The organism is Streptococcus azizii, assembly GCF_001984715.1.
GTDB classification, from domain to species: Bacteria; Bacillota; Bacilli; order Lactobacillales; family Streptococcaceae; genus Streptococcus; species Streptococcus azizii.
The window spans coordinates 57,672-108,610 of the sequence record NZ_MSPR01000008.1 but is presented as its reverse complement, the minus strand read 5'-3'; the positions used below and the strand labels follow the sequence as shown (position 1 = coordinate 108,610).

At 43.5% G+C, this 50,939-nt stretch carries 45 protein-coding genes (1 of these 45 only partly in view); 39 read left to right on the top strand and 6 right to left on the bottom strand.

Annotated features, from left to right (window positions below; translation table 11 throughout):
* Positions 1-310: 310 nt before the first annotated feature.
* The gene (locus tag BVE84_RS05335; RefSeq protein ID WP_076996030.1) at positions 311-1,765 is read right to left on the bottom strand and encodes a UDP-N-acetylmuramoyl-L-alanyl-D-glutamate--L-lysine ligase; all 1,455 of its coding nucleotides are present in this window, start codon (positions 1,763-1,765) and stop codon (positions 311-313) included.
* 169 nt (positions 1,766-1,934) lie between these two features.
* Between BVE84_RS05335 and BVE84_RS05330 the strand changes: the two genes are divergently transcribed.
* The 30 genes from BVE84_RS05330 to BVE84_RS05185 all read left to right on the top strand — a co-directional run bounded on the left by BVE84_RS05330 (position 1,935) and on the right by BVE84_RS05185 (position 37,540).
* Positions 1,935-3,041 carry a cystathionine gamma-synthase gene (locus tag BVE84_RS05330; protein WP_135017454.1) on the top strand — a complete coding sequence of 369 codons (1,107 nt, stop codon included), beginning with the start codon at positions 1,935-1,937 and terminating at the stop codon, positions 3,039-3,041.
* Positions 3,028-4,200 (top strand): MalY/PatB family protein, encoded by a 1,173-nt coding sequence (locus BVE84_RS05325; RefSeq protein WP_076996028.1) that lies wholly within the window; start codon positions 3,028-3,030, stop codon positions 4,198-4,200. Before BVE84_RS05330 ends, BVE84_RS05325 begins: the two co-directional genes overlap by 14 nt.
* Positions 4,201-4,221: 21 nt before the next feature.
* On the top strand, positions 4,222-5,826 hold the full coding sequence (locus BVE84_RS05320) for an SLC13 family permease (protein ID WP_228062189.1): 1,605 nt from the start codon (positions 4,222-4,224) through the stop codon (positions 5,824-5,826).
* Positions 5,827-5,838: 12 nt separating this feature from the next.
* A complete protein-coding gene (locus BVE84_RS05315) occupies positions 5,839-6,102 on the top strand; it encodes a chorismate mutase (RefSeq protein ID WP_076996027.1) in 264 nt (87 codons plus the stop codon).
* Positions 6,103-6,218: 116 nt separating this feature from the next.
* Entirely contained in the window at positions 6,219-6,848 is a 630-nt protein-coding gene (gene upp, locus BVE84_RS05310; RefSeq protein WP_076996026.1) for a uracil phosphoribosyltransferase, read from the top strand.
* Positions 6,849-7,088: 240 nt separating this feature from the next.
* Complete coding sequence (locus BVE84_RS05305) at positions 7,089-7,697, top strand: ATP-dependent Clp protease proteolytic subunit (protein ID WP_076996025.1); 609 nt, start codon at positions 7,089-7,091, stop codon at positions 7,695-7,697.
* A gap of 264 nt (positions 7,698-7,961) precedes the next feature.
* Positions 7,962-8,237 carry a DUF2129 domain-containing protein gene (locus BVE84_RS05300; protein ID WP_076996024.1) on the top strand — a complete coding sequence of 92 codons (276 nt, stop codon included), beginning with the start codon at positions 7,962-7,964 and terminating at the stop codon, positions 8,235-8,237.
* Between the two features lie 85 nt (positions 8,238-8,322).
* Positions 8,323-9,504 (top strand): ABC transporter substrate-binding protein, encoded by a 1,182-nt coding sequence (locus tag BVE84_RS05295; protein ID WP_076996023.1) that lies wholly within the window; start codon positions 8,323-8,325, stop codon positions 9,502-9,504.
* A gap of 458 nt (positions 9,505-9,962) precedes the next feature.
* Positions 9,963-10,850: a branched-chain amino acid ABC transporter permease gene (locus BVE84_RS05290; protein WP_076996022.1), complete on the top strand. Its 888-nt coding sequence runs from the start codon at positions 9,963-9,965 to the stop codon at positions 10,848-10,850.
* A 2-nt stretch (positions 10,851-10,852) separates the two neighbouring features.
* Positions 10,853-11,803 (top strand): branched-chain amino acid ABC transporter permease, encoded by a 951-nt coding sequence (locus BVE84_RS05285; RefSeq protein WP_076996021.1) that lies wholly within the window; start codon positions 10,853-10,855, stop codon positions 11,801-11,803.
* Positions 11,803-12,567 carry an ABC transporter ATP-binding protein gene (locus BVE84_RS05280; RefSeq protein WP_076996020.1) on the top strand — a complete coding sequence of 255 codons (765 nt, stop codon included), beginning with the start codon at positions 11,803-11,805 and terminating at the stop codon, positions 12,565-12,567. Before BVE84_RS05285 ends, BVE84_RS05280 begins: the two co-directional genes overlap by 1 nt.
* Entirely contained in the window at positions 12,567-13,277 is a 711-nt protein-coding gene (locus tag BVE84_RS05275) for an ABC transporter ATP-binding protein (RefSeq protein WP_076996019.1), read from the top strand. Before BVE84_RS05280 ends, BVE84_RS05275 begins: the two co-directional genes overlap by 1 nt.
* Before the next feature lie 639 nt (positions 13,278-13,916).
* A complete protein-coding gene (rnc, locus tag BVE84_RS05270; RefSeq protein ID WP_076996018.1) occupies positions 13,917-14,603 on the top strand; it encodes a ribonuclease III in 687 nt (228 codons plus the stop codon).
* Between the two features lie 2 nt (positions 14,604-14,605).
* Complete coding sequence (smc, locus tag BVE84_RS05265; protein ID WP_076996017.1) at positions 14,606-18,139, top strand: chromosome segregation protein SMC; 3,534 nt, start codon at positions 14,606-14,608, stop codon at positions 18,137-18,139.
* A 305-nt stretch (positions 18,140-18,444) separates the two neighbouring features.
* Positions 18,445-19,245, top strand: coding sequence for a Cof-type HAD-IIB family hydrolase (locus BVE84_RS05260; protein ID WP_076996016.1), 801 nt, complete (start codon positions 18,445-18,447; stop codon positions 19,243-19,245).
* A complete protein-coding gene (locus BVE84_RS05255; protein ID WP_076996015.1) occupies positions 19,242-20,051 on the top strand; it encodes a Cof-type HAD-IIB family hydrolase in 810 nt (269 codons plus the stop codon). Before BVE84_RS05260 ends, BVE84_RS05255 begins: the two co-directional genes overlap by 4 nt.
* A 1-nt stretch (position 20,052) precedes the next feature.
* Positions 20,053-21,312: a signal recognition particle-docking protein FtsY gene (ftsY, locus tag BVE84_RS05250; RefSeq protein WP_076996014.1), complete on the top strand. Its 1,260-nt coding sequence runs from the start codon at positions 20,053-20,055 to the stop codon at positions 21,310-21,312.
* A gap of 1,090 nt (positions 21,313-22,402) precedes the next feature.
* Positions 22,403-23,218 (top strand): gluconate 5-dehydrogenase, encoded by an 816-nt coding sequence (locus tag BVE84_RS05245; protein ID WP_076996013.1) that lies wholly within the window; start codon positions 22,403-22,405, stop codon positions 23,216-23,218.
* A gap of 27 nt (positions 23,219-23,245) precedes the next feature.
* Positions 23,246-23,887: an RpiB/LacA/LacB family sugar-phosphate isomerase gene (locus BVE84_RS05240; protein ID WP_076996012.1), complete on the top strand. Its 642-nt coding sequence runs from the start codon at positions 23,246-23,248 to the stop codon at positions 23,885-23,887.
* Positions 23,888-23,900: 13 nt separating this feature from the next.
* On the top strand, positions 23,901-24,902 hold the full coding sequence (locus BVE84_RS05235; RefSeq protein ID WP_076996011.1) for a sugar kinase: 1,002 nt from the start codon (positions 23,901-23,903) through the stop codon (positions 24,900-24,902).
* 9 nt (positions 24,903-24,911) lie between these two features.
* Positions 24,912-25,544: a bifunctional 4-hydroxy-2-oxoglutarate aldolase/2-dehydro-3-deoxy-phosphogluconate aldolase gene (locus tag BVE84_RS05230; RefSeq protein WP_076996010.1), complete on the top strand. Its 633-nt coding sequence runs from the start codon at positions 24,912-24,914 to the stop codon at positions 25,542-25,544.
* Between the two features lie 331 nt (positions 25,545-25,875).
* Positions 25,876-26,307, top strand: a complete 432-nt coding sequence (locus tag BVE84_RS05225) for a PTS sugar transporter subunit IIA (RefSeq protein WP_179098465.1) — start codon at positions 25,876-25,878, stop codon at positions 26,305-26,307.
* Between the two features lie 10 nt (positions 26,308-26,317).
* Positions 26,318-27,508, top strand: a complete 1,191-nt coding sequence (locus tag BVE84_RS05220) for a glycoside hydrolase family 88 protein (protein ID WP_076996033.1) — start codon at positions 26,318-26,320, stop codon at positions 27,506-27,508.
* A 9-nt stretch (positions 27,509-27,517) separates the two neighbouring features.
* Complete coding sequence (locus tag BVE84_RS05215) at positions 27,518-28,009, top strand: PTS sugar transporter subunit IIB (RefSeq protein WP_076996008.1); 492 nt, start codon at positions 27,518-27,520, stop codon at positions 28,007-28,009.
* A 12-nt stretch (positions 28,010-28,021) separates the two neighbouring features.
* Positions 28,022-28,798, top strand: a complete 777-nt coding sequence (locus tag BVE84_RS05210; protein WP_076996007.1) for a PTS mannose/fructose/sorbose/N-acetylgalactosamine transporter subunit IIC — start codon at positions 28,022-28,024, stop codon at positions 28,796-28,798.
* Positions 28,785-29,600 (top strand): PTS system mannose/fructose/sorbose family transporter subunit IID, encoded by an 816-nt coding sequence (locus BVE84_RS05205; RefSeq protein WP_076996006.1) that lies wholly within the window; start codon positions 28,785-28,787, stop codon positions 29,598-29,600. Before BVE84_RS05210 ends, BVE84_RS05205 begins: the two co-directional genes overlap by 14 nt.
* Before the next feature lie 5 nt (positions 29,601-29,605).
* Complete coding sequence (locus BVE84_RS05200; RefSeq protein WP_076996032.1) at positions 29,606-29,914, top strand: preprotein translocase subunit YajC; 309 nt, start codon at positions 29,606-29,608, stop codon at positions 29,912-29,914.
* Positions 29,915-30,623: 709 nt separating this feature from the next.
* Positions 30,624-34,334, top strand: coding sequence for a polysaccharide lyase family 8 super-sandwich domain-containing protein (locus tag BVE84_RS05195; protein WP_076996005.1), 3,711 nt, complete (start codon positions 30,624-30,626; stop codon positions 34,332-34,334).
* A 234-nt stretch (positions 34,335-34,568) separates the two neighbouring features.
* Positions 34,569-36,476, top strand: coding sequence for a heparinase II/III family protein (locus BVE84_RS05190; RefSeq protein WP_076996004.1), 1,908 nt, complete (start codon positions 34,569-34,571; stop codon positions 36,474-36,476).
* Between the two features lie 65 nt (positions 36,477-36,541).
* Positions 36,542-37,540: a LacI family DNA-binding transcriptional regulator gene (locus tag BVE84_RS05185; RefSeq protein ID WP_076996003.1), complete on the top strand. Its 999-nt coding sequence runs from the start codon at positions 36,542-36,544 to the stop codon at positions 37,538-37,540.
* Positions 37,541-37,869: 329 nt separating this feature from the next.
* On the opposite strand, the gene BVE84_RS05180 is transcribed toward BVE84_RS05185, so the two are convergent.
* The 5 genes from BVE84_RS05180 to BVE84_RS10960 all read right to left on the bottom strand — a co-directional run bounded on the left by BVE84_RS05180 (position 37,870) and on the right by BVE84_RS10960 (position 42,070).
* On the bottom strand, positions 37,870-38,547 hold the full coding sequence (locus BVE84_RS05180; RefSeq protein WP_076996002.1) for a DNA alkylation repair protein: 678 nt from the start codon (positions 38,545-38,547) through the stop codon (positions 37,870-37,872).
* Positions 38,548-38,624: 77 nt separating this feature from the next.
* On the bottom strand, positions 38,625-40,109 hold the full coding sequence (gene zwf / locus BVE84_RS05175) for a glucose-6-phosphate dehydrogenase (RefSeq protein WP_076996001.1): 1,485 nt from the start codon (positions 40,107-40,109) through the stop codon (positions 38,625-38,627).
* A gap of 92 nt (positions 40,110-40,201) precedes the next feature.
* Entirely contained in the window at positions 40,202-41,017 is an 816-nt protein-coding gene (locus BVE84_RS05170) for a TIGR03943 family putative permease subunit (RefSeq protein ID WP_076996000.1), read from the bottom strand.
* 1 nt (position 41,018) lies between these two features.
* Complete coding sequence (locus BVE84_RS05165) at positions 41,019-41,921, bottom strand: permease (protein WP_076995999.1); 903 nt, start codon at positions 41,919-41,921, stop codon at positions 41,019-41,021.
* Between the two features lie 8 nt (positions 41,922-41,929).
* Positions 41,930-42,070 (bottom strand): SPJ_0845 family protein, encoded by a 141-nt coding sequence (locus BVE84_RS10960; protein WP_167366959.1) that lies wholly within the window; start codon positions 42,068-42,070, stop codon positions 41,930-41,932.
* A gap of 393 nt (positions 42,071-42,463) precedes the next feature.
* Between BVE84_RS10960 and BVE84_RS05160 the strand changes: the two genes are divergently transcribed.
* The 9 genes from BVE84_RS05160 to atpA all read left to right on the top strand — a co-directional run.
* Positions 42,464-42,868 (top strand): DUF1310 family protein, encoded by a 405-nt coding sequence (locus BVE84_RS05160; protein ID WP_076995998.1) that lies wholly within the window; start codon positions 42,464-42,466, stop codon positions 42,866-42,868.
* Positions 42,861-45,278 (top strand): SA1320 family protein, encoded by a 2,418-nt coding sequence (locus BVE84_RS05155; protein ID WP_076995997.1) that lies wholly within the window; start codon positions 42,861-42,863, stop codon positions 45,276-45,278. The genes BVE84_RS05160 and BVE84_RS05155 overlap by 8 nt, the downstream gene beginning before the upstream one ends.
* Positions 45,279-45,613: 335 nt before the next feature.
* Complete coding sequence (gene ligA / locus BVE84_RS05150; protein WP_076995996.1) at positions 45,614-47,572, top strand: NAD-dependent DNA ligase LigA; 1,959 nt, start codon at positions 45,614-45,616, stop codon at positions 47,570-47,572.
* A 9-nt stretch (positions 47,573-47,581) separates the two neighbouring features.
* On the top strand, positions 47,582-48,613 hold the full coding sequence (locus BVE84_RS05145) for a diacylglycerol kinase family lipid kinase (RefSeq protein ID WP_076995995.1): 1,032 nt from the start codon (positions 47,582-47,584) through the stop codon (positions 48,611-48,613).
* Positions 48,614-48,755: 142 nt separating this feature from the next.
* Complete coding sequence (locus BVE84_RS05140; protein ID WP_075098920.1) at positions 48,756-48,959, top strand: F0F1 ATP synthase subunit C; 204 nt, start codon at positions 48,756-48,758, stop codon at positions 48,957-48,959.
* Between the two features lie 36 nt (positions 48,960-48,995).
* The gene (gene atpB / locus BVE84_RS05135) at positions 48,996-49,718 is read left to right on the top strand and encodes a F0F1 ATP synthase subunit A (RefSeq protein ID WP_076995994.1); all 723 of its coding nucleotides are present in this window, start codon (positions 48,996-48,998) and stop codon (positions 49,716-49,718) included.
* 106 nt (positions 49,719-49,824) lie between these two features.
* Entirely contained in the window at positions 49,825-50,328 is a 504-nt protein-coding gene (gene atpF / locus BVE84_RS05130; RefSeq protein WP_076995993.1) for a F0F1 ATP synthase subunit B, read from the top strand.
* Positions 50,328-50,861, top strand: coding sequence for a F0F1 ATP synthase subunit delta (locus tag BVE84_RS05125; protein ID WP_076995992.1), 534 nt, complete (start codon positions 50,328-50,330; stop codon positions 50,859-50,861). Before atpF ends, BVE84_RS05125 begins: the two co-directional genes overlap by 1 nt.
* 20 nt (positions 50,862-50,881) lie before the next feature.
* A protein-coding gene (atpA, locus tag BVE84_RS05120; RefSeq protein ID WP_076995991.1) for a F0F1 ATP synthase subunit alpha crosses the window boundary here: on the top strand, positions 50,882-50,939 show its start. Its footprint extends 1,448 nt past the window's final position; only the first 58 of its 1,506 coding nucleotides appear in the window; the start codon lies at positions 50,882-50,884; its stop codon lies beyond the right edge, outside the window.

Genomic DNA, 50,939 nt, shown 5'->3' with positions numbered 1-50,939 from the left:
TACATTTTCATGCCTTTCTAGTTGTTTTGTGGTTATTATAATTATAAAGCATGAAATGGAAAACGAGCAACTCCTAATTGGAATTGCTCGTTTTTTTATTGTGAGAAGCTAGTTTTTGCCCAGCCTCGTTTTGTCATGCCCTTTTATAGCTAAATCAGTGACAAGAATAAGGTAGTAGCCTCAAAATAGCTACTGTTATACTTTATTTTTTTGCTTAAAGCCTTGATAGACTTGACAAATAGTAGAAAAAGACTATAAAAATCAAAAAACTAAAAAATAACGGAAGTTAGACAATTTTGTCTAGCTTCCGTTAATCTCCTAAATACCGTTTAGCAATGGCTAAGTCTCCTGCATAGGGGACCTTAGTGTCGTTGATGATCTGGTATTGATCCGCCCCTTTTCCAGCGATGATGACGGCATCTTGTGGGGTCTTGGTCATGGAAAGGGCCGTTTGGATGGCTCTCTCGCGGTCTACGATAACCTGACTCGGACCTTCCATATAGGACTGGATTTCCTTTGCAATCATGGCTGGGTCCTCCTTGTTTGGATCGTCTGCCGTCAGAATAACCTGGAGGTCGGGGTAGTGGTTGAGGAGCTGCCCGAAATCCTTGCGACGGCTCTCTCCCTTATTGCCTGTTGCACCGAGGACGAGAATGCTTTGACCTGTTTGATGAGCGAGGACAACATCGACTAATTTTTTCACACTATCGCCATTATGGGCGTAATCGATAAAGACTTTTGCCCCGTTTGTCTGGGTGAGAACTTCCATGCGTCCAGGGACGCTTGTTGCGGCAATTCCTGCTTGAATATCTGCTAAACTCGCTCCTAAACGCAGGCAGGCTAGCCCTGCGGCCAGAGCATTTTCTTGGTTGAACTGACCGATCAGTTGAATATCATAGTGACCTGCGAGACGGCCCCCTACTTCAAAATGAAAGGCTTGAGAAGTTAGGATACAGTTGTCTGATTGGGGACCATAGAGGTCATGAGGGATGTCAGTGACCTGGTCTTTGACAAGTTGAAAATGGCTCATCCCGCTATTTAGGACAACAGCCCTACTATTGTCCATTAAGAGTCGCTTGTGGTAAAAGTAATCTTCAAAGCTAGGATGTTCAATCGGACCGATGTGATCCGGACTGATGTTGAGAAAGACACCGACATCAAAGGTGAGACCGTAGACTCTCTTGACCAGATAGGCCTGGCTGGAGACTTCCATAATCAGGTGGCTACAGCCATTTGAGACCGCTTCTGCCATCATGGCAAAGAGGTCTATGCTTTCAGGAGTGGTCAGAGCAGATTTGAAAAAGGTTTGCCCGTCCAAGGTTGTATGCATGGTAGACAGCATGGCTGGTTGATGGCTTTGTTGGAGAATGGAGTAGGCGAAGTAGGCAGCAGTCGTCTTGCCTTTTGTACCTGTAAAAGCTAGGAGCTTCAACTGGTCTTGTGGGTGACCGTAAAACTCCATAGCAATCAAACTCATGGCCTGCTTGACATCAGTGACGATAATAGCTGGAATGCCCACTTCATAATCTTTTTCAGCGATATAAAAGCGGACACCAGCTGCAATGGCCGTTTCTAAAAAGGCAGGCTTAAACTGGGCTCCTTTGACGAAAAAGAGGGTCTTGGAGTCAACCTTTCGGCTGTCATAGCTAATCTGCTCAAAGACCTCTTCGACCGGACAGTGATAGCTGTACGTTCCCGCATTGATTATCTCACGAAAATTATGGTCATGCTTTAAAATAGTTAATACAGTGTTTAGTCTAATCATACCTCTATTGTAAACTGATTGCTAGAGATTGACAAGTAAAAGGAGAGGATAGGTTATAGCAAACAACTATAGTGTTTTTTGAAAAAAGACTATAGCCTTTTTGGCTATTTTCATGGAAATTCTGTTAATAAATGCTAAAATAGCTATAGAACTCATGAAGGAGGACTGTATGGCAGATTATAAAATAGATACCCTGTTGGCACAGGCTGGGATTCACTCGGATGAGAGAACAGGAGCTTTGGTATCGCCGATTCATTTATCAACGACCTACCAGCATCCAGAATTTGGTCAATCGACAGGCTTTGATTATACCCGGACCAAAAATCCAACGCGCGTGAATGTGGAGAAAACCTTAGCAGCGATTGAAAAGGCTGACTATGCCTTGGTGACAAGTTCTGGTATGGCAGCGCTAGTCTTGCTCTTTGGTACTTTTCCAGTCGGTAGTCAGATTGTGGCTGTGCGCGATTTGTATGGAGGGAGTTTTCGGTGGTTCAATGAGCAGGAAGCAAGGGGACGCTTTCAGTTTACTTATGCTGACTCAGAAGAAACCCTGTTGAATCAGATCACGGCTGCAACGGACTATGTTTTTATTGAAACTCCCACCAATCCTTTAATGGTCGAGTTTGATATTGCAAGAGTGGCAGAAGTAGCGCATGCCCATGGTGCCAAGCTCATTGTAGATAATACCTTTTATAGTCCCATCTATCAAAATCCGCTTCCCTTGGGCGCTGATGTAGTCTTGCATTCTGCCACTAAGTACCTTTCGGGGCATAATGATGTTCTAGCTGGTGCCTTGATGACCAATGACAAGGACTTGTATGACAGGCTCTTTTATGATCACAATACGACAGGATCTACCCTATCCCCCTTTGATGCTTACTTGCTGATGCGGGGATTGAAAACCCTTGCGCTGCGGATGGAACGTTCCAGCAAAAATGCTCGAAAAATAGTGGCGTTTTTACGTCAGTCAAGGGCAGTGCGAGAGGTGTATTATACTGGGAAAGGCGGGATGGTGTCTGTCAAGTTAGTGGATGAAGCGAGTATTCCAAGGATTTTAAACCAACTGCGTGTCTTTACTTTTGCAGAAAGCCTCGGTGGTGTGGAGAGCTTGATTACCTACCCTGCGACCCAGACGCATGCCGATATTCCAGCAGCTATTCGTCATTCCTATGGTCTAACTGATGATTTGTTGCGCCTATCTATTGGGATTGAGGATGGGGATGATTTGATTGCAGATTTGAGACAGGCATTGGAGGGCGCGCATGGAAGTATTTGATTTTACTACACGGCCCAATCGTCTTGGGCAACATTCGGAAAAATGGAAGAAGAGTGAAGCTAATCCTGACTTGCTCCAAATGTGGGTGGCAGATATGGATTTCCTCCCCTTTAAAGAGCTGCGTGATACGGTGAGACGGTATGCAGACGAGTATGTGTTCGGCTATACGTATGCGAGCGATAGTCTCTACCAAAGCATTATTGACTGGGAAAAAACGGAGCATGACTATGCCATCAAACGAGAGGATATTGTGTTGATTGAAGGAGTTGTGCCGGCTATTTCGATTGCCGTTCAGGCTCTGACAAATGAGGGGGATGCCATTCTCATCAATACCCCAGTCTATCCTCCTTTTGCACGTACCGTTAAGCTCAATCAACGGACCTTGGTCACCAATTCTTTGATGAAGAAAAATGGTCGCTTTGAGTTGGACCTTGATCAGTTGGAAAAAGATTTTGTCAAGGAAGATGTAAAATTGTATATTCTCTGCAGCCCGCATAACCCTGGTGGTCGTGTGTGGAGCAAGGAGGAATTGACAGCGATTGGTCGTCTATGCCAGAAGCATGGGGTCTTATTGGTATCAGATGAAATCCATCAAGATTTAGTCCTCTTTGGCCACCAGCATCATAGCTTTAATACAGTGCAGTCGGATTTTAAAGACTTCACGATCATTTTATCCTCAGCTACGAAAACTTTTAATATTGCAGGGACTAAAAATAGTTTTGCGATAATTGAAAATAAGGATCTGCGCAAGCGGTTTGTAAGGCAACAACTCGCTCATAACCATCATGAAATTTCAACAGTTGGTCTCTTGGCAACCGAAGCAGCGCTTTCTTATGGTAAGCCTTGGTTGGAAGAGTTGCGCTCGGTTTTAGAGAAGAACATAGAGTATGTGATGGATAATTTAGGAACGCATACCAAGATTGAAGTGATGAAGCCCGAAGGGACCTATCTCGTGTGGCTTGATTTTTCAGCCTACAATTTAAGTCATGAGGAAATCCATGAGAAATTGCGTGAGGAAGCGCGGGTGGTTTTAAATGATGGTTTGACTTTTGGGAAAGAAGGAGATAGCCATGCTCGCTTAAATGTTGCCACACCGTTTGAGACAGTTAAGGAAGTCTGTGAGCGGATTGTAAGGGTCTTTGGGGAGGGATCATTTTAGGATAAGAGGAGATGAATAGGCATGAAAAAGAAAGGATGGTACGTAATGAAAAACAACAGTAGGAAAGGAAACGGGGAGAAAGGGAGAAGTCTCTTCCATCTTATCTCAAGGAAAGAGGCTGACGAGTCCCACAGGGGCTTGTCGTCCACCGAGGCGACGAGGTGTCGGTTTGATTTTCAAAGGGGATTGGCTACAGTTTTGGGGATAGGGATTTTGCTCCTTGCCTTCTTTAACACCCTGCTTCATTGGCAGCTGTTTGGCCTATCTAGCCAGACCTTTGCTGCTCTTGCAACCTTGGCTGGGAGTTTGGTACTGTGGCTCTTTGTGGCAACGGACTGGCCGAGTTTGTTGACCTTAGTCAGTCTCGGCTTAATTCCAGAGATGACCTATGGTCAAGTTTCTCAGTGGTCTTTTGGAAATACAACTTTTGTCTTTTTGTTGTTCACTTTTGTCATGACCTATGCCTTGAATCAAACGTCATTTTTAAAACGAGTGACCTCAAAAGTGATTCATAGTCGCTTTGCCATGAGCCGACCGTCGCACTTTATCACGGCCTTCTTGGGAGTCGTTCTGCTCTTGAGTAGCGTGATTTCACCGACTGTCATTTTCATGTTTTTACTGCCATTGTTTGAGGAGATTTGCCTGCAATTCGATTGGAAAAAAGGTGATCCATCTGCCTCACATCTCTTGGTTGCCATGTTTATCACCATTGCTATTGGGACTGCGATAACACCGATCAACCATGTCTTTGCCATTACCGCTATGGGACTATATACTGCCCTGTCCAAGGTGGCAATCAGTAATTGGCAGTATATGCAGTTTGCTATACCAGCAGGGCTGGCCCTCTTTTTGGTCTTGTTGGCTTCTATCCGCTTCTTGTTTACAATCGACACGAAGGATGTTCAAATCAGAGAGTTGGATAGTTTGACAGGTTTAGCACCTGTAGATAAGCGAGAAAGATGGATTGTTGGCCTCTTTTTAGGAATGGTAGCCATGTGGCTGATTCCTGAGATTTTTGCCACTGTTTTTCCGTCCTTTGCTACTTTCTTTAAACAGGCTGGAATCATGTTTCCACCACTATTGATGACCGGCATTCTTGCCTTGTTGAAGGTAGACAATAAGCCCCTGGTTAACATTTCAGAGGCCATTTCTAAGGGGGTACATTGGCCCAGTATGCTATTAGTTGGTTCAACTTTGGCTTTGGGAACGGTCCTATCGAATGAAAAAATAGGAGTGGTAGCTCTTTTGAATGAACAGCTCTCACCATTTGTAGTCGGACTTAGCCCAGTATGGATGGTTCTCTTCTTCGTCGTTTGGGCGGGAGTTCAGACCAACTTCACCTCTAATTTGGTGACCGTTTCTGTCGTGACCACCATGGCTCTGACCATTTACCAATCGGCTGGTTCCCGATTTTCAGCCAATATCGCAGTCATTTGTTGTGGAATCGGCTATATGGCTTCGCTTGCCTTTGTGACGGCACCAGCCATGCCTTACGTTGCGATTTCAATTGGTTCTGAGTGGACCAACAGTCGCACGACATTTCTGTTTGGTTGTTGGATGTTGCTTTGGAGCATCCTGTCAGCCATTGCTATTTTCTACCCGCTCGGGGTACTTGTCTTACGATAGGAGGAATATCGAATGTTATCAAAACAAAGAGAAAAAATTGACCAGATTGACCGCGAAATAGTCCGCTTATTTGAAGAGCGGATGCAGACTGCCTTGGAAGTGGTTGCTATAAAAAAAGCAGAGGGCCTACCTGTTCTTGATAGTGGTCGCGAAGCGCAGGTGCTTGAAAAGGTTTCTAGTTACCTTAACGATCTGGCCCTGCGTGAGCCATTGATAGAATTGTATACCGAAATAATGCGCCTATCACGTGCCTACCAGCAAAAACAATTAGACTAATTGAAAGGCTGCCTTTTGATTAGGTGAGTTGAAAAATCCTAAAAGCCTGCTATTTTGGCAAGCATTTTTCCCTCTTTTTTGGTAAAATGGAAAAAACAAATAGAAGAGGTTAGATCATGGAGAAATTCCAAGTTATTACACACCCACTCATTCAGCATAAGTTGTCCATCTTGCGCAGAACGGATACCCCTACCAAGGCTTTTCGTGAATTGGTCGATGAGATTGCCATGCTGATGGGGTATGAGGTCTTACGGGACCTACCATTAGAGGATGTAGAAATCGAAACCCCTATTACCAAAACGGTTCAAAAACAAATTGCTGGGAAAAAGTTGGCAATCGTTCCTATTTTGCGCGCCGGAATCGGTATGGTAGATGGTCTATTGAGTCTTGTACCAGCAGCCAAGGTCGGTCATATCGGTATGTACCGTGATGAGGAGACCTTGCAACCAGTGGAATACTTGGTAAAATTACCAGAAGATATTGATCAACGCCAAATTTTTGTGGTAGACCCGATGCTTGCGACGGGTGGTTCTGCTATCTTGGCCATTGATTCCCTCAAAAAGCGTGGGGCAACCAGCATCAAGTTTGTTTGCCTTGTTGCGGCACCAGAGGGTGTGAAAGCTCTCCAAGATGCACATCCAGATGTGGATATTTTCACTGCTGCTCTAGATGAACAATTAAATGAAAAAGGCTACATCGTTCCAGGATTGGGAGATGCAGGAGATCGTTTATTCGGTACAAAATAAAAAAAAAAGATATAAGGGAGGAGGAAGAGGATTCGTACTGTCGAAATCTCCCTCCTCTTCTTTTTATAGAGTGTCGTATACTTCAATAAATAACCAAAGGAGCTTTGCTTGCCCCTGTATTGAGTGTCAGTGGGCAGTCTTGCTGCTACAGGCACAGTAGTAGATGGTTTCTTTCTATCTTTTTAGACGGTAAGTTTTTTATTTGACCTTTTTTGACTATTCAAGTATAATAATCTCAAAATTGAAAAGGAGAATACTATGATTCCTGTAGTTATTGAACAAACCAGCCGTGGAGAACGCTCGTATGATATTTATTCACGTCTCTTAAAAGACCGGATTATTATGTTGACAGGTCCAGTTGAGGACAATATGGCTAATTCTGTCATTGCCCAACTCCTCTTTCTTGATGCACAGGATCCAACCAAGGACATCTATCTCTATGTCAATACTCCGGGAGGTTCTGTCTCAGCAGGTCTTGCCATTGTGGATACCATGAATTTTATCAAGGCAGATGTGCAAACCATCGTTATGGGAATGGCAGCGAGCATGGGAACGATTATCGCTTCAAGCGGTGCCAAAGGCAAACGCTTCATGTTGCCCCATGCAGAGTACATGATTCACCAGCCAATGGGCGGTACTGGTGGAGGTACGCAACAAACCGATATGGCCATCGCAGCAGAGCATTTGCTCAAAACTAGAAATACCCTGGAAAAAATTCTTGCTGATAATTCAGGAAAAAGTGTCAAACAGATTCATAAAGACGCGGAGCGGGATTACTGGATGAGTGCTAAAGAAACCCTAGATTACGGTTTTATTGATCAAATCATGGAAAACAATCAACTGAAATAGGGAATCGGCTAGTTAGCAAGTAATAGAAGGTTCGTTTTTCGTCTAAACTGTCTGTCTCGACTCGTTGGCTAGGACGGTTGTGTACGCTAGTCTATTCAACTATTAGGCTGGACAGTTTTAGTGATAGGATAAGGAGGTTAAGGGTGTAGTGGCTCTTGACCTTTTTTGTCTAGCCAGGTGGCAGAAGGGAGAGAGGACCTTTTCTGCATCAAATGCTCTATTTTTTGATATAATGAAAGAGAGAAGAGACGAAAGAGGAAGAGTATGACATTTGAAAAACGAGAACGAATCAGCCTGACCATCTACCTGCATTACAATCGAGATGCGAGAAAATTAAACCAATACGGAGACATTATCTACCATTCCCGCCGTCTACGCTATTTGTTGTTATATGTGAATCAGGAAAATGTAGATAGTCTCATGGCAAGTCTAAAAAAAGAAAAGTTTGTCAAAAAGGTCGTCCCCTCTCATTTGAAGGAATTAGGGACGAATTTTGTGGGGAGTTTATGGCATCAGGAAGAAGAGAAAGATAGTTTGTAATTATTTTTCTTTTTTGTTGACAATTTTCTGATAATTCAGTATATTAGATACATCGCAAATATTAAGAAAGTTTTAAGGAGTTTTTATGAAAACAAGTACATTCAAACTAGCATTGGTCAGCCTTGCTTCGATGGGTATTCTTGCAGCTTGTGGAAATGTATCAAGTACAAATTCATCAGCTACTGGTACAGAACTAGGCGACACAATCAAAATTGGTTATAACTTGGAATTGTCAGGTAGTGTTTCATCTTACGGTCAGACAGAGAAAAATGGAGCCGACCTTGCGGTGAAAGAAATCAATGCAGCAGGTGGTATTGACGGTAAGAAGTTGGAAGTTATTGCAAAAGATAATAAGTCAGAAACAGCTGAAGCAGCGACTATTGCAACAAGTCTTGCAAGCGAAGGTGCAAATGTCATCATTGGACCTGCAACGTCAGGCGCATCAGGTGCCTCCATTGCCAATGCAACATCAGCAGGGGTACCGATGATTACTCCGTCAGGGACTCAAACCGACCTCGTCGTGAATAGTGAAGGAAAGGTTCAAGATTTCTTCTTCCGTACAACCTTTACAGACGGGTATCAGGGTGAGATCATGGCAGAATATGCAACGAAGAGCTTGAATGCCAAGAAGGTTGTCCTTTACTATGACAACTCTTCTGACTATGGGAAAGGTGTTGCAGAATCCTTCCAAAAAGCCTATAAGGGAGAAATTGTTTCTACCATTACATTTGCCTCAGGAGATAAAGACTTCCAAGCAGCGCTGACAAAATTAAAAGGACTTGACTTCGATGCCATCATCATGCCAGGTTACTACAATGAAACAGGTACGATTGTTAAACAGGCGCGAGGTCTTGGTATTGACAAGCCTATCCTTGGGTCAGATGGCTTTGACTCACCGTTGTTTGCAGAACTGGCAACAGCTTCGGCAGCTAATAAAGTCTACTACCTTTCTGCCTTTGTTCCATCAGCGAGCGATCGTGCAAAAGCCTTCCATGATGCCTATACAAAAGAATACGGTGAAGAGCCATCCATGTTCTCGGCCCTTGCGTACGATTCAGTTTACATGGCAGCAGAAGCATCAAAAGGAGCTAAAAACTCTATTGAAGTGAAGGACAAATTGGCTGCTTTGAAAGACTTTGATGGTGTGACAGGGAACATGTCTATCGATAAGGACCACAATGTTGTAAAATCTCTCTATGTGGTGAGTCTGAAAGATGGTAAGGCAGATTCTGTTGATACGGTGTCTCTTACAGAAGCGACTAAGTAATCATTTTTAGTGAGTAAACCTATACAGATAAATGTAAGGAGTCTAGGACTTTTGTCCCGGACTCCGTTGCCGTGTATAGGCATTCAATCAATAGCCTCTTTTCTATAGTCGTTTAGTTTATACCTAAAGGTAGCCACAGCTGTAATTGACTAAATCTGAAACAGCTGCGTCTCTTTTATTACTTCGATGAGTGAAAAGCTCCAGTGGAGGTTTTCAGCCTACCACCTTTCATTAAAAAAGTGGTAGTTGGAAACTCCGTTTCCCTATTTCCAACCTTCAACAGTCTAGCCCTAGACTGTTGAAGCAACCTGCAGCTATTGACACGAGTTACCTCGTTTCATCACCAACCTCCACTAGTCTCCCAGACTAGTGGAGCAAGTACTAAAAGCAAACTAAAAGACTATATCTTAGGATTGGGAAGAGGCTGGAATCAATTTTTTAGAAAGTTTGGTGAACGCATGCTTCAACAGCTCGTCAATGGCTTGATTCTAGGTTCTGTATATGCCTTGCTGGCGTTAGGATATACAATGGTCTACGGAATTATCAAGCTGATTAACTTTGCCCACGGCGATCTCTACATGATGGGAGCCTTTTTGGGATACTACCTTTTAAATCGACTAACCTTTATTTCAGATGGGGGCATTCGTCTCTTTGTGACCCTGATGCTGACGATGATTGGAACGGCTCTTTTGGGGGTAGTCATTGAGTTTCTAGCTTATCGCCCTCTACGAAATTCGACCCGCATTGCAGCCTTGATTACAGCAATCGGTGTCTCCTTCTTCCTCGAGTACACCATGGTCTACTTCTTTACGGCAGATGTCAAACCCTTCCCGCAGGTCTTAGAAGTCACAAAATTTACTCTTGGGCCTGTCACAGTTGACAGCATTCAACTGATTATCTTGGGAGTTTCCCTCTTTCTGATGGTTGGTCTACAGCTGATCGTTAAGAAAACCAAAATGGGAAAAGCCATGCGTGCTGTCTCTGTTGATAGTGATGCTGCGCAGCTCATGGGAATCAATGTCAATCGTACCATCAGCTTCACCTTTGCCCTAGGATCAGCTCTGGCAGGTGCAGCAGGTGTCTTATTGGGTCTGTATTACAATCAAATCGAGCCGCTCATGGGGATGACGCCAGGCTTGAAGGCCTTCGTTGCGGCAGTCTTAGGTGGAATCGGGATTATCCCTGGTGCTGCGCTCGGTGGCTTTGTCATCGGAGTCATTGAAACCTTTACTTATGTGATTGGTCTTGACACCTTCCGTGATGCGATTGTATATATTGTCTTGATTATCATTTTATTGGTCAGACCAAGTGGTATTCTTGGTAAAAATGTGAAAGAGAAGGTGTAGTCATGGCAAGAAATATAAGAGTAAATGCAATTTGGCTCCTCGTCCTACTAGCAGGCTTTGGCTTGATTCAAGGTCTTGTTGCAGCAGGGGTCTTGAACTTCTACTATATTCAGATTGTTCAACAAATTGGGATTAACATTATCATGGCTGTCGGTTTGAACTTGATTGTCGGCTTTTCCGGTCAATTCTCGCTCGGTCATGCAGGATTTATGGCGATTGGTGCCTATTCTGTCGGCGTGCTTGGGAAAATGATGCCAAGCTATGGCGGGTTTGCCATTTCACTTCTTGTCGGTATGTTACTGGCAGGTGGGGTGGCCCTCTTGGTAGGGATTCCAACCCTCCGTTTGAAAGGAGATTATCTGGCCATTGCAACGCTTGGTGTCGCAGAAATTATCCGCATCTTTATCATCAACGGTGGTAGCTTAACCAATGGTGCAGCAGGTATCATGGGCATTCCCCTCTTTACCAACTGGCAGCTGGTCTATGTTTTTGTTGTACTGACGACCATCTTCACTGTGAATTTTCTACGCAGCCCTATGGGGCGGATGGTGATTTCTGTCCGTGAAGATGAAATTGCCGCGGAATCTGTCGGGGTTAATCCGGCAAAAATGAAGGTGATTGCCTTTGTCTTTGGTGCGATGACAGCAGCTATTGCAGGTGGACTTCATGCAGGATATGTAGGAACCATCGTGCCAAAAGATTTTGCATTTATGACCTCTGTCAATATTTTAATCATCATTGTATTGGGTGGACTTGGCTCCATTACAGGTACTTTCGTAGCAGCGGTTGTCCTTGGGGTCTTAAACGTCTACCTCAAGAGTTACGCAAGTGTCAGCATGATTATCTACTCACTTGCCCTCATCTTGCTCATGATTTTCCGTCCGGGTGGTCTGTTAGGAACGAAGGAACTATCTTTTGCTCGATTCTTCAAAAAGAAGGAGGACGCGAACTAATGGCACTTCTTGATGTAAAAAAATTAACCAAACACTTCGGTGGTCTGACTGCCGTTGGTGATGTGACCATGGAGTTACACGAAGGAGAACTGGTAGGTCTAATCGGACCGAATGGTGCAGGTAAGACAACCCTCTTTAATCTTTTGACGGGCGTCTATGAGCCAAGTGAAGGGACGATTACCCTAGCAGGAGTCCCTTTGAATGGCAAGGAACCTTCTAAAATTGCCTCTCTAGGCTTGGGACGGACCTTCCAAAATATTCGATTATTTAAAGACATGACTGTCTTGGAAAATGTGCTAATCGGTTTGAGTAACCATGAGAAGAGTCCTATTGTTGCAAGTTTTTTCCGTCTACCATCCTTTTACAAGAATGAGATAGCTTTACGAGAAAAGGCCGTGGAACTCTTGAAAATCTTTGATTTGGACAAGGATGCAGATACCTTGGCTAAAAATCTTCCATATGGGCAACAACGCCGTTTGGAAATCGTCCGTGCCTTGGCAACTGAGCCAAAGATTCTTTTCCTTGATGAACCCGCAGCGGGAATGAACCCGCAAGAAACAGCGGAATTGACACACTTGATTCGTAAAATCAATAATGAATTTGGTATTACGATTATGTTAATCGAGCATGATATGAGTTTGGTGATGGAAGTAACAGAGCGTATCTACGTCTTGGAATATGGACGTCTTATCGCACATGGGACACCAGAGGAAATCAAGACCAACCAACGCGTCATTGAAGCATATCTTGGAGGTGAGGCCTGATGTCAATGTTAAAAGTAGAAAACCTATCCGTTCATTACGGTGTCATCGAAGCAGTTAAAAATGTAACCTTTCAAGTGAATGAAGGAGAAGTAGTCACCCTGATTGGGGCTAATGGTGCTGGAAAAACCTCCATCTTGCGGACTATTTCAGGACTGGTACGCTCGTCTGCTGGGACTATTGAGTTCTTGGGAAATGAGATTCAACGTGTGCCTGCTCGTAAAATCGTGGCAGATGGCCTTTGTCAAGTACCGGAAGGTCGCCATGTCTTTGCTGGCTTGACCGTCATGGAAAATTTGGAAATGGGAGCCTTCTTACGCAATAATCGTGAGGAGAACCAGGCGAATCTGAAAAAGATTTTTGCCCGATTCCCGCGTTTAGAAGAACGCAAACATCAAGATGCTGCAACCCTTTCAGGAGGGGAGCAGCAGATGCTTGCCATGGGACGGGCGCTCATGAGCCAGCCCAAATTATTGCTCCTTGATGAGCCGTCTATGGGACTGGCACCCATCTTTATCCAAGAAATCTTTGATATTATTCAAGATATTCAAAAACAAGGGACAACAGTTCTTTTGATTGAACAAAATGCCAATAAGGCTCTTTCTATTGCAGATCGAGGCTATGTCCTTGAAACCGGGAAAATCGTCCTCTCAGGAACTGGAAAAGAACTCCTCGCCTCAGAAGAAGTCAAAAAAGCCTATCTGGGTGGTTAAAACGTGGGTTACCCCACGTTTTAAGTTGGAGATGAGAAGCGCCGGTAGGCGTTTTAGACTGAAGAAAACGTCTATTTTCTTCAAAACGCTTATTTTATTATGCTACTTTACTTAGGCATCACGGACGGCAGCAACTCCCTACGGGATTTCATGCCTAGATTTTGAGCCTGAGTCTCAAAATCTCCGAACACCAGAAACATACTGTTTCTGGTGCTTTTTGCTACGGCGTAAAGTAGCGGTTATGGGCTCGCTTCGCTCGCCTTTTCACAAAGAGATAAGAGCACGGATACTATCCTCCGATGTTGACATTGACAAATTTTCTCAGAGATACTTTGTCTACAACCTGAAACGCCGGTAGGCGTTTTTCTTTATATCAAGGTCCAGTGGAGTGGAGTGAAACAGTCTGGGGATAGACTGTTTCAGCCTGAGCCTAGAAATGCGAGAGCGAAGTAGTCTAGGGATAGACTGTTTCAGCCTGAGCCTAGAAATGTGAAAGCGAAGTAGTCGAGGTTGGAAATAGAACCTAGTGGGAGCTAGGTTCTTCGAGCAATTTCGAGCAATGCTCTACTCCAGCAAAGACAATACTGAAAATAGCTGGGAGATGTGGTATAATGGAGGGGATAAATAGAAGGAGTCACCATGCAAGGATTACAAAAAAAATTGGCTGTTGAGTTTGGGATTGATTTTTCAGATTTAACCTTACTGGAGACAGCTTTTACTCACACATCTTATGCGAATGAGCATCGTCTTCTAAAAATTTCACATAATGAGCGTTTGGAATTTTTAGGAGACGCTGTTCTGCAGCTGATTATTTCCCGTTATTTGTATCAGAAATATCCCCACTTTCCAGAAGGGGAAATGTCTAAGTTGCGCTCAACCTTTGTGCGGGAGGAGAGTTTAGCAGGTTTTGCCCGTTCCTGTGGATTTGAGACCTTTCTTCGTCTGGGTAAAGGTGAAGAAAAGTCAGGTGGACGCAATCGTGATACGATTCTAGGGGATTTATTCGAGGCCTTTTTGGGGGCGCTCTTACTAGATAAGGGAGTCGACGCAGTCGAAGGGTTTCTCTATCAGGTTATGATTCCCCAGCTTGAAGTGGGGAATTTTGAGCGCGTGACAGACTACAAGACAAGTTTACAGGAACTATTGCAGGTAAATGGTGAAGTTGCCATCCAATATCAAGTCGTATCAGAAACTGGACCGGCGCACGACAGGGTATTTGAAGTAGAGCTGTCTGTAAATGGTCAAGCGATTGGCAGAGGTCAGGGTCGCTCCAAAAAGCAAGCGGAACAGGCTGCTGCGAAAAATGCAGTGGAGGCAAGAAGATAGGTATGTATCTGAAATCAATCGAAATGCAGGGCTTCAAGTCCTTTGCAGATAAAACAAAGGTTGTCTTTGACCGTGGAGTGACGGCTGTTGTCGGCCCCAATGGATCAGGCAAGTCTAATATTACAGAAAGCCTTCGCTGGGCCTTAGGGGAATCATCGGCCAAAAGCCTTCGAGGTGGTAAGATGCCAGACGTAATTTTTGCAGGAACCGAGAGTCGCAAGGCGCTCAATTATGCTTCTGTTATTGTCACTCTGGATAACAGTACTGGCTTTATCGCCGGCTATCAAAAGGAAATCAAGGTTGAGCGACATATTTACCGATCAGGGGATAGCGAATATTTGATCAACGGTCAAAAGGTTCGGCTGCGGGATATTCATGATTTGTTTATGGATACAGGTCTTGGGCGAGATTCCTTTTCGATTATTTCCCAAGGTCGGGTTGAAGGTATTTTCAACTCGAAGCCAGAAGAACGCCGTGCAATTTTTGAAGAGGCGGCAGGTGTGTTAAAATACAAGACCCGCAAGAAAGAAACTGAGGGAAAATTAGCGCAGGCCCAGGATAATCTGGATCGATTAGAGGACATCATCTACGAATTGGATCATCAGGTCAAACCACTAGAAAAACAGGCACAAGTCGCCAAAAACTATTTGGAATTAGAGGAGAAGCGAAACGACTTGTATCTGAATGTCTTGGTGGCCCAGATTGAGACGGGACGTCAGCACCTCCATCAAAAAGAGGCCGATTTACAGCAGATTAAGGAAGAGTTAGCTGACTACTATCAGCAACGCGATCGGCTAGAACTGGAAAACCAAGGATTGAAACAGCAGCGCCAACAATCAAATCATCAGTTGGAACGCAAACAGGCTGTCCTACTGGATGTCACCAAACTAATCAGCGATTTGGAGCGGAAGATTGAAGTTCATCAACTGGAGTTCAGTCAGAATGAAACCAGTCGCCAAGAGGCGCAGGCTAGGCTACGAGACTTAGAAGAAAAACGGACGAAAACCAGAGAACAGCTGGCCGAAAAGACGGGTCATTTACAAGAATTGCAAGTAGAGTTGGCAAGCATTCAAGAGGCAATAGTCGAAAAAGAAGAGGAATTAGGTTATTTTTCAGAGGATCCAGATCAGGTACTTGACCACCTTAGAGAGCAATATGTCAAATTGCTACAAGATGAGGCAGAAGTGTCAAATAGCCTTGCCAAAGTAGAACAAGACATTGCCAATCAACATCGCTTAGCAGAAAGCCAGTCAGCAGAATTAGCCCGCCTACAGGATGAACTAAAGACCAGTCAAGCGGAACTGGAACAAGTGCAGGCAAGTTTGACGGAGGAAGAAGCCAGATTGCAGGAGTTGCTACAAGATTATCAAGCGAAGCAAACAGTTCTGGTGGAATTGGACAAAGAGTATCAGACAAGCCAGTCCCAGATGTTTGATCTCTTGGATCAACTAAAGACGAAACAGGCTCGTCAATCCAGCCTAGAAGCAATCTTGCAGAACCATTCTAATTTCTATGCCGGTGTCAAGGCCGTCTTACAGCAGGCGGATCGAATCGGAGGAATTGTCGGGGCGGTTAGTGCTAACTTGACCTTTGATATACAGTATCAGACGGCTCTTGAAATTGCCCTCGGTGGGGCTAGTCAACACATCATTGTGGAAGATGAGGCCACCGCCAAGTCAGCTATTGCCTTTTTGAAGCAACATCGCCAAGGACGGGCTACCTTTTTACCGCTGACCACGATAAAGCCACGTCATTTAGCAGGTCATCTCTTGAGCCAGCTACAGAATTCGACAGGATTTTTGGGCCTAGCCAGTAATTTGGTGAGCTTTGAGCCTCGTCTAGAGTCCATTTTCCAAAATTTACTAGGAACGATTGCCATTTTTGATACCATAGAACATGCCAATCAAGCGGCGCGGGCTACGAAGTTTCAAGTGCGATTGGTCACTCTTGATGGAACGGAAATTCGTCCAGGCGGCTCCTTTGCAGGAGGAAGTAACCGTGCGAACCATACCACCTTTGTCAAACCAGAATTGGATGTGCTAGCAGGAGAAATTAGCCGTTTAAACAAGCAGTTGCAGGAACAAGAACAGCTGGTCGGTGCGAAAAAAGAAGAAGCAAGCCTCATTCGTCAGTCCCTAGAAGAAACCAAGGAAGCTGGTGAGGCAGCGCGTTTGATTGAACAGCGGACTCGCTTGGCTTACGAACAGCTAGCCGCTAAAGTTGAGGACTTGCAGGCCTTATATGACCTGCAAGCAGGACAGATTGGCAACAGTCTGTTATCTGATTTCCAAGAGTTGGCTAGGGACTATCAGGCACAGCTAGCTGATTTTACCGAAAAAAAGGAAAAATTAACCGGGCAGATTGAGGAGATGAAGACCAATCGTCACGCTCTTCAGGAGCAGGTGCAGGCCTTGCAAGAAAGCCTTTCTAGTCTGAAAGTCACTCAGAGCCAGCTAGCGAGTGAAGTGCGCTTTGAGCAGACAGATATAGGGCGTTTGCAGGAAGAAGCAGCCACTACCACGCATGAGATGGAAGTGTTGCAGGCTGTCATTGACCAGAAAGTGGAAGCGCAAGACGATACGAGCTTGGAAATTTTAGAAGACCAGTTATCGGCGGCCAAAAGTAAGCAACTTGAGACCAATCAACTACTCATTCGTCTCAAACTAGAATTAGAAGATATTGAGGGACAATTTGAGGATATTCAGTCACGTCTAGAGCAGATGCGCGTAAAAAATGATGAATGGATTCGTAAGCAAGCCAAACTCGAAGCAGATTATGAACAAGAGGCAGGGCGCTTGCGAACCCTGCTAGCGAATCTGACAGAACATTATAAAATAAGTTTTGAAGAAGCACAGATGAAGGCAGAGGTCCTAGAGGACTTGATGGGTGCAGAGCGGACCTTAAAGGATTTGGAACGGAGCATTCGGTCTTTGGGGCCAGTCAATGTAGAAGCGATTGTTCAGTATGAAGAGGTTTACCAGCGCTTAACTTTCCTCAATGAGCAGCGTGCGGATATCTTGTCGGCTCGTAATCTTTTGTTGGACACCATTCGTGAGATGGACGGAGAGGTGAAAGAACGCTTTAAGCAAACCTTTGAAGCTATTCGTGAGAGCTTTAAGCGAACCTTCAAGCAGATGTTTGGGGGTGGAACAGCTGACTTACTCTTGACGAGTCCGGATATTCTGACGGCAGGTGTAGAGATTTCAGTGCAACCACCCGGTAAGAAAATCCAATCCTTAAACCTGATGTCTGGTGGAGAAAAGGCTTTATCGGCCCTCGCCCTTCTCTTTTCAATTATCCGTGTAAAGACAATTCCCTTTGTGATTTTGGATGAAGTAGAAGCAGCACTTGATGAGGCGAATGTCAAACGCTTTGGTGATTACCTCAATCGCTTTGACAAGTCCAGCCAATTCATTGTGGTCACCCATCGTAAGGGGACGATGGCAGCAGCAGATGCCATGTATGGAGTAACCATGCAAGAATCAGGTGTATCAAAGATTGTCTCGGTGAAGTTGAAAGACATAGAAAGTGAGTAGATGACCACCTTTGAAGCTAGGAGTCGTTATCCTCGCTTGCCTACTCCTTGCCCCAATTCCCTCACTTTTTCATTTCTAAATTCGGGTTTCAATGGTCACTATCTTGTTTTAGGTGCCCAGTTGCAACCGTTCGCTGAACTGTTTCAATATTCAAACGTATGAGCGGCTTGAGGGCAGATAAAGTAGTTGACATGCTACTGTGACAGAAAGAGATGAGGGAGTGGTCTAGTCATTTCTATGGTATAATAAGGATACTGATTTCGAGGATGTTATTTTGCTACCTGAAAGGGAAAAGGTTAGAGTGTATGATTAAATTGATAGCAACAGATATGGATGGAACTTTTTTACGAGAGGATCACAGTTTTGATCAGATAGCGTTACGTAGAGTCCTAGATAGATTCAAGGAAAAAGGCTATCTCTTCGTAGCAGCAAGCGGTCGTTCCATGCAGAGTTTAAAGCAGCTTTTTGAAGAATTTGTCGACGACATCGCTTTCGTAGCTGAAAATGGTGCCATTGTAGAGTACAAAGGACAGACTATTTTTATGGATGATCCGATTGCTCCAGAGGTTTATCTCCCACTAATAGAAAAGATTGATGCAGGGCCGTATGGAAGTAGTAGGGCGATGGTCTTATCTACTAGGGACGACTTTTACTTGTTGAAAGATGCAGATGCTCATTTTTTGCAGAAAATGACGGAGTATTATCCCCACTTTCAGTTGGTGGATTCCTTTACGGAAGTGGAGGATGAGATTATCAAGCTGAATGCCAAATTTGCACCTGAGGAGATGGAGGCGGCCAGAGATTGGCTCAATAGCAACTGTGACGGAGTGACAGCCATGACGACAGGCTTTAATAATATTGATATCATTTTATCAGGAACCAATAAATCAGTCGGGCTGGGTCACCTCTGCCAGTATTTTGGCCTGACTGAATCAGATCTTGTCGTCTTTGGAGATAATCAAAATGATATTGATATGATGAAATTTGCCAGCTATGCGCTTGCAACGGAAAATGCTAGGGTAGATGTAAAAGCAGTGGCGGATCAAGTTATTGGACACTGTAATGATGGAGCTGTTTTGACTTACATAGAGGAGATATTAGTATGACAATTAAGTTGGTTGCACTAGATTTGGATGGCACTTTGCTAACATCTGACAAGCGGATTTCAGAGGAAAATAAAAGAGCCCTCCAGGCAGCGCGTGCTAAGGGAGTTCAGGTGGTTTTGACGACAGGACGGCCCCTAAAAGCAATAGAGCCCTTCCTAGAAGAACTAAATCTCCTAGGAGAAGGAAATTATTCCATCACGTTTAACGGTGGTTTGGTGCAAGAAAATACAGGATGTGTACTGGATAAAATAGGATTCGGATTAGAAGAAGCTAGAACGATTCGAGCGGTTACCCAACAATTAGATCTTCCCTTGGCTTTATTATTTGGTGGAACAATTTATACCTTACCATCTGAGCAACCATCACTCTATGCTGTCTTGAGTCCCTTGTTAGATGCCGTTGACATAGACGATGCAGACTTACCAGACATCGTGTATAATAAAGCAGTTACGGCTATTGAGGCCACTTATTTAGATGAGAGGATTCCTCAAATTCCTAAAGAACTGCATGAACAGTTTGAAATTTTTAAATCACGAGATATTTTGTTGGAATGGAGTCCTAAGGGAGTCCACAAAGCCAATGGGCTTGCTAAGTTGATTCAGCACTTGGGAATTGAACGCTCTGAAGTGATGGCCTGCGGTGATGAAGAAAATGATGTGAGTATGGTCGAGTGGGCTGGGCTAGGAGTAGCTATGGCAAATGCTAGTGTAACACTAAAAGAAGTTGCTAACGTAGTGCTACCATTGACCAATGATGAAAATGGAATTGCCTGGGCGATAGACCAATATATCATAAGAGAGGGATAGGATGGGATTATTTGATCGATTATTTGGACGGAAAGAAAAGGAAAAAGAGCCGATTCTTGAAGACCAACCGAAAGAACCAGCTGTAGAAATGCAAGATAGCGGAGCAGAGGAGGAAGTCGTTGATTCAGCTCCGTTCAATGATGTAGGCGAAGAAAGCTACGACCAGAAAGTACCTACATCAGAAAAGGTAGATGAAGCAGTAGAAGCTCCTACATGGTCTGAGACCATGCAGGAAAATCAGCAGGAGCTAGATATTGACGCAGCAAGGGAAGCGACAGCTAGTCAAGGAAAAGATGAGCAGGTAGACGAAGTTGGTGCTTTGCAAGCAACGTCGGAGAGCGAAGAAGAAAAATACCAACGAACGTTGAAGAAAACTCGGACAGGATTTGGTGCCAGGCTCAATGAGTTTTTTGCTAATTTTCGTTCAGTAGATGAAGATTTCTTTGAAGAATTAGAAGAATTACTCATCACAAGTGATGTAGGGGTGCAAGTAGCTGCTAATCTGACCGAAGAATTACGCTATGAAGCCCGTTTAGAAAATGCGAAAAAGCCAGAAGTTCTACGCCGTTTGATCATCGAAAAATTGGTTGAAATTTATGAAAAAGACGGTCAGTTCAGCGAGCAAATCGCCTTTCAAGATGGCTTGACGGTCATGCTCTTTGTTGGGGTCAATGGTGTTGGTAAGACTACTTCAATTGGGAAGCTGGCTTATCGCTACAAGCAGGCGGGTAAGAAAATCATGCTGGTTGCAGCAGATACCTTCCGGGCAGGTGCAGTCGCCCAGCTCGTCGAATGGGGGCGCCGTGTCGATGTCCCTGTTGTAACAGGACCAGAGAAATCGGATCCCGCTAGCGTAGTCTTTGATGGTATGGAAAAGGCTGTCGCAGAGCAGGTAGATGTCCTCATGATCGATACGGCAGGTCGTTTGCAAAACAAAGACAATCTCATGGCAGAACTAGAAAAGATTGGTCGCATTATCAAGCGGACTCTACCAGATGCACCGCATGAGACCTTGCTGGCTCTCGATGCGTCAACTGGTCAAAATGCCTTGGTTCAGGCCAAAGAATTTTCAAAAATTACCCCGCTGACGGGTCTAGTCCTAACCAAATTGGACGGCACGGCACGCGGTGGCGTCGTCCTTGCCATCCGTCAGGAATTGGATATTCCTGTGAAACTCATCGGATTTGGGGAGCAGATAGACGATATAGGAGAATTTAACTCCGAATCCTTTATGAGGAGTTTGTTAGAAGGATTGGTGTAAAACTCAAATAAGATGTGAGGACGTTAAGAAAATGTAAAGAAAAATAGGGAATTGGGGCAGGTGACTCAGGTCATCAAGCCAATTCATCTTTTTTCTAACATTTTTAGTCCGAACTCAATTACAAGATACAAAGGGCGTAAAAAACTCAAAGTGAAAATAGGAAATTTGACGAGTGCAAAGCTCCAGTGGAGGTTTTTAGCCTGTTCCTCTAAAATAAGATGGAACTATTGAGAAAAGTCACGACTTTTCTTATTTCCAACTTGAAATAGTTATCAACTATTTCAACTACCTTCGTCTTCGTTTCCTAGTCTACTTTTGATTTTTATTGAGTATAACTTACCACATCCCTTCTTTAAAAAGCGCCTAGTGTATTGCTCATCGGTCAAAAAATAGTCGTGAAAGGATTTAATCCTGTGTTATGCAGGGTTAAGTCTTTTTGTTTACTAAATAATTAGTAAACAAAAAGACTAGTTTACTAATTACTCTGCGATTTACTTAAAATAAATGAGGGAGGATTTCTTTAGGAAGGCCGTTTAGCAAATCGTATAGAGAGTAAAAAATGTTTATTAGCCTTTCTTCTATATTAGAGGGATACCTTGATTTTTTTCACGGGCTTTGTATCGTTTTTTATTTCTAGCACCTTTGATTTAACGATTAGGAGTTGTTAACACCCTTGTATCTTGATGAGTGAAAAGCTCCAGTGGAGGTTTTCAGCCTGTTCCTTTAAAATAAGATGGAACTATTGAGAAAAGTCTTACGTAATTGAACACGGGCTAAAAGCTCTGAAAATAGATAGGCAGCTGTTTTGGCTTTAGCCAATTACAGCTGAGAATCCCTTTGGGATAAACATTCCTAGAAGTTACACTTCTTCGTCATGTTTCCTAATTTTCAGTCGCTTTTTACACGCCCTTTGTATCTTTTACTACCTTCGACTTCGATTATCAGGAAATTAGCCTAGTCTACTGTTGATTTTTATTGGGTATAAGTAAAAAAATAAAAAATACGCTGGAAAACTATTGACAAAACCGGTTTACTAATCTATAATGAGTTTGTGAGCGTTTACAGAACTTTAAATTAAAGGAGTTATGATATGAGTCAAGATTTCTCGATGGATCAGTTTTCTCTTCGAGGGAAGATTGCCCTTATTACAGGTGCCTCTTATGGTATTGGGTTTGCGATTGCCTCTTCTTATGCAAAAGCAGGGGCAAGGATTGTCTTTAATGACATCAGTCAAGAATTGGTGGATAAGGGGATAGCGGCCTATAAAGCAGAAGGCATAGAGGCTCATGGCTATGTTTGTGATGTCACAGATGAGGCGGGGATTCAAGCCATGGTTGCCCAAATTGAAGAAGAAGTTGGTCTGATTGATATTTTGGTCAATAATGCGGGTATTATTCGCCGTATTCCGATGCTTGAGATGGCTGCTGACCAGTTCCGCCAAGTGATTGATATTGACTTGACCGCTCCGTTTATTGTGGCTAAGGCTGTGATTCCATCGATGATGAAGAAGGGCCATGGCAAGATTATCAATATCTGCTCAATGATGAGTGAACTAGGCCGTGAAACGGTTTCAGCTTATGCGGCAGCTAAGGGTGGATTGAAGATGTTGACTAAAAATATCGCTTCAGAGTACGGTGAGGCAAATATCCAGTGTAATGGTATTGGTCCGGGCTATATCGCCACTCCGCAGACTGCCCCATTACGTGAATTGCAAGCAGATGGTAGTCGCCACCCATTTGATCAGTTTATCATAGCAAAAACACCGGCTGCTCGTTGGGGTGAGGTGGAAGATTTAATGGGACCAGCAGTATTTTTGGCTAGTGATGCAAGTAACTTTGTCAATGGTCACATTCTATATGTAGATGGCGGTATCTTGGCCTATATCGGTAAGCAGCCAGGTGAGTAGTCAATAAGAGAAAGAAGGAATGAGATAATGAAGATTGCACTTATAAATGAAAATAGCCAAGCAACGAAAAATACCCTTATATTTGAAGTTTTAAAAGAGGTAGCAGATGCGAAAGGTTATCAAACCTTCAACTATGGTATGTATGGCAAAGAAGGGGAGAGTAACTTGACCTATGTTCAAAATGGTCTGCTCGCTTCCATCCTTCTCGTTAGTAAGGCGGCTGATTTTGTGATTACTGGGTGCGGTACAGGTATTGGAGCAATGCTGGCAGCTAACAGTTTTCCAGGGGTGACCTGTGGCTTTGCGGAAGACCCAACAGATGCCTATCTCTTTTCACAAATCAATGGAGGAAATGCTCTCTCTATACCATTTGCCAAAGGATTTGGTTGGGGAGCGGAATTGAACCTCAAGCTACTTTTTGAACGCCTATTTGCAGAAGAAATGGGGGGTGGTTATCCACGCGAGAGAGCTGTTCCTGAACAACGGAATGCCCGTATCCTAGGAGAAATGAAGGCCATCACCTATAAGGACTTACTGACGGTACTGAAGGAAGTGGATCAAGAGTTTCTTAAAGAGACCATTGCAGGAGAACATTTTCAGGAGTATTTCTTTGCAAACTGTCAAGACGAGGGAATTGCTGACTATTTGAGAGCTGTACTGGAAAGCTAGAGAGGAGCGGCTAATGAAGAAGGTCTTGCTCATTGGTGAACCCTTGATTCGCCTAACGCCTACTCATTATCAAGAAGTGGCGGACGCTGTGGAAAGTCGCATGTTTTTCGGTGGATCAGAAATCAATGTCGCCTGCACCCTTCAAGGATTTGGGCGACAGACAAAGCTATTGACAGCCTTGCCAGCAAGTCCCTTGGGAGAACGTTTCAAGACTTTCTTGTCTAGTTATGGTATTGATACTAGCAGTATTTATCGACTAGGTGAACGTATTGGCCTCTACTATATGGAAGCTGGTTTCGGTTGCCGTCCAAGTCAGGTTTACTATGACCGTAGTCACTCCAGTCTGGCAGCTATTGATGTAGACCAGCTGGATGTAGGACAATTATTGGCAGATGTGGAGTGGCTACACTTTAGTGGGATTACCCTAGCGATTGATCCTGCAGTCAGAAAATGGCTCAAGCCGATTCTACTAGCTGCAAAAGAACGGCACATTCCTATTTCCATTGACTTGAATTGGCGTTCCAAGATGATCGGGCTAAAAGAAGCCAAACAAATATTTTCGGAATTTGCTGCTTATGCTGACTATTGTTTTGGTATCGAGCCGATACTGGTAGATGCGACTGACTGGGATTTATTTGCTAGAGATGATGCCACTCTCAAAGAGGTAGAGGGGCGAATGAGAAGCCTGCAACAGGTTTATGGATTAAGAGCTATTTTTCATACCATTCGCCAGACAGATGATCACGGTCGACATCTCTATCGAGCTTACGCTCTAGCAGAGCATTTTGTCGAGTCTGTAGAATTAAAAACACAGGTGTTACAACGTGTAGGTAGTGGCGATGCTTTTGTAGCGGGAGCCTTGTATCAGTTATTAAATGGTTTCCCGTTGCAGGAGGTTGTTGACTTTGCAGTTGCGAGTGGAACCTATAAGTGTAGCTTGGAGGGCGATCATATGCTACAGTCGGCTACCAAGGTTCGTACCCTTTTAGAGGGAAAAAATGATATTGTAAGATAAGGAGCTAAGATGGGTCAATCACAAATCCTTTCTCAGTTGAGAAAGCAAGGTCTGGTAGTAGTCATTCGTGGAGAGGATAGAGAAGAAGGCCTCAAGGCTTCCCAGGCCTGTATCGAAGGTGGCATTACAGCGATTGAAGTTGCCTATACTAACCCTGAAGCAGGCTTGATTATTACAGAACTATGTGAGAGTTACAAGGAACATCCTGATGTACTGATTGGTGCAGGGACAGTGCTTGACGTAGTGACTGCTCGTCAGGCTATTATGGCAGGGGCTAGCTATGTGGTATCGCCTTCCTTTCATGAAGAAGTGGCTGCGATTTGTCACCTTTATGCAATCCCCTATATTCCAGGTTGTATGACACTGACTGAGATGACGACTGCCTTGGAAGCGGGGTGTGAGATGATTAAGCTGTTCCCAGGGAGTGCCTTTGGTCCCAGCTATCTATCCGCTATCAAGTCCCCTTTACCACAGGTATCGATTATGGTGACAGGGGGAGTCAATCTCAAGACTGTTTCAGACTGGTTTGGAGCAGGGGCTGATGCCGTTGGTATTGGTGGTGAGTTTAATAAACTAGCAGCACAGGGAGAATTTGACCAAATAAAATCTATTGCTAGTCAATATGTAGATGTCATCACGTAATCCCCTTTGAAAATCAAGATAGGATCTTGTTGACTGGGTTTGATGAACGGAATGAGGGCTACAGCTTACGTTACCTGAGCTAATACTCTTTAAAAATCAAAAGGATACGTCGTCAACTTGTCTCGGTGAGTGAAAAGCTCCAGTGGAGGTTTTCAGCCTGTTCCCTTGAAATAGGGTGGAACAGAGTTCTACCTTCGCCTTCGTTTCCTAGTCTACTTTTGATTTTTATTGAGTATAAGATACGAGAGTGGTAGAGTTCTAACGGTAGCTGTCTTGCCTAGTTTGATGTTCATCGGGTTTACATTGGGAAAATGAAAAGGAGTATCATGTGATTCAATTAGTTGTAGTTGCCCATGGGGAATTTGCTAGCGGTATCCTCACTTCGTTGAGGCTAATTGCTGGCGAGGTAGAGAAGGTTGTAGCCATTGATTTTGTCGAAGGGATGTCTGCTCAAGAGGTTAAGGACCGTATTAAACAGACGATTTCGGGTGAAAAACAGGTTTTGATTTTAACGGATTTAGTAGGTGGAACTCCATTTAAGACTAGTGTCGAGCTGGTGGTAGAACAAGGGCAACAGGAAATTGCCGTCCTATCCGGACTGAACTTAGCCATGTTACTAGATGCCAGTTTCTCGCGTCTGACCTATGAGTTTGAACCCTTGGTCCAGAAACTGGTTGCTGTTGCTAAAGAAGGAGTGGTTGACTCGATTCGTCTATTAGCCCAAGATGACGAAGAGGACCAATTATTTGAAGATGGAATTTAGAGGAGACCATATGATAAAAAAAGTATTGATTGAGCCGATTCGACTGGCCAAGGAGTTCAAAGCAACTCCGCTGTTGACCAAGGATGAGGTGAAGGCTGCAATCGAATTAGCGATGAAGCAGTTGGAACTCAACATCGATTACTTCGGTGAAGCATTTCCAACACCTGCTACGGTTGATAATACCTATCCCAAGATGGATAACACAGAGTGGACCAATGGTTTTTGGACAGGGGAACTGTGGTTAGGCTATGAATTTTTGGGGGATGAAAAAATAAAGGCCCTGGCAAAGCAACATACCCGTTCTTTCTTAGAGCGTGTTGTCAACCGTGTAGAGCTTGACCACCATGATTTGGGTTTTCTTTACTCGCCATCTTGTGTTGCGGACTATAAATTGACGGGAAGTCAAGAGGCCTTGGAGGCTTCCTTGCAGGCTGCAGATAAGCTGATGGAGCGTTATCAAGCAAAAGGCGGTTTTATTCAAGCCTGGGGAGAACTTGGCAAGGCAGAAGATTATCGACTGATCATCGACTGTCTACTCAATATCCAGCTACTCTTTTTTGCCTATCAGCAGACAGGTGACAGGAAGTACTATGACAGTGCTGTCAAGCATTTCTATGCTTCAGCCAATACAGTCATTCGAGACGATGCCTCTACCTTCCATACCTTCTATTTTGACCCTGAAACAGGTCAGCCATTGAAGGGGGTGACCAGACAAGGCTACAGTGATGATTCATCTTGGGCACGAGGTCAAGCCTGGGGAATCTATGGGATTCCATTAACCTATCGTATTATCAAAGATCCCGCTTGCCTGGACCTGTTTAAAGGGGTAACCCATCACTTCCTCAATCGTTTACCAGAGGATAGGGTTTCTTACTGGGATTTGATTTTTAATGATGGAAGTGGTCAAGCCCGTGATTCGTCTGCGACGGCCATAGCGGTCTGTGGAATCCATGAAATGCTAAAATATCTCCCGGAGGTGGATAAAGACAAGGAAGTTTATAAGTACGCGATGCATACTATGCTGCGCTCCTTAATGGAAGACTATGCGAATAAAGATGTGAAACCTGGAGGTCCTTTGTTGTTGCACGGTGTCTATTCTTGGCATTCAGGAAAAGGTGTTGATGAGGGAAATATCTGGGGAGATTACTATTACTTAGAAGCCTTGCTTCGTTTCTATAAAGATTGGGAATTATATTGGTAGGAGGATACTATGGCTACCCCAAATATCGTAATGGCTCGTGTAGATGAGCGACTGATTCATGGACAAGGTCAACTGTGGACAAAGTCCTTGGGTTGCAATACTGTTATTGTAGCAAATGACAAGGTGAGTGAGGATAAGATTCAGCAAACCTTAATGAAAACGGTGATTCCTGATTCTGTTGCAATGCGCTTTTTTCCATTGCAAAAGGTCATTGATGTGATTCACAAGGCAAATCCGGCTCAGACTATCTTCTTAGTTGTGAAAGATTTGCCTGATGCCTTGACACTGGTCAAGGGTGGTGTTCCGATTAAAGAATTAAATATCGGTAATATCCATAATGCCCCTGGTAAAACACAGGTGACTCGCTCTATTTTCTTCGGCCCCGAGGATAAGGCGGCGGTTAAGGAGCTAAGCGAAGTATATCACGTTCGCTTTAATACCAAGACAACACCTTCTGGAAATGATGGTGCTGTCGAGGTTAATGTATTGGATTATATTTAAAGGAGAATTATTATGACGATTAGTATCATTCAAGCGGTTCTTATCGGTCTGTGGACGGCATTCTGCTTCAGTGGACTGCTATTAGGAATCTATACCAACCGCTCTATTGTTCTTTCGTTTGGCGTGGGAATTATTTTAGGAGACCTACCGACCGCTTTGGCCATGGGGGCAATCAGTGAGCTGGCCTATATGGGCTTTGGTGTAGGTGCAGGTGGTACAGTTCCGCCAAATCCTATTGGACCGGGAATATTTGGTACTTTGATGGCAATCACAAGTGCTGGTAAGGTAACACCAGAAGCAGCCCTTGCCCTTTCTACTCCTATTGCAGTAGGGATTCAGTTCTTGCAAACTTCTGCCTATACTCTGCATGCTGGAGCACCAGAGGCTGCCGTAAAACATCTTCGTGCTGGCAATCTGAGTAAATTTAGACAGACAGCCAACCGGACTATTGTCACTTTTGTGATCATTGGTTTTGCCCTAGGATTCTTGGGAGCCTACTCTATGGATACCCTGTTGAAATTGGTTGAGATGATTCCGCCAGTATTATTGACAGGTTTAAGCGTAGCAGGAAAAATGCTTCCAGCGATTGGGTTTGCAATGATTTTATCGGTTATGGCCAAGAAAGAATTGATTCCCTTTGTCCTACTTGGCTATGTTTGTGCAGCGTACTTACAATTACCAGTGATTGGTATTGCGATTGTAGGTAGTATCTTTGCTCTCAAAGAATTCTTTAATAAACCCGAGCAAGTGGTGGTAAAACAGGAGGAAGCACACGATGACTGGATCTAAACTAACTAAGAAAGATTATCTCAATACTTCGCTACGGGCCTTCTTCCTACAGAATGGTTTCAACTATAGCAACTACCAAGGTATTGGCTATGCCAATGTGATATATCCAGCTTTCAAAAAGCACTTTGGTGATGACAAAGAAGGTCTGACAAGAGCTTTAGAAGACAACTGCGAATTTTACAATACAAATCCTCACTTCCTTCCGTTTATTACCAGCCTTCACTTAGTCATGTTGGAAAATGATCTACCCGAAGAGGAAACTCGCGGTATCAAGATGGCCTTGATGGGACCTTTGGCAGGGATCGGTGATTCCCTTTCTCAATTTGTCTTAGCACCGCTCTTGTCGACAGTTGCAGCATCGCTAGCAGGTCAAGGCTTGGCTTTAGGTCCTATCCTTTTCTTCCTAGGGATGAACCTTATTTTAACCTCTATCAAACTCTTGACAGGCTTGTATGGTTACAAATTTGGTACAAGTATCATTGATAAATTAAGCAGTCAGATGGCAATGATTTCTAATGTTGCTAATATCATCGGTGTGACGGTTATCTCTGGGCTGGCTGTAACCTTTGTTAAAATCTCAGTACCGTTTACTTTTGCGGCTGGTGAAGTAACAGAAGGGGCAGACCAGAAGATTGTAAGCATTCAAGGGATGCTCGATAAGATTGCTCCAGCCTTGCTTCCTGCTCTCTTCACGCTCTTGGTTTATTACCTTATCAAAAATAAAAAGTGGACGACCTATAAACTGGTTATCTTAACCGTTATCATAGGTATTATTGGTAGCTGGTTGGGAATTCTTGCTTAATGCTTATGGAACAGAATACTCTCTACTACCTATTGATTGCTTTAGTAGCTCTATCAACCATTCTTCCAATCGCAACTTCTTATATCAATCGTAAGCGACAACAGAGAGAACTTGAGGAACAGTTGGAAAAACGTCAAGTGTATCTAGCTGGCTTAATGTCTGGAGACGAGGTCATTCTCTTTTCGGGAATGCACGGGAAAATTATTTCTGTAGCAGATCATCTCGTTGAACTGCAGATAGCTCAAGAGGTGATTGTTTACGTTGAAAAAGAGTCGATTATGGGGAAAGCAAAGGAACTACTTTTTACAAAGTAGTTCCTCTTTTTAAGGACAGGATGGTCATCGCTAATAAACATCGAATGCCTCGACAGCCTCATGACTGTTGAAGCAAGTATAGTCATTTAGTTTATCTTCTATTACTTCGTTAACTCGCTTTGCCGTACTCTAGTACAGCCTGCAGCTCGTTGCCTAGTACTAAAAGTAAACTAAAAGACTATACTAAAAGTAAACTAATACTCAATAAAAATCAACAGTAGACTAAGATACAAAGGGCGTTTGACACGAGTTTCACTCGTTCTATTTCCCACCTTCAACAGTCTATTCCTAGACTGTTGAAGCGAGCAAAGCAAAAATGGGATTGAAACAGTTCCCCGAACTGTTGCAATCTCATCTGTAATTGGCTAAAGCCAAAACAGCTACCTATCTTTTTTGCACAGCTCGTAGCCCGTGTTCAGTTCCACAAGATACAAAGGGCGTTTGACACGAGTTTCCCTCGTTTTATTTCCCACCTTTAACAGTCTATTCCTAGACTGTTTGACACGAGTTTCCCTCGTTTTATTTCCCACCTTCAACAGTCTATTCCTAGACTGTTGAAGCGAGCAAAGCAAAATAGGAGTTTTGACGAGTGAAAAGCTCCAGTCGTGGTATTATGGTATTCACTCACTGAGATTCTTGACAATGTATCCTTTTGATTTTTAAAGAGTATAAAAAACTATAAACCCAACAGTGAAAGGAAGGAATGCTGATGAAAATAGTCACAGATCCATCTAATAATCGTTATAGTATTCGTAAGTGTCGTATAGGAGTCTGCTCGGTTTTGGTAGCGATAACCTTTTTAGGGACGCAGCCAGTGTTGGCAGATGAACAGGGCAGTTCGGATTCAATAGAAGTTACCACACCCCAACCAGAGGAGGCTCTCCAGCCAGAGCCAGATTCAACTGAGGAACATGCTGTAACAGAGGCACTCGTCACTCCACAGCCGACAGAAGACAGTCATTCTAAGGAAGCTGTTGTCGCACCGACGCCAGATAGTGTTCCAGGAGATTCCAATCCAGAAGTGGCCTCTCTTATCCCAGCTACACCTGTCCAAGAAGAAGGTAAGGAAAGTGGGAAACAAGAAGATCCTGCCCGTGGTGCGGGGATTGTCTCACGCAGTGCAGTGAATCCAGGAAATAGTTCTCAAGCGACAGAACTGGTAGAAAATGGTGATTTTGAGACAACAGAGCCAGCTACTGGAAACTGGTACTCTACTGCTGCGTCAGGCTGGGATAACCCGTGGATTCCTAGCAGTATTGACAAGTCTAATGGTGCTATTTATGCCAACAACGGTCAATTAGTGATTGAGGCCAAAGATACATTTAGGGCTGCAGTGACCCAATTAGTGGCGATTGATCCGACAAAGCGCTATGTATTTGCAGCTGATGTAAAAGCATTTGGCATCGTTGGTGGTGGAGCGCGTGTTCGCCTGACTAGCAGGGATGTCAATAATAAGAACTTATCACCGCAAGAATTTGTTTATACAGATACGGTTTTGGGGACCAAGGACACACGCATTGAAAAATTAGTCAGCCTGTCTCCAGAGGCGGCCTATCTCAAAGTGGAATTGTTTTTTGAGAAAGGGACGGGAACAGCGGTGTTTGACAATATTTCCTTGAAAGAATATGTTCCAGCATCTTCTACATTTGATAAGAAAGGGAAGCCAGAGACGGGGACTGTTAGCATTGATACCGGTAAGGTCTATGTGCCTAATAGAAAGGACCTCACCTATGAAGTGGTTGATACTACTGTAGCCACTCTATCAAATAACATGATTTTTCCTAAGCAATCGGGGACTACCTTGGTGCGCGTCTATGATCAAAATGGTGAAGTCTCACACTTTACGCTGACGGTTACCCCGCACCAAGAGACTATTTTTGATGAACTGCAGCGTAGATGGGAAGAAATTTCGCTAGCCAACAATCGATTTGATACGAACGATCCCAATAAGGTAGCCTTTTTACAGAAGCTGGAGCAGACTGTTGATACGTATGTAGCGAATTGGCGTTCTCCAAGTCGCCTAGAACCGTCCTTATTTGAAAATATTAGTTTAAATCAGTCTGCAGGTATCACGTCTACCTATCGAAATCTTGAAAAAATGTCGCAGGTTATTACGAATCCTTTTTCAAAATATTATAGAGATCGTGAGCTGATTGATAAGGTTAAAAAGGGGATGGCTTGGTTATATGAACAGGTTTATAATGAAAATAAGGAAATAAATGGAAATTGGTGGGATTATGAGATTGGAGGTCCTCTGGCCCTGCTGAATACTCTTGTCTATATGAATCCTTACTTTAGTCAGGAAGAAATTGAGACCTATACCAAACCGATTCGGAAATTTGTGCCCGATACCACCATGATTCGAATGACGACTCCGAATCCAGTTCCAGCAGTTGGTGGCAATCAGACAGATATTAGCAAGGTTGCTATCTTAGAGGGGGCTCTTAGACGGGAAGAGCAGAGGATTCGAGATGGTGTGCATGGTCTAACGACGATTATGAAGTTTGTGAGTAGTGGAGAAGGTTTTTATAAGGATGGCTCATTTATCGACCATACTAATGTTGCCTACACAGGTGCTTATGGCAATGTCTTATTAGATGGCTTTTCCCAGATACTTCCAGTGATTCAGTCCAGTCCTTTTGAGCTACCAGAAGAAAAAACTCAGATTTTACAGAAGTGGATTGAAAAAGCCTTTATGCCGATTCTTGTCAAGGGTGAGTTACTTGATATGACGAGAGGGCGTTCAGTGAGTCGTCAGCAAAAACAAAGCCATGTCTATGCAGTGGAGATTCTGAGTTCACTGGTCCGTATTGCAGAGTCAGCAAAAGAGCCTGAAAAGTCAGCCTTGCTATCGTTTGTAAAAGGTCAGGTCTTGTCTGATACCTTTAATGACATTTACAAGCACCTGCGTTCTTATAAAGAATATGACTTATTTAATGCCTTGCTCTCCAATGATCAGATTCAGCCCAAACCTGCTGAAAATGTCATTGCCGCTTTTAATAATATGGATAAGTTTGTCTATCATAATGCAGAACAGAACTTCACCTTTGCTCTTAGTATGTATTCCAACAAAACTCAGAACTATGAAGATATGAACGATGAAAATCGTCGTGGTTGGTATACGTCAGATGGTATGGTCTATCTATATAACGGTGATTTGAGTCATTATAGCAATAACTATTGGCCAACGGTTGACCCTTATCGTTTGGCAGGCACAACGACTACAAAGGATCTACGAAAAGATGGCAGTGGCGAGGTGACGCTGACAAGTAGTTTTGTAGGGGCTAGTCAGCTAGGAAACCGTCTAGCTACACTTGCCATGGATTTTAACAACTGGAATAATAGCTTGACAGCCCGTAAGGCATGGTTTGTCTTGGGAAATAAGATTGTATTTCTAGGGACGCAGGTGGAGCATCAGTCTGGGAAAGGGGCAGTGACTACTGTTGAAAATCGAAAATTGGTCGCTGGTGAAAACTATCAATACTATATCAATGGTCAGGCGGTTGATTTGTCACATCAGGTGACGACGGGCGAGACCAAGACATTCTATATGACGAATGGCAAGGCAAATCAATCGATTGGTTACGCCTTCCTGACACCGCTCTCCACCCAAGCTAAGGTAGAAAAGAGAGTTGGCAAGTGGAGTGATATTAACTATGGTCAGTCAAAAGATGCGGTAGAAAATAGCTTTGTCACTCTTTGGCATGAACAGCCACAGACAGCCAGCAATTATGCCTATGTACTTGTTCCGAATCAATCCATGGAAACGGTGGATAAGATTGCTAATAGTGTGCAGGTCCTACATCAAGATCGAGACCTACAGGTCGTCTATGATCAAGAGCAGAAGGCCTGGGGGATAGTCAAATATACGAGCGATCCTTATACTGTAGAAGGGATGACCTTGACAGATGCTGGTCTGTATATGATTCAAGCAGTCAAAGATGGTTATCATGTTGCCTTTTACAATCCGTCAACTAAGGCCGTAGACAAGGGACTGGTCCTTACGACAGTGGGTGCTACCTTGACAGTGGAGCAAGCTCCGACAGAGGCGTATCCATCTACTATCTGGAAGGTCACTCTCCCAACTGCCAAGGAGAAGGAACTTCCTCAAAAAGAGGAAGATACAAAAGGCGCTTCTCAATCTAAGGCTTCAAAAGAAGCTACTCCAACTCCGTCCAAGCCTAATCATGCAGATGAGTCTCCTATAGGGAATGTTCAGTCTATGCAACCTTCTCAAGCGACTCCACTTGGTTTAAAAAAACAATCGGAAAACAAGGCGCATAAACTGGTACATTCCTTACCTCAGACAGCTGATCAGAAAGGGCTGGGAATTAGTCTGCTCGGTTTATTGAGTCTAGTGGGTCTAGCAAGGACACGAAGACTAAGATACGAGGGCGTAAAAAACTCAAAGCGAAAATAGGAAATCTGACGAGTGAAAAGCTCCAGTGGAGGTTTTCAGCCTATTTTTAAAGGTAGCTGAGAGCTTGCCAAAGCAAACTATTATTTCTCTTTTTCGCACAGAGTTTAGCCCGAGTTCAATTATAAGATACAAAGGGCGTAAAAAACTCAAAGCAAAAATAGGACTCTTGACGGCGTATCCTTTTGATTTTTAAAGAGTATAAGAGACTGTGTTAAGTATTAGAGAGGAGTAGGGATGACAATAGAATATGCAAAACAAGTCTACGATGAGGCCTCACTGGAAGTATTGAGAGGCTATATTCTCAGCAAGAAGTCTAAGGAGTATCGAGACTTACTCCTTGCCTGTGAGCGTTTGCTGGAAAATATTTTTTTGTTTGAGGATAATTGGGATATGGAGCCTTGCCCTGTTGCCTATCAATTATCCCCTATGGATTGGCAGGCAAATTGCCATGGGGATGAGGAATGGACCTTCATGCTCAATCGTCAGGAATATCTATGGAAATTAGCATTGGCATTCTTGGTGGAACAAGATGAACGTTACTTAGCCAAGGTGAGGGAGTTGATGCTGAGCTGGGTGGAACAGGTGAGAGACTGGCATCCTAAAGCAGCGAGCAGCCGGACGCTTGACACGGCTCTACGTTGTCTGACTTGGCTAAAACTCCTGCCTATTTTAACCCAGTGGAAGGGGCTAACTGAGCTGGAATACCGCCGTATCTTGGAATCTATCCAGCAACAATTAGTCTATCTCCGTATTCATTATCGCCCTAAAGACCTACTCAGTAACTGGGGAATTTTTCAGACAGGAGCGATGTTGCTCGCTCATGCCTATTTGGGACATGAGATTGATATAGAAGCAGAATATGAATTTGCCTGTGGTGAGATTGAAAGGCAGATTGACACCCAGATTTTAGAAGATGGAACCCAGTATGAGCAGTCCTTTCTCTACCATGTAGAGGTATACAAACTGCTGTTAGAATTGGCCTATTTACTGCCAGAATATCGAGAGCCTTGGTCCCCAGTCTTGAGGAAGATGGCGAACTATGTCGTGCAGATGACAGGACCTGACGGGAGAAGTTTAGCGATTGGCGATAGTGATTGTCATGAGACGACAGACATTTTGCAACTGACAGCTCTTTTCTTTGAAGATGGAGCTTACTTGCCAGATGCTAGTGCTGGTCTGGATTTGCATCTTCTTTTATTAGTCGGTCAGAAAGGCTTGGAGCGATTTGAGCGCTTGGAAACAGGTGTAGTGACTACGGGCAGCTCTTTCTTTTCCAACTCTGGACACAGTATTGTCAAAGAAAGAGACAGCTACCTCTTCTTTAAATCAGGCCCGATGGGGAGTGGTCATAGTCATGGAGACCAAAATAGCTTTTGTTTCTACCACAAGGGAAAGCCGATAGTCATTGATAGTGGTCGCTATAGTTATCGAGAATGCAAAGAGCGCTATATGCTAAAAAGTAGTTGGGCGCATAGTAGCTGTATCTTGGATGAACAGTCGGCTGAACAAGTCAGTGGCTCGTGGGAATTTGATAGCTATCCCCAATTTATCAGCCATGACTATCATCAGGTGGCTTCTTGCTACTGGATGCAGGGAGTGTATCAGGCGACAACAAGAGGAGGACTTCCTTATTGGCACAGGCGACAGGTGGTGATGGCTGGGGCAGATGTACTACTGATTGTCGACCAGCTAGATTGTCAGGGAGAGCATAGCTTGACCAGTCAGTTAATCTTGGACCCTCAGGTGGTAGTGGGACAAGAGGCCATCAATGATTTATGCCTATATAGCTCGCAAGTATTTATCCCCCAGGAAGCTGTCGTATCTCCTAAATACAATGAGTTGAACAAGACACAAAAATTAGTAAAAAAAGAGTTTTTCAAGGATCGTATCATCAGCTATACCCTACTGGTAGAGAAAGAGATTGACGTAAAGCCAGTTCCCATTTACCAAACAGATCAAACCTTGCTAAAAAATGGTCTAGCGTTTTCATGTCAGGGGAAGGGAGTGGATATCTTGCTGGTCTTGCATCATCAAGATATTTACAAGGGAGAAAAACTGATCCAGGTAGAAGGCTATCTTCTCCGAGGAAAATGTCTGGTCGTTGATAGGAAAACAGGACAGATTATTCGACTGAGACATTAGAGTTAAAATATCGATGAAAGTGTGGATAGTATGGTATAATGGAGATAGTTGAAGGAGGAGGTAGGATGTCGAAGTTTACGATAAAAGAGATTGCGGAAATGGCTCAAACTTCGAAAACAACTGTTTCCTTTTATTTGAATAACAAACATGAAAAAATGTCAGAGGAGACAAAGAAGCGAATTGAGCGAGTGATTCGCGAGACTGGCTATAAGCCCAGTGTGGTGGCACGGAGTCTAAACTCTAAGAATACAAAGCTGATTGGCGTGTTGATTGGTGATATTACCAATAGCTTTTCCAATCAGATTGTCAAAGGCATCGAGGAGGCCGCCCACAAGAGTGGGTATCAGGTTATTATTGGCAATAGTAACTATGATCAAGAGAGTGAGGACAGGTATATTGAGAGTATGCTGATGCTGGGAGTAGACGGCTTTATTATCCAGCCGACCTCGCATTTTAGGAAGTACTCACGGATTATTGAGGAAAAGAAAAAGCAGGTCATCTTTTTCGATAGCCAACTCTATGAGCACCGCACCAGCTGGATCAAGACCAATAATTACGATGCCGTTTATGATGCTACCCAGGTCTGCGTTGAAAAAGGCTACCAGCGCTTTATCTTGATTACAGCAGATACCAGTCGCCTCAGTACCCGCATCGAGCGGGTGACAGGCTTTGTTGATGCCTTATCAGACTATCAAAAATCTTATCAAGAACTCATCATTTCTGATGAGCATACAGATGTAACAGAAATCAAGGAATTTTTGGAGGGCGCGATTGACCCTCAGGAGATGACCTTTGTCTTTGTCCCCAACTGCTGGGCCTTGCCGATAGTATTCAAGGCGATGAAGGAGTTGCACCTGTCCTTCCCTCAGGTTGGTCTATTGGGATTTGATAATACTGAATGGACCAACTTCTCATCACCGACGATTTCAACCATTGTACAGCCAGCTTTTGAAGAAGGCTTACAGGCAACAAAGATGCTGATTGATCAGATTGAAGGTCGGCATAAAGAAGATCGCCAGCAGGTTTTAGACTGCACGGTTCATTGGAAAAATTCGACGATTTAAGTGACCGGAATCCCTTAGAGGATGTCGGCTGAATCCTACATGATGTTCATGTGGGATTTTTTACATTCTTCAAATCAGCTTATATAGCGAGTTGAAACAAGGGGAGGACAAACAGGGAAGCAATAGAAGTCTAACTGTAATCTTATTGAACTGTATGGCAAACAAACAAGTGTCCTCGTTTTATTTCAATCTACTATATTTCCCTTTAACGGTGCAGATGAAGTGCAGCCAGGGAGTATAAAAAACTCTTAGAAATAGCAGGAATCGGCTTTTTCTAAGAGTTTTAGGATGATTTTAGATTTTCATTGAAGTAGTAGACTGCCCTATCCTTATTTTCTTTTTCTCAGAAGGGCTTGGATCCAGTCAGGGGCATAGGCCGATGTGCAACCTTTAGGGACTTTCATATCGGCATAGACGGCTAATGTATGTCCGAGGGTTAGACCTTGCTCTAAATAATTTGGATAGGTCACAGCTATCTCGACTAAACATTGGTTCATGGTCCATTGGACTGCTGGATGTGCGGTTTGTAGCTGGACTTCAATGGTGGAAAGCGTCTCTTCAATTTCTGATGGGGTAGCTGTCTTACCTGCAAAATATTTGCCTTTCAGTGACCAGCCCAGACGCTGAAAGAGAGGGCTATCTGATGCTAGGAGTTCCCTTTCCCATTTTCTGGCATCTGAACGTTGACTAAGAATGAGACTGGTGAACTTATCCAGAACGTTTTGTGAAACGGTCTCGTCCAGACAGATTTGGATGGTATCAACTGCCAACTGATTTGGTTTTCCCTTAGCGATTTGGATGGCTAAATACTGAGCTTCTAGGACCCTAGTTTGCCATAAGGGGAGAACGAGGTCGGATTGATCGACGTAGGATTTGGCAAGGCGAGAAATTGCTCCCATAGGGACGCCGTAGTAAGGCTGTGTTTCTTGAATTTTTTCATAGCGTTTGAGGGTACCTGCATGGCTAGCACTTTCAAGTTCTGCCAAGATAGATGGAATCATTGACATCAGTTCTCCTATTTTCTAAAAAAGAGGGAAGCAAGGAAGAATAGTAGCTCCTCCTTATTCCCTAATTGCTATGATCTTTATAGCAAACCGCGTTCACGATACCAGACATCAGGAGTCCACACCCAGTTGCTACCATAGCTTTCTAGTAAATCAAATGCCGCTTGGGGTCCCATGCTTCCTGCTGGATAGTAGTGGAGCGGTACTTGATTGTCCTGCCAAATCCCAACGACCTGATCGATAAACTGCCAGCTTGCCTTTACCTCCTCCCAGTGACTAAAGTTGGTTGAATCTCCGTGTAAGACATCAAAGAAGAGTTTTTCATAGGCTTCTGGAGAATTGCCAAGGGCAGTCGCATTATGGCGGAAGTCCAGTTTGGCAGGTGTGAGTGCAAAGTGCGACCCGACCTCTTTTCCATTGATGGATAGAGAGAACCCTTCGGTCGGCTGGATATAAATCGTCAAGATATTCTTTTGAGCGTGTTGACCGAAGATGTCCTGGGCCTGTTTAAAGACGATCGTAATGCGCGTCCCTTTCTCTGTGAGGCGCTTGCCTGTGCGGAAGAAGAAGGGGACATCACGAAAGGCATCAGTATTGACAAAGAATACCCCGCTTGCAAAGGTTTCTGTCTGTGACTCTGCTGCGATATTAGGCTCTTCCAGATAGCCTACATAGTCCTTTCCATCGATATGACCGGCTGTGTATTGACCTCTGATAAAATTGCGTTTTATTTCTTCTTCGGTCTGTTGCTTTAAGCTCTGGAAGATTTTGATTTTTTCTGCTCGGACATCCGCCTCGCTAAAGCTAGCAGGCTTATCCATGGCTAGCAGAGAGAGGACCTGCAAGGCGTGATTTTGAATCATATCTTTCAAGGCACCCGAATGGTCGTAGTAGCCGCCACGATCTTCAACCCCGATGGACTCGGCGAAGTTAATTTGCACAGACTCGATGTAGTCACGATTCCAGATATGTTCAAAGATGATATTGGCAAACCGTACTGCAAAAATATTTTGCACCATTTCTTTTCCCAGGTAATGGTCGATGCGATAGATTTGCTCTTCTTCAAAGGTTTCTGACAACTCTTGGTTGAGTTTTTCAGCTGTCTCTAGGCTAGTTCCAAATGGTTTTTCAATGATTAAGCGCTCAAAACCTTTTCCGTCAACAATTTTTTCGGATTTCAGATGTTTGGCAATGGTTCCGAAAAACTCAGGAGCCATGGACAAGAAGAATACTTTGTTATGGTCGGTTTCGTATCTTGTATCCAATTCATCCTGTAACTGTTTTAGGGCAACGTAATGCTCAGTATCATTGACATCGTGGCTCTGGTAGTAAAAATGGCTCGCAAATTCATGTGCTTGACGCGTATTATCTGGTAAATCTCCGAGCGATTCAATGACGACCTGTTCAAAATATTCCTTGGTCCACGGTCGACGCGCTGTCCCAATCACGGCAAAGTGCTGTCCGATATATCCTGCTTTATACAATCGAAAAAGTGAAGGGTAGAGCTTACGCTTGGCGAGGTCTCCACTTGCTCCAAAAATAGTAAATAGTACGTGTGATGACATAACTCATTTCCAATCTGTAGAATTTATTAGTAGTATAGCATAAATTGTCAGAAAATTCACCTGCTTTTCGAGAAGAGGGGTGATTTTTCCATTTAAAAGACACGGTAGACATAAGGATTTTCAGGCTGCTCAATCTTACTGCATTCTGTCAGCTCAAGTGTTGGGAGTGCTTGTTGGAGGGAGCTGTGATAGGTTAACGTAATGATTCCCTTGGCTGAGACCCAGGTATTGTCTGGAAAATGTAGGCTCTGACCTGTTGAAAGAAGTCCATAGACACCCGAGTCGGCGATACAATGAATGATACCAAAGCGAAAGAGAAATTGCTGATGAGCATTGTCTGGATCATTGTAGACAAACCCTACCATTTCGATGGTTTTTCCGACAAATTCATCGGGATAGTCGTAGATAGCTTCCATGACTTCCATATAATTTTCTGTGGTGATAGAAATTGTTTCTTGCTCCAGATAGCGATTGGCAACCTTACGCATTTCGTTTTGGTAGCTGGATTTGGTGAAATAGGCCGAGGTGTCTGGTTTTAGATACTGCACGCTTGTCCCTTCTTGTTCTTGAATCCCAGTATCTGTTTCTGCTGCTAGTGGGAAATGATAGCCCTTGGCAGCAACGGTTGTAGAGTCAAGCTGTACCGTTGGAAAGCCCCAGGCTACAATCAAGGGAACAAGGAGGAGGGCGATACTGGTTAATTTGGCCACTCTAGTTGATAAGTGACTGTGGGTTTCCAACTGCTTGACCCAAATATACAGTTGAACGAGAGCCAGTATAAAGGTCAATACCATGGAGAGATAGGCGAGATAGGAGTAGTGGAGATTGATGTACTGATCCAGTTTTCCCGAAATGTAGAGATAGAGGGTCATTTCAAAGTAACCCACTAAGATTAAGAAACGAATCATATTAGAGACCTCCTAGCAGAAGACAATATAAGGTGATGACACTGGCGATAATCCCGATAAATTGCAGGATGAAGGTCATTTTAAAGGAGTGCTTCATCATGATGAGATTTTTAATGTCAATCATGGGACCAATCACAAGAAAGGCCATGATGGGCGCAAAGCCAAAACTTGTCAGTAAGGATGCTCCGATGAAGGCATCGGCTTCTGAACAAAGAGACAATAAAAAGGCAAGGAGCATCATTAACAGGATTGCTGTAATAGGATTATGACCGATACGGGTCAGAATACTAGTCGGAACATAGACTTGGACGAGACTCGCAAATAAGCAGCCAAACACTAGGTAGCGACCAGTATCAAAAAATTCATCGATACTGTGAACCAAGGCTAGCCCAACCTTTCTCCACCCTCTCTTATCGGAAACATCATGCGCATGTGGCAGACTGGTCTGGTCTTTTAAAATAGAGTCTGTCTGGATAAAAGCCAGAAAAATTCCTAACACAAGGGCGACTAGAATGGAACCTAGTGCGCGGTAGAATGCGAATTTGACAGAATTACCAAAGGCAGTAAAGGTCGCAAAGAGGACGATCGGATTGATAACAGGAGCCGTTGCTAGGAAAGGAATAGCTGTGTAGGTTGGTACTTTTTTTTCTAGCAGTCGATTGACAATCGGTACAATGCCGCATTCGCAGGAAGGAAAAATAAAACCGATGAATGTTCCAAATAGGATGCGCAAAAAACGATTCTTAGGCAGGGCCTGATGGACACGATCGGGTGTGACATAGACCTCGATAAAACCTGAAATCAGAGAACCAATGAGGACAAAGGGGAGGGCTTCGATAATAATGGAAAGAAAAATGGCTCCTGCTTGTAAGACAGAAGCTGGTAAGTTTTGTAATCCCAACATGGCATGTCCTACTTTTGTGAGTGTTCTTTCTCAGGAATTTCTTTTTTAACCTCTAGATCAGGAAACTCAACTTTTTCAAGCGCATCGAAAGAAGCAAATTCTTCTAGCATTTTTTCTAAATCATCTTTTCGTTTGTATGTAATAGCCATGTGGCACCTCCAGAGCGTATTTATTCCTTATACTCGCCAACAATCAGGCTAACCGTCTCTTTCACTCTCAATTCCTAGTTGTGAAAGTTCGTTGGCTCTGATGTCCATAGAGTATGTTCAATACCTCCATTATAATCTTTCTTCTGAAAAAAAGCAGAAATTAGACATGTGCAGCAAGAGAAACATTGCAAAATATCAGTCTAAAAGAAATGGCTCAAGATGATGAAGTGTTCTGCGTTTCTGATAGCAATCTAACGGCATGCAGGCAATGGCAGTTGCGCTTGTTGATGATGTGGTAGGTCTATTATAAAAAATAGTGCTTTTTTATTGCTAGGAAATGTTTTTGCACAGAAAATAGTGTATAATAGTTGTAAAAAGAAAGGAGAGGTCTAGATGAAAAGCTGGCAGAAATGGCTCCTCGGTTTTATTGTAAGTGCAGGAGTAATCATTGGAATAGGAGTACTAAATCAGATGAATAAACAGGAACAACTACAACAAGAAATGATGAAGGTGGTGGAAAGTGAGGAGGCGCGAAAGATTTTTGAAGATGAACTAAAGGATTTAGATTCAAGGGCCTTAACAGATAAAGGTACCATCAGGTCATATGAAATTGATTATGAATCCATTATGCATAATCCTATGGGAGGAATTATCGTCAAACTAATTGTGAATGACAATACAGACTATACAGTGACAATATTTTTAGGTAAAAAAAGGGGTGATGGAAAGTTGTATAATGAAGGAGGATCCTACTCAAATCAATTGAATGACTTATTGAAAGGAGAAAATAATGAATGAGGTGTACTCTGATTATCAAAATATGCTTATTGCTCAGCAGGAATATAATGACGATTTGAGTGTTGGAGTCCCTGTAAAAATAGGAAGCAGGACAGATAAGGTCACTATAGGTTATGTTTCAGAAATTGAGGATACAGCTTCCGGTTTCCAAGCCTATGTCGTGACAGATATGAAGTTACCAGAAAATCCTAGTCAGGCTGATTATGATAAGGTAAAACATGTCACCATACTCTATCGTGGTTCAAGTGGTTTCAACGAGTTTGTAGACAAACCTTGGGATGTTACCGCAGATTGGCTGGCGAATGATGCGCTTATGGCTTTACGTATACTTGTTCCAGATATGGTTCCCACACGAGGTACAAGCCAGTTGCGAAAAGCAGCTGATTTTGGGAATGCCAGTTTAGCTAAGTATGGAAATGCCACCTTCTCTTTTTATGCTCACTCACTAGGTTCAATGGGTGTTCAGTATACGGTCACCTCTTTACAAGAGGAATACTTGGATCGGGTTTCAGGTGTTTATGTCTATAATGGCCCTAATATTTATAGAACAATGGATGAGGAACAACGAAGAAAAGAGGAGATACTTCATAATCGGATTTTTAATTACGTAGACCCTCTAGATATTGTTGGACTTGGATATAATCAAAAAGAGGGAGCAGTTGGACAAGTCATATTATTTAACTCGCAAAAAAGTTCAGAGGGGTTGATCGGTCAACATATGTGGGGTGGGTATGACTATGATAGCAACGGTAATCTCATTGACAAATACGGTCTCGTTGTGGATCGGCAGAATTACCGAGCAGGAGTTGATATTGACGGAGACGGGGTGGAGGATATTTATCTGAATCCTGATAAGGTCAACCCGAGGAACATGTTTCTCGCAAGTGGCAAGCTCGATCAGGCAGGCGGTCAGACGATTAAGGTCAATCCAGATAGTCTAAGAATGCTCTCGAGTAATCTAAGGATGTTAGCCCTGACGGATATTCCAGCCATGATTCGAGTGTGTCAGCTCTGCCAAGAGAAAAATGCCACTATCCAAGGAGATTTTGAGACACGAAAGCAGAAGGTGGAAGAAAGTATCGTCCAGCGTTTTAAGGGGACAAGGCTAACAGAGGTCTTCTACCGGCTGCACGACTCTCTTGGGCAGCTGTTGAATAAAAAGACAATCTTTGAAGACCTATCGTCTCCCCGCACCTTGACCAATACGTTTTCAGATCCTGCTTATATTGAGAGCGGTGCGTACTTGGAACTTTCTGCCTACAATAGTATGCTGTCTCGCCTTGCGGAAAATAGTAGACATATGGCACAGCAGTTGCATGATGAGAAACGGGGTGGTTTCCAGAATGGGTCTCCCCTCAATCCAACCCCAACAGCCCTAAAGTCCTCTATGATTTTGGAAGACACAGCCGTGAGACTCAAAAAGAAGAGTGAAAGTATCTTTGAGGGGACAGGATTACGAGAAGGAAAGACAGATGGTATTAGCCAATCTATAACAGAAGTCTTGGAAGTAGAGCAAAAGAATCTTAAGGAATTACAGACGGCGGTCAAAAACGTATCGCGCCTAACCTTGAGCTTAGCTAATAACTTTAAAGCGATGGATGATTGGCTGCAAGGTCAACTGTCCAGTGGCAGTAGTATGGAAGGTTTTTCCGTCCAGCATGTACCCGCTTCTTATCAGCTCTATCTGGAAGAGTCAGCTATTTTTGATGATGTGAAAGATGTCTTACAAGCCTTTGACCAGCAAGTAGAAGAACGTAGCAATCAGTATGCCAAGGAGGTAGCAGTTGCCTTTTCAGAAGCCTTTCAACAAGTTCAATATTCCTTGGAGAGATGGACGGAGCAGTTGTTGTCCTTTCAGCATACAGTGGATGCGGTGCAGGCTACGTTTGATATCAGAATCTATGTAGACAAGAAAGAGATGGTAGATGATAAGATCGCGGTCACACGGACTTACTGGGGTCAATTAGTGGAGTTATATGATTCCACCACTTCGGAAGCCATTCTTTCTGCCCAACAAGAGCTCCCACCTCTAACAGACAATGTGATAGGGGCACTTGAGGTAATCCGTTCTGCTAAAAGTGATCTGCAAAATCTAAAACCCCAATTAAAGGCGGTCATTGAGGAAGGGGTCTATACCGCTTTTGATCTGGACGAGATTGTTGCCAGTCATAAAATAATCCAAAGCTATAGCAGTCGTATCATTCAGGAGCTAGACTATGTGGTCACCACAATCTCTAGTCAAATGACAGGTCAAGCTATTACAAGCCTATCAGAACAGCTAAGAAAGGTTCACCAATTAACCAGCTATTTCAATCAAATGGTCGGAGATTGTTTCGGAGACCAAGATGGAGGCGAGACCCTACCAAGCGGTGTCTTAGAGTCTAAGACCTATCAATTTTCTTTGAATTAAACTAAGATACGAGAGCGTTAAACGAGCAAAGCAAAAATAGGAGTTTTGACGCAGAACCATAAGTTCTAGGAAAAACTATCTTTTTTGCACAGCTCGTAGCTCGAGTTCAATTATAAGATACAAGGACGTTACAAGCACACAGTGAAAATAGGAACTTGGCGCCGTGTCTCAATACGCAAAGCCCCTAGCCCACATTCAATTTCCAACGAGTCTACTATTTTTAACTTTATAGCATGGACAGCTTACAGGGACCAGGGCAAACTCGGTGTTTTGATTTTTGAATAGTGTAGGAGTTTCTGTCTCAGTTCTTTCTTAAATCATGGTATAATGAAAGAATGAAAGATAGAATGAAGGAACTAGTAGAACAGCTCAATCAATATGCGGATGCCTATTATCGTTTGGATCATCCACTTGTCTCAGATAAGGAATATGACAGACTGTACCGGGAATTAGTGGAACTAGAGATGCGTTATCCTGATAGGGTCTTGCCAAACAGCCCTAGTCATCGTGTGGGTGGGAAGGTCTTGGATGGATTTAGCAAATACCAGCATCAGTATCCCTTATATAGTTTACAAGACGCCTTTTCTTTTGAAGAATTAGAGGCCTTTGACCGCCGTGTTCGTAAGGAATTTCCCCATGTGAATTACATTTGCGAGTTAAAAATCGACGGCTTGTCCATCTCTCTGACCTATGAGGCAGGACAGTTGATTGTGGGAGCAACTCGTGGCGATGGAAGTATTGGTGAAAATATTACAGAAAATATCAAGCGAGTGCAGGATATTCCACTGACCCTAGCTGAGCCATTGGATATTACTGTTCGTGGGGAATGCTACATGCCAAAGGCTTCGTTTGCTAGAGTGAATCAGATTCGTCAAGAAGCAGGGGAGGTCGAATTTGCCAATCCACGAAATGCGGCAGCAGGAACCCTTCGCCAGTTGGATACGCGGATTGTTGCCAAACGTGGTCTTGCGACGTTTTTGTACCAAGAAGCCAGTCCGACAGAGGCAGATAGCCAATCGCATGTACTGGAAAAACTGACTAAATTAGGATTTACGACCAACCATGACTATCATTTGGCAGAGACGATTGACGATGTCTGGGATTTTATTGAAGCCTTGGCAAGTCGTAGACAAGCTCTACCGTATGACATTGATGGTGTTGTGATTAAAGTCAACAATCTAGCGGTTCAGGAAGAGCTTGGATTTACGGTCAAGGCACCGCGTTGGGCCATTGCTTATAAATTTCCAGCTGAGGAAAAAGAAGCGGAGATTCTTTCTGTTGATTGGACAGTAGGGAGGACAGGAGTAGTGACACCGACCGCTAACCTGACACCGGTTCAGCTGGCAGGAACCACGGTGAGCCGTGCAACCTTGCATAATGTCGACTATATTGCTGAAAAAGATATTCGCCTACATGATACAGTCATCGTGTATAAGGCTGGAGATATTATTCCGGCGGTCCTATCTGTCGTAGAAGCCAAGCGCCACCAGCAAGAGCCCTTGATGATTCCAACTGAATGCCCGAGCTGTGGTAGCGACTTGCGCCATTATGAGGAAGAGGTGGCTCTACGCTGCATCAATCCTCTCTGTCCAGCTCAATTAAAGAGTAAGCTAGAGCATTTTGCGAGTCGAGATGCCATGAATATTGCGGGACTCGGTAGCTCTATTGTAGAAAAGCTCTTTTCAGCTAATCTCGTCCACGATGTAGCAGACATCTACCGCCTGTCCGTTGAAGATTTGTTGACCTTGGAAGGTTTTAAAGAAAAATCTGCGACCAAACTGTATCAGGCTATCCAAGCGTCCAAAAATAATTCGGCAGAACGCCTCTTATTTGGCTTAGGTATTCGCCATGTTGGCAGCAAGGCCAGCAAGATTGTCCTTGAAAGATTTCAGACCATTCCCCTGCTGATGGAGGCTAGTTCTGAGGAGATTGCAGCCCTAGATGGTCTAGGAACGGTGATTGCAGAGTCCTTGACGACTTATTTTGGAAGTGATGGAGCTAGGACCTTGGTAGCGGAATTAGTGGCATCAGGAGTCAATCTTTCCTACATTGGTCAGACACCTTCCTCAGATGCCCTGCTTTCTGGTATGACCATCGTCCTGACTGGAAAGTTAGAACGCCTCAAGCGCAGTGAGGCCAAGGCTAAACTGGAGAGTTTGGGAGCTAATGTGGCAGGATCGGTCTCGAAAAAAACAGACCTTGTTGTCGCAGGCAATGATGCAGGTAGTAAGTTAGCCAAGGCGCAGGCACTAGGGATTGAAATCCGAGACGAAGCCTGGTTAGAAAGTCTATAGGTACAAGAGATGGAACAAAGAAAACGTGCCCGCTTGATTTACAATCCTGTTTCTGGACAGGAAATGATGAAGAAAAGTGTAGCAGAAGTGTTGCATATTTTAGAGGGATTTGGCTATGAAACCTCTGCCTTTCAAACAAGTTCCGAACCAGATTCCGCTAAAAATGAAGCTACCAGAGTAGCAAAGGCAGGCTTTGATTTAATTGTTGCAGCAGGTGGTGACGGGACCATTAACGAGGTGGTCAATGGGATTGCCTTTCTTCCAGAGCGTCCGAAAATGGCGATTATCCCGACCGGAACAACCAATGATTATGCCCGCGCCTTGAAGATTCCAAGGGGGAATCCTAGCGAAGCAGCTAAGATAATTGGTAAGCAACAGACGATTCTTATGGATATTGGCCTCGCTAAAAATGAACAATTTGGAGATAACTATTTTATCAACATTGCGGCAGCCGGAACGTTGACAGAATTGACCTATAGCGTTCCGAGTCAACTCAAGACGATTTTTGGTTATTTAGCTTATGTGGTCAAAGGTGCCGAGTTATTACCGCAGGTTCAATTTACACCAGTTCGTGTAAGCCACGACGAGGGAATCTTTGAAGGGAAAATTTCAATGATGTTTGTTGCTCTGACCAACTCCATCGGCGGTTTTGAGCAGATCGTTCCAGATGCCAAGCTCGATGATGGGAGGTTTACCCTCATCCTGGTCAAGGCGGGAAATCTTTTTGAAATTCTACATTTGATTCGTCTGGTGATTGATGGAGGCAAGCATATTGATAGTGATAAGATTGAGTATATCAAGACACGTCAGCTAACGGTAGAATCCTTAGATAGTAGCAATCGGATGATGTTGAATCTTGACGGTGAGTATGGAGGCGATGCCCCAGTTGAGTTAAAAAATCTTGCCAATCATATTGAATTTTTTGCAGACACCGACAAGGTAGCAGATAAGGCGATTACTCTTGATACGGAGGATATGAGTCGGGAAGATATGACCAAACGCTTTATTGAAGAAGCGGATCATTTGGAAGAGTCTATATAAATAGGAAGAAAAGATGCTCGGTCTTTTCTTTTTTCTAGACACTCCTTGTGAAAAAACGCTTTCAGAGACTGTCTTTCCTTGACAAAAGCATTTTTTAGGAGTATGCTATCATGGTATAAAAATTTTAAAGGAGAATTAAAAAATGGATGTATCTGCATTAGCTTTGGGGATTGCCTGTTTGGGTGTTAGTGTTGGTGAGGGCCTCTTGGTTGCTAGCTATCTTAGCTCTACAGCACGTCAGCCTGAATTACAAAGTAAACTAATGACAGGGGTATTCATGGGTGTTGCCTTCATCGAGGGTACTTTCTTCGTAACCCTTGCGATGACACTTTTCTTGCGTGGATAAGGAATGCCTCAGAATCATTAGAAAGGGGGAGTAATCGTGGAAGGAACTGCAGCTCCAACTATTACTCTAGGTCCTGTAACCTTTGATGTAACCATGGTTATTGTTACAATGGTGACCATCACCATCATATTTTTACTGGTATTTTGGGCAAGTCGTAGCATGACATTAAAACCAAAAGGAAAACAGAATGTTCTGGAATATGTCTACGAGCTAACAATCAATTTCACCAAGGGAAATTTGGGCGATGCAGAGTCAAAAAGATATGCTCTTTATTTCTTTGTTCTCTTTTTATTCCTCTTGGTGGCGAATAACCTCGGCTTGATGACCAAATTAGAATCATCAGAAGGGGTAAACTTTTGGACATCTCCAACCTCTAATATGGCTTATGACTTCGGATTAGCCATTATGGCGGTTGTTTTCTGCCACGTAGAAGGCATTCGTCGTCAGGGACTTAAAAATTATTTAAAAGCATTTGTCACTCCTTGGGCCATGACTCCGATGAATATTTTGGAAGAAGTGACCAATGTGGCTTCTCTCGCACTTCGTTTGTACGGAAACATCTTTGCTGGTGAAATTCTGGTGACCTTGCTGGTACAGATGTCGCAAAAAAGTGCATTCGCTTATCCAATCGCCTTCCTACTAAATGTCATTTGGACTGGTTTTTCAGTCTTTATTTCCTGCTTGCAAGCCTACGTGTTTGTCATGCTGGTTTCGATGTATTTGAACAAGAAAATTCAAGGGGAGGGTGATACTCTATAAGAATCAGCATCTGATAAACGACCGGTAGAGCTACCGTTTAGCAAGCCGGTTTAGGGACGTCAGGGTGTGGTTTTTTATGAGTATAATAGGAAAGGATTAGGTATTCATGAATACAGGACTAAGTATAAACAGTACCATGCTTGGTAATTTTATTCTAGTAACAGCTTCGTTTGCTGTATTGATTGTAGCAATTCGTCTGTTTGCTTGGGACAAGATTACGGGGATTTTTGAAGAACGTGCTGCTAAAATTTCAGGTGACATCGATGCTGCTGAAGAGAAATTGGCAGAAGCTGCAAGCCTTGTTGACCAAAGGGAGCAAGAGCTAGCAAAAGGTCGCGTAGAAGGGCAAAAGATTGTCCAAGATGCTGTTAATCGAGCAAAGTTGGAGAAAAAACGCATCTTAGAACAGGCAGAAGTGGAAATTGAAGCCTTGAAAAAGAAAGCAGATTTGGAAATTGAGGCTGAGAAGCGTGAAGTCCAAGAGAAGTTGCATATTCAAGTCGCAGATTTGGCTGTTGATTTGGCTGGGAAAATTATCTTGGAAGATTTGGATCAACAGGCGCATAGCGACTTGATCAATCGCTATCTTGATAGGCTAGGAGAAGGATAATGAATGCTAGAGAAACTGCCTTAGTGCAAAAATATGCTCAATCATTCGTTGATAAGGTGTATGATCGTGAAGATATTTGGACCATGTATGACCAAATTTCAGCTATTCTCACGGTCATCCACGATAGTAAATTGAATCGGATTCTTTTATCCGCAACAGTTTCTCAGGCTGAAAAAGCAGAATTTATTCATGCCATTCGTCAGTCAACCTACCGAGAAGTGAACGACCTGATTGAAGCTGTGGCCCGTGACGGTCATGCCGACCTGCTTGTCGATATATTAGAAGCAGTCTTGGTTTCGATTAGCAAGAGTAAACAAGAGTTTGATGCGTACGTTGTCTCTGTTTATCCATTGACAGATGAACAGAAAGAAAGGGTGCGTCATCTAGTGGAGAATCGTTTTTCATTGAAAGTTCGCAACATTGTAGAAGAAATAGACAAAGAGGTACTCGGTGGCTTTATCATTACCATCAACCATAAGGTGCTTGATGCTAGTGTGCGGACACAATTAAAAGAGATTCGAAATAGACTTTAAAAATAGAAAGTGGTGTTCTTTTGGTGATAAATGCACAAGAAATTAGCGCTTTACTAAAACAACAGATTGAAGGGTTTC

Bases quoted from the DNA above. Each gene is read 5' to 3' on its own strand.
- BVE84_RS05325 (WP_076996028.1), top strand. From the start codon at position 3,028: ATGGAAGTATTTGATTTTACTACACGGCCCAATCGTCTTGGGCAACAT.
- BVE84_RS05285 (WP_076996021.1), top strand. From the start codon at position 10,853: ATGGCAAGAAATATAAGAGTAAATGCAATTTGGCTCCTCGTCCTACTA.
- BVE84_RS05245 (WP_076996013.1), top strand. From the start codon at position 22,403: ATGAGTCAAGATTTCTCGATGGATCAGTTTTCTCTTCGAGGGAAGATT.
- smc (WP_076996017.1), top strand. From the start codon at position 14,606: ATGTATCTGAAATCAATCGAAATGCAGGGCTTCAAGTCCTTTGCAGAT.
- BVE84_RS05205 (WP_076996006.1), top strand. From the start codon at position 28,785: ATGACTGGATCTAAACTAACTAAGAAAGATTATCTCAATACTTCGCTA.
- zwf (WP_076996001.1), bottom strand. From the start codon at position 40,109: ATGTCATCACACGTACTATTTACTATTTTTGGAGCAAGTGGAGACCTC.
- BVE84_RS05220 (WP_076996033.1), top strand. From the start codon at position 26,318: ATGATAAAAAAAGTATTGATTGAGCCGATTCGACTGGCCAAGGAGTTC.
- BVE84_RS05235 (WP_076996011.1), top strand. From the start codon at position 23,901: ATGAAGAAGGTCTTGCTCATTGGTGAACCCTTGATTCGCCTAACGCCT.
- BVE84_RS05280 (WP_076996020.1), top strand. From the start codon at position 11,803: ATGGCACTTCTTGATGTAAAAAAATTAACCAAACACTTCGGTGGTCTG.
- BVE84_RS05290 (WP_076996022.1), top strand. From the start codon at position 9,963: ATGCTTCAACAGCTCGTCAATGGCTTGATTCTAGGTTCTGTATATGCC.
- BVE84_RS05200 (WP_076996032.1), top strand. From the start codon at position 29,606: ATGGAACAGAATACTCTCTACTACCTATTGATTGCTTTAGTAGCTCTA.
- ligA (WP_076995996.1), top strand. From the start codon at position 45,614: ATGAAAGATAGAATGAAGGAACTAGTAGAACAGCTCAATCAATATGCG.
- BVE84_RS05315 (WP_076996027.1), top strand. From the start codon at position 5,839: ATGTTATCAAAACAAAGAGAAAAAATTGACCAGATTGACCGCGAAATA.
- BVE84_RS05160 (WP_076995998.1), top strand. From the start codon at position 42,464: ATGAAAAGCTGGCAGAAATGGCTCCTCGGTTTTATTGTAAGTGCAGGA.
- BVE84_RS05140 (WP_075098920.1), top strand. From the start codon at position 48,756: ATGGATGTATCTGCATTAGCTTTGGGGATTGCCTGTTTGGGTGTTAGT.
- BVE84_RS05275 (WP_076996019.1), top strand. From the start codon at position 12,567: ATGTCAATGTTAAAAGTAGAAAACCTATCCGTTCATTACGGTGTCATC.
- BVE84_RS05145 (WP_076995995.1), top strand. From the start codon at position 47,582: ATGGAACAAAGAAAACGTGCCCGCTTGATTTACAATCCTGTTTCTGGA.
- BVE84_RS05180 (WP_076996002.1), bottom strand. From the start codon at position 38,547: ATGTCAATGATTCCATCTATCTTGGCAGAACTTGAAAGTGCTAGCCAT.
- BVE84_RS05230 (WP_076996010.1), top strand. From the start codon at position 24,912: ATGGGTCAATCACAAATCCTTTCTCAGTTGAGAAAGCAAGGTCTGGTA.
- BVE84_RS05255 (WP_076996015.1), top strand. From the start codon at position 19,242: ATGACAATTAAGTTGGTTGCACTAGATTTGGATGGCACTTTGCTAACA.
- BVE84_RS05170 (WP_076996000.1), bottom strand. From the start codon at position 41,017: ATGATTCGTTTCTTAATCTTAGTGGGTTACTTTGAAATGACCCTCTAT.
- upp (WP_076996026.1), top strand. From the start codon at position 6,219: ATGGAGAAATTCCAAGTTATTACACACCCACTCATTCAGCATAAGTTG.
- BVE84_RS05300 (WP_076996024.1), top strand. From the start codon at position 7,962: ATGACATTTGAAAAACGAGAACGAATCAGCCTGACCATCTACCTGCAT.
- BVE84_RS05240 (WP_076996012.1), top strand. From the start codon at position 23,246: ATGAAGATTGCACTTATAAATGAAAATAGCCAAGCAACGAAAAATACC.
- BVE84_RS05195 (WP_076996005.1), top strand. From the start codon at position 30,624: ATGAAAATAGTCACAGATCCATCTAATAATCGTTATAGTATTCGTAAG.
- BVE84_RS05185 (WP_076996003.1), top strand. From the start codon at position 36,542: ATGTCGAAGTTTACGATAAAAGAGATTGCGGAAATGGCTCAAACTTCG.
- BVE84_RS05210 (WP_076996007.1), top strand. From the start codon at position 28,022: ATGACGATTAGTATCATTCAAGCGGTTCTTATCGGTCTGTGGACGGCA.
- BVE84_RS05335 (WP_076996030.1), bottom strand. From the start codon at position 1,765: ATGATTAGACTAAACACTGTATTAACTATTTTAAAGCATGACCATAAT.
- BVE84_RS05165 (WP_076995999.1), bottom strand. From the start codon at position 41,921: ATGTTGGGATTACAAAACTTACCAGCTTCTGTCTTACAAGCAGGAGCC.
- rnc (WP_076996018.1), top strand. From the start codon at position 13,917: ATGCAAGGATTACAAAAAAAATTGGCTGTTGAGTTTGGGATTGATTTT.
- BVE84_RS10960 (WP_167366959.1), bottom strand. From the start codon at position 42,070: ATGGCTATTACATACAAACGAAAAGATGATTTAGAAAAAATGCTAGAA.
- BVE84_RS05155 (WP_076995997.1), top strand. From the start codon at position 42,861: ATGAATGAGGTGTACTCTGATTATCAAAATATGCTTATTGCTCAGCAG.
- BVE84_RS05260 (WP_076996016.1), top strand. From the start codon at position 18,445: ATGATTAAATTGATAGCAACAGATATGGATGGAACTTTTTTACGAGAG.
- atpF (WP_076995993.1), top strand. From the start codon at position 49,825: ATGAATACAGGACTAAGTATAAACAGTACCATGCTTGGTAATTTTATT.
- ftsY (WP_076996014.1), top strand. From the start codon at position 20,053: ATGGGATTATTTGATCGATTATTTGGACGGAAAGAAAAGGAAAAAGAG.
- BVE84_RS05215 (WP_076996008.1), top strand. From the start codon at position 27,518: ATGGCTACCCCAAATATCGTAATGGCTCGTGTAGATGAGCGACTGATT.
- BVE84_RS05320 (WP_228062189.1), top strand. From the start codon at position 4,222: ATGAAAAAGAAAGGATGGTACGTAATGAAAAACAACAGTAGGAAAGGA.
- BVE84_RS05190 (WP_076996004.1), top strand. From the start codon at position 34,569: ATGACAATAGAATATGCAAAACAAGTCTACGATGAGGCCTCACTGGAA.
- BVE84_RS05295 (WP_076996023.1), top strand. From the start codon at position 8,323: ATGAAAACAAGTACATTCAAACTAGCATTGGTCAGCCTTGCTTCGATG.
- BVE84_RS05125 (WP_076995992.1), top strand. From the start codon at position 50,328: ATGAATGCTAGAGAAACTGCCTTAGTGCAAAAATATGCTCAATCATTC.
- BVE84_RS05330 (WP_135017454.1), top strand. From the start codon at position 1,935: ATGGCAGATTATAAAATAGATACCCTGTTGGCACAGGCTGGGATTCAC.